This window comes from Tannerella forsythia 92A2, assembly GCF_000238215.1.
Classification (GTDB): domain Bacteria; phylum Bacteroidota; class Bacteroidia; order Bacteroidales; family Tannerellaceae; genus Tannerella; species Tannerella forsythia.
On sequence record NC_016610.1, the window covers coordinates 3,055,563 to 3,113,233 of the forward strand.

Sequence of the window (57,671 nt, forward strand, 5' to 3'; positions counted from 1 at the left end):
CGTACTTTTCTGCAAATATCCAAATTACGAAAGAAATCGGCAAATTTGCAACCATCTCCTTCTATGCCCACAATTTTTTCAACAACATGGGAAAAGTAAAGTTCTCGGAGAATCATATGGAGACCTCTTTATATGAAAGCGGGTTCATTCCGCAATTCACCTACGGACTGTCGCTGCGACTGAAACTATAACGAATATGATCTTAATTTTATATGTATAACTAATTAAAAAACAAGGTAAGATGAAGAAGATTTTTTATTTGATGATCAGTGCGCTGATTTTGTGCACGTCATGCAAGGATGATGAGAAAGATTTCCAAACCTTTGGAGTCAAAATCCAACTGGCTTATCCGCAAGGAAGCCCGTTTAAGCCCACCGAAGGCATAGAAGTAACCCTGACCGACATCAAAGGCTCGGCCTTGAAAGAAAAAACCGACAAGACAGGAACGGCCTCGTTTAACGTACCTTCCGGCGTTTATAAGGCATCGGCAACCGATACGCGTCAAAGCGGCGGCCATTCGTATATCTATAGCGGAATCACGGAAGAATTCACGATCTCGGCAGCTACATCGGCCAACCTGTTTGTGCTAAACCTTTCGGAGTCAAAGAAAGGACAGGTCGTAATCAAAGAGCTGTATATCTCAGGATGTCCTAAGGACGACGGGTCGGGAAACTTCAGTATGGATCAATATGTGATTCTATACAACAATTCCGCCCAACCGGCCAGCCTCGACAATCTATGCCTCGGGATGACATTCCCTGTGGCGAACTCCTTTACTCCCAATCAGGACTATAAAGGTGGTAAACTGTTCTATGAAAGCGAAGGATGGGTTCCTGCAGGCAACGGAATCTGGTATTTCCCAAAAAACGTAACGATCGAGCCGGGCAAGCAAATCCTGATTGCCTTAAACGGCGCGATCGATCATACAAAGACATATACGAAGTCGGTCGACCTCAGCAAGCCGGAATACTACTGTGCATACGATATTTCCGTATACGACAACACCTTTTACTATCCGGCACCTTCGGCCGCTATTCCGAGTTCGCATTATCTCTCGGCCGTAAAATACGGAATGGGTAATGGTTGGCCGCTGAGCAATACAAGCCCTGCCTTCTTTATTTTCACCACAAAAGACGTCACTCCTGCGGCCTTTGCCAACGATAAGAACAACCTCAATTACTACCAAGGCAAAATAACTCCGGTCTATGCACGTCTGAAAATAAAAGACGAGTGGGTGCTCGACGGCATCGAAGTATTCAAAGTCGGTCAAAAAAACAATCAAAAGCGTCTGACGGCAAAAGTAGATGCCGGATACGTCAATCACCAAAACGCGAAGGGCTATACGCTGTATCGCAACGTCGATCCGGATGCTACGAAGGCCGTGCCGGGCAATGAAGCGAAACTCGTATATAAATACGACAAAGGCACCGAAATCGACGGCAAGGCCAGCACCGACCCGAGCGGTATCGATGCCGAGGCATCGCTCAAGAAAGGGGCACGTATCATCTATATGGACAGCAACAACTCGACGAAAGACTTTCACCAGCGCCGGCAGTCTTCGTTGAAAGACTAATCGCGGAAGAGACACATGATAGACCGTATGCAGAAACGATTTTATATACGCATGCTGATGTGGATAGGCGGAGTGTTAAGCTCCGCCTGCATCGCAGCGCAAGACACGACGGGATACCCCGGACGGATCGATTACGGTTATATCAAACGTTCCGATGCGCGGCTTACCGGATACAATGCAACGGGTATCCGGTACCTGCCCGTCGGAAAGATGGCGGTGGCCGATGTCTTTGCCACAAAGGAAAACGGTGGGTTTATCAATTATCATCAGTCGGACGACAGCTACACGCTCGGCGCACAGACCGAGTCGTTCTTCCGTCTTTCGTCGCGCATCGTCTTCTTCGGAGGCATATGCTACCGGTATTTCACAGGCAAAGCTATGGGGGGGTCGGCCTTTATCGATCCTTACGAACAACCTTTCGACATTGTGGAATACACCGATACGACACGCGGCGTCAAAAACCTCGAAACGTACCGTTTGGCCGGAGCGATCAGCACCGACCTGACCCATCGGGTGACACTAAGCGCGAAGGTAGATTATCATGCCGCCAATTACGCCAAACAAAAAGACCTGCGCCATAAGAACAGGCTGCTCGACATGTCGGTCACAGCCGGAGCTTCATGGCGTCTTCACGAAACGGTCGAGCTCGGAGCCAATTATTTCTATCGTCGCAGTGTAGAAGGACTTAATTTCAACGTATATGGCACAACCGACAAACGATATTACTCTCTGATCAGCTATGGCGCGTTTTTCGGCGCCGTCGAAGAATTCGGAGAAACCGGCTACACCCAAAAGAATGACAATCCCCCCATGTATAACCGTTATCATGGAGCTTCGGTACAACTGCATATCAATCGCTCGGCCGATTTTCGGATGTCTCACGAACTGACGTACAAGCAGCGTGAAGGCGGGTATGGCAGAAAGGCTTCGGCAAAGGTGCTGCACAGCCGACATCATTCGGATATCTGCGAGTACAACGGGGCATTTCTGCTGAAAAGAGGTTCCGCCCATCACCGCCTCGACTTACATCTCGAAAACGAAAGTCTCGAGAACCTCGAAAACGTCTACAAACATGAAAGTCGGCCGGGCGGCACGACCGTGATCGTATATTACGATCCGCTGAAAGTAGCCGACAAGCAACGCTTGAACGCAAGCATCGGCTATACGGCCGACATCGGAGTGCGGAATTTCAATCCGCAATGGACGTTTAAAGGAGGCATCGACCTGTATCAACGAAAGCAAACCCTGTCGCTTTACCCTTATTACCGCAAACAAACGATCCGTTACGTACATTACCACGCCACCGCCGTGCGTAACTTCGTGAGAGGTAAGAACGAGTACGGTATTTCCATCGGCGCACGCTATACCTCGGGCGGAGGAACGATGGCTAAAGACGGTCAGTACGCAACACCCGGCGAAGACCAGACCAAGCCGAAATACAACGAACTATACCTCGCCCGCGAATACGAATACCTTACGGCCGCGCAGATCAGAGGCAACGTAGCGCTCCAATATTCGAGGGTTCTCAATGCGAACGGTACCCGCGGCTATGTGGCAATGAACGGTACGCTGACTCGGGGATTCAACGTGAAACACCTCGAAGGCAATCGCTTCGTCTCGCTCACCCTTCGCTTCGGATGCCTCTTTTAACGGATATTCCGCGATAGAGGTTTTTCGGTTCTGTCATCGAGATAAATCACAACTGTGATTTATTAAAAACAATTTGCGGGAGATAAATCTTCGCACAGATTTATTACAAACAACGATGCGGGAAATAAATCTTCACACAGATTTATTACAAACAATTTGCGGGGAATAAATCTTCACACAGATTTATTACAAACAATTTGCGGGAGATAAATCTTCACACAGATTTTTTCGTTTTACCGCTCTTCCCCCCTTTGAAGGGGGGCTGGAGGGATGTTCCTCAGTGCTCGGATACCGTGTACCCGACATAACAATTGACAATTAACCATTGACAATTAACCATTAATTTGTCATTCAGAGCGAAGCGATGAATCTCTTTTTCCGTTACTTTTGGCTTGACCCAAAAGTAACCAAAAGGTCAAGGCTTCGTGCGCTTCACACGCCTTCGCGACGCTCGCAGGCCGGAAAATCAGGTAACTCGCTTCGCTTCGGACAGCCTGATTTTCTTTCGCCCCGCTCGCTGCTCCGTCGGCTCATCGCCCGAGGCCCAAGACCCAAGACCGCACGCTGAATGCTGAATGCTGACGGCTGACTGCACTGCATTCCCCCTTTGAAAGGATGACATCCCCCTTTCGCTCCGCTCTTCCCCCCTTTGAAGGGGGGCTGGGGGGATGTTCCTCAGCGCTCGGATACCGTGTATCACGCATAACAATTGACAATTAACAATTGACAATTAACCATTAATTTGTCATTCAGAGCGAAGCGAAGAATCTCTTTTTTGTCACTTTTGGCTTGACCAAAAAGTAACCCAAAGGTCAAGGCTTCGTGCGCTTCACACGCCTTCGCGACGCTTGCAGGTCGGAAAATCAGGTAACTCGCTTCGCTTCGGACAGCCTGATTTTCTTTCGCCCTGCTCGCTGCTCCGTCGGCTCACCGCCCGAGGCCCAAGACCCAAGACCGAACGCTGAATGCTGACGGCTGACTGCACTGCATTCCCCCTTTGAAAGGATGACATCCCCCTTTCGCTACGCTCTTTCCTCCCTTTGAAGGGGGGCTGGGGGGATGTTCCTCAGCGCTCGGATACCGTGTACCACGCATAACAATTAACAATTGACCATTAATTTGTCATTCAGAGCGAAGCGATGAATCTCTTCCCTTTACCCCGCGAGATTCCTCACGGTGTTCGGAATGACAAGAGGAGGTGTTCGGAATGACAAAGATTGTTATTTGCGTTGATTTGCGCCCATTTGCGAAATTTGCGTTCGGATGGCCGTTGCGCTCGGATACCGTGTACCACGCATAACAATTGACAATTAACCATTAACAATTGAATTACGTCAGGCTTACAGCCCTCCGCCGAGATGCGATGCCTTTTTTCCCAACGCTTCGCTGCGCTCCACATTGGGCTGAATTAATGCGCCCTTTCAGGGCTGTTACAACGGTCAGCAAACAAATCAACAACTCAACAATTAAACAACTCAACATCTCAACAACTAAACAACCAAACACCTAAACCCCTGAATTAAATTCATTCTTATTTCTTCTATCGCGGAATCCGGGTTTATTAAAAACAACGATGCGGGAGATAAATCTTCACGCAGATTTATTAAAAAACTCAGAGCCCCGAATTTAATACTCGGAGCTCTGATTTTGCAATTCGGGGCATCAACGTCGCGCCCTCTTTCGGCCTATCTGTCTGAACAACGGAAAAAAGATGTGCCGGTACTTCCTGTTTGGCTTAAGACTCGTAAACTACACGCCCTTCGCACACGATTCGCCGGAGGGGATGAGCCTTTGCCCACCCACAACGGGTAAAAGTATATACCGCCTTCTTTCCGAGCAATGCCGAACGGAGGTCTTCTATCGAATAACGGTCTTCTCCTCTATTGATGTACAGGCAGATGCCATTCCCCGTATCTTGAAAAACAATGTCTTTCACTCCTCCCGAATAAATCTCGTCCATCACATACTCCTCGCATGTGCTCTCGGTCGAGCTGACGGCAACAACCCCAAGAGAAAACATCGCTATCACCACGAGCGATACCAATGCGATCACAACCGTCGAGACACGGCCAAGTCCTCCCTTTTTCTCTTCATCCGATTTCTTCTTCATGACTCATTTTTTTTAACAAATAAATATTTTTTCATACAATCTCATGACAAAGGTAGAAAAAGAAAACAGAAAACCGGACTTCATAGCAAAAACTTTTTTATTGTGTCTCATCAACAAGAGGCGGAAAATTTATCTCCTCTCTCCCGCGGACAAAGCTTTTCATTCCGACGCAAAGAGGCTTTGCGAGTTTTGCAAAATATCTGCTTCTATACCCGCGCCATCGAGTATGGTATGAAAAAGAAAATCGGTATGATAGCGTTTGTTTCTGTTTTGTAGCAGTCGTTCGTACATTCCGGGCTTCGCCTCGCGATAAGCATCGGAAAGCCAGACGATACAAGCCGGATTATGAGCGGCATCGACCGTGTTTGCGTGAAGCCACAAACCATCCTCTCCGAGCGCTTCGCCGTGATCGGACAGATAGATCATCAGCGCCTTACGGTCACGAAGTCGATTAATGATACAAGAGATAAAGTAATCGGTAAAAACGACCGTATTATCATAGGAGTTAATCATTTCTTCCGATGTATTGGCCGTAACGATACGACTTTTCGTTTCAGGCACGAACCGTCGAAACTCGTCCGTATAATGCGCATTATAATACCAATGCGATCCTATGGTGTGCATAATCACCAATCCTCCGTCCGTCATGTCGGGTAGTACCGTGTCGAGAGGCGGAAGCAACAACTCATCCGTCCAATGATCAAACACGTAATACGATTTATTGATATTCCCATAAATCAACCGGTCGCATTCTTCCATAAAATAAACATACGTTTTGGCCGGCTCCTGATTGCCCAGCCAGACAGTAGGAAAACCGCAACGTTTGAACAGATCGACGAAGGAGCGTTCGCTGTCGGCACGTTCGGGCGCCAGACTGTCGGCACGGGTCATGATATGCGCGATGCTCGGATTCGTATACGTATAGGGGGAATAGATGTTGGGAAACGAAACGACGCTTTCGGTCGCAAGAAGAGGGGTCGTGTTACGTGCATAGCCGTTCAGTCCCAAATGATCGGCACGCAATGATTCTCCGAGAATCAGTACGACCAGCGGCTTATCGACGGGTGCGGTAACTTTGCCGGGAAGCGGTTCTCGATAACTCCGAGCTGTTTTCTTTTCGGCAAAATAACGCTGAGGAATAAAGTACAGATTCATCGGGATACGTTCCGTCATCGGACGTCCGATACGGGGTAATTGAAATACCACAATCGTCAATGCTACAGCCAAAACAACATGTAAAGCAGGCAAGGGCACTACCGGTAACTTACGAAAGCGATATACAGCAAAGCCGACTCCGGCCAATAAGCTGGCGATCATCGTCAGGATAAGCCAGACACTGATCAACTCTTGCGTAATTTTATGGTCGTTGTCAAGTGCCGCATCAAAGATCATCGTCGTAAAAATAGTGCCGGTCGTGTATCGGAAATAAGTCAATACACCGGACAACACGCATACGAGGGGATAGATGCTTGCAAAAACATATTTATTGATCGAAAGCAAATAGAAAACCGGAAATATCCCGATCAGGATGGCCAGCCATTGAGAGAAAAGGATCAAGCGGTCGGTGAGAGCATGGGTGGGAGCCGTGAAGAAGTCGGAAGCCGTATACGCAAGACCGACAAATAAGGTAGCAGCTCCGGCGAATAGCCAGACGGATAGGTGTTGTTTAAACTTTTGCATCAAAAAAATTCTCTTCCGTTATTTCCTGCTCCATACCAGCTACGACAAAGACTGACATGCAACCGGTCATCATATAAATTCGTTTCATAAAATGGGGAGTATTTAATGAGTAAATAAAAATATCATCCGCCATACGAACTATCGTATGATGAGGTAAATGATATAATAATGTTTGATGCCGAATGTCGCGTAACGCTCCCTTGCGTTTCCCGCATCGAGAATACAGTACGAAGCCATGCCCTTTCCGGTATCGTAAGGAGGAGTGTATGCAAAAACAGGAGTAAGTTTATTCACAGGAAGTTTCATACTTTCATCATCATCGCAGGAAATGGTTCGAAGGGAATAGTCTGCATTTCCTCTGAGTTTTTTTGTCAGACAGATAGTGGGATAATCCATCAGCAGACGGAAGGTATCGGCTTCGAGTTTTCCGGCAAGCGCCACCCTAAAAACACTGTCACCCGGCAGAAACGTTCTATAACGACAAGGGTCATAAAGATATTCAATCGTCTTCCCGTTTACTTCCATCGGTATCCGCTGTTCTTTACATTCCAAATCCGTTGAGTCGGGACGCACTTTCTCACCGTTCTCGTATTCTTCGGTATATAACAAAAATTGTTTGCCGTGCACCAAGGTATCGGTGCACATAAATCCGGTGTACTGAATATTGTTCAATCGATTGAGTAAAGTAAGGTCACGGTTCAGAGAAATAAACCAGATGCTGATACTGTCGTTCTGCGCCATACCGGCGGTAGCAGAGAGCAGTAAAAAGACAATTATGCCATAGATTTGTTTCATGAAAGTTTTATGAATAGACGTAAAACGAGCTTGTCTGGGATTGATCTTTTATGAAGACGTTTTGATAATGCGAAGGAGGCTGTCCAAAAAGTCCTACCGGACTTTGCAGACAGCCTCGATATACGAAAAAGGCCGGATATAAAGCGTTTCGTTACGCTTCTCCGCTCTTATTCGGCCGGTGTTTCGGGTTGTTGCTGTGCAGCATCCGGTTGCGCTGTTCCGAAGTTCGGCGCTACGGCATTGGGATCTACCATCACCGCATCGTTCACCTGCTGCTGAATTTCGGATTGCTGTTGCTGCATCGTCGATTCGCCGTGAGGGATAAACGAGGTAATGAGAATACTCAAGACAACGACGGTGCCGGCCAGCGCCCATGTCGCTTTTTCAAGGAAGTCCGTCGTTTTGCGAACCCCCATGATCTGATTCGACGAAGAAAAGCCAGAAGCCAGTCCGCCTCCCTTTGAGTTTTGCACCAATACAATCAATATCAGAAAAACAGATGCAATAAAAATCAAAATCGATAAAAATACGTACATTATATTTTTTGTTTAGAATGAATAATCAACTTTTCCAAGAATCGGATTTGGTCCGCAAAGTAAATATTTTTTTTCGGATATTTCAAACTTAAACTTCTAATAATCTCCAGCGCTTTCTCATAACGCTTCTGACGAATGTAAACATGAGCCAGTGTTTCAGTAAAATACGAATCATCCAGAGATTCGCGTTCAGGCTCCGGCATCTTCTCCTGCTCCGGTTCTTTCCGATCTGTTTCCCTTCCTTTTTCTACCTGCTCAGGCGTGAGTCTTCCGATCCGTTCGTTTCCGCTTTCGATAAAGGAATCGATCAGCTCCTGATGGCGCAGTTTATTTTTCGGAACAGAGGCATCGGGATCTTTCTCGGTCAGCCAGCGCATATAGTCTAACGAAGCAGACGGTTCAAGGGCGGGTTTCGACGCTTCCGTTTCCGTCTCATCGTCCATCGGGTCGGATAAATATTCATTGACCCGAGCAGTTTGCTTTTGCCCGTCTTCACCTTCGCCCCTTTGGCCGCAGGGTTCTTTGCCGTAACGTGCCCCTTCGAGCCATAGGAAGAGCTGTGTCCTGTCGGGGACACCAATGGCTCTTTTCTTCAGTTCGATATTCAGGCGCAGGTCGTTCGTCACCTGCAGGTTTTTCAGGTAGAGCATCTGAACGGCATGAAAGTAGGGAAAATCTTCCGCAATCTGCTTGAGTTCGGGCAGTGTTTTCTCCGACAACCTGGCCGGTGCATTCATCAGTTGATATAATTCCTCACACGTCATTGTTTACCAATTGGCTACCGTTGCATTATAAATTTGCCCGACCAAATCGTTGATGATCTCCTTACACAATTCATCTTGTACCTGATCGATGGTTTTCGTATTCTCAAAGTCTCGATATGACGAGAAAGACTGTTCAAATCCTTCCTCCGGCTTGACTTGGTTGGCATAGCGCACTCTGACGGTAACCGTCAGACGGGTCAAGGTCGCGAACGACGCTCTTCCGTCAGGCGTATCTTTCACTGCCTGAGGGGTCAACTCATAACCCGTAATTTCGCCTTCCAAGTCGAGTGTTCCGTTTTCACGCAGTACGCTCAACTTGGTCTGCCGTACGTACCGGTCTTTGAGTTCGTCGGTGAATCTTTGAGCCAAAGGCCCGTAGACAAGCGGCGCCATATTGGGAAAATCCTTGATGGATATGGATTTCACCACGGTATAATCGATGGATGTTCCGCTGAATTTGTAAGAGATCGAGCAGGCCTCCGGCATGAGCAGTGCGGCAAACATCAAAAAGCTTACGGTTATTTTCTTAATCCAGCCCATATTCCTTAATTTTACGATAGAGGGTACGTTCCGAGATTTTAAGTTCGGCTGCAGCATTTTTGCGGCGACCGTTATGTTTCTCCAATGCCCTGCGAATCATCTCCTTTTCCACATCATCGAGGGCAAGTAATTCATCCACGGTTTCGACTTCCTGAATGGGAGCCGTATCGATGGGATGAGTCGTATAAGTCGGCGCATCGGGTTGTTCCACGGGCACAGCCATCTGGAGGTTTCCGCCCATAATGTCATGCACGAGCTTTTTCAACTCGTTTACATCCTTCTTCATATCGAATAACACCTGATAGAGAATCTCGCGTTCGGTATGAAAGAGTTTCTGGTCTTCTTTCTGATGCGCCAGCACCGGCAGTTTTTGCATGTCGAGACTGGGGAGATACTGGCGCAGTTCGTCTGCGGTAATCGTACGGTCACGCTCGATGACAGAAATTCGCTCCGTCACATTCTTCAATTCTCTGACGTTCCCCGGCCAACGATAACTCACCAGCAGGCGACGGGCATTTTCTTCAAGCTGAATGGCAGGCATTCGATATTTCTCGGCACAGTCGCTTGCAAATTTACGAAACAGCAGCAAGATATCTTCGGGCCGGTCGCGTAACGGAGGAATAACGATGGGTACGGTGTTGAGCCGGTAATACAAATCTTCACGAAAACGATGTTGCGCAACGGCTTCTGCCAGATTGACATTCGTGGCCGCCACGATGCGTACATCGGTTTTCTGCACCTTCGATGATCCGACCTTGATAAATTCGCCGCTTTCGAGCACACGCAACAAACGCGCCTGAGTGGGAGTAGGCAGCTCGCCGACCTCGTCTAAAAAGATCGTCCCGCCATCGGCCACTTCAAAATATCCTTTCCGGTCGGCCAACGCACCCGTAAACGAGCCTTTTTCGTGCCCGAACAACTCGGAGTCGATCGTTCCTTCGGGGATGGCACCACAATTGACCGCAATGTATTGTCCATGTTTGCGCGGGCTGTTCTGATGAATAATTTGCGGAAAGTTCTCCTTGCCGACCCCGCTCTCGCCGGTAATCAGTACGGAAAGATCGGTGGGCGCTACCTGAAGCGCTACGTCGATCGCCCGGTTGAGCGCCGGACTGTTGCCGATAATCCCAAATCGTTGCTTGATTTGTTGTATGCCTTCTGTCATCATGATGCTGTAATTTTTTCAGTTTGACCTGACAAAATTACCTTATTTCTCTGAGACGGCAAAAAAACATCCGAAAAATTCCTGTACGTAGAGAGCAGGAGAGCCCCAAGACGGATTTATCCTTTCTGACCGTACGTCGTACGATAAAGAAAATCGGCCAAGGCTTTATCATCGGTATAGCTCCGGATCGTTTCCGGTGCTATCGGCTGACCGATATGCACATCGAGCGTCTTACCCCGTTTATTGAATGCTTCGGTAGGTACTCGCAGCAGCCTTATTTTCCAGTTGATCCGCCCTAACCAATAGAAGAATTTCGAGTTTCGGCAATCGAAGTAGACGGGATAGACCGGTACGCCGGCCTTACGTATCAAACGAATCACACTGTGTGTCCACGGGAGGTCAAGTACCTTTCCTTCCCTATTACGGAACGACATGGCGCCGGCCGGGAAGAAGCCCATCGGATGACCATGGTTAAGTCGTTCGAGCGAAGCACGCACGCCATTCACATTCGCCGGATTAGCGGCTGACTGCCCACCGGTCTTCGGTACGACGGCAATGAAATTATCGGCCATCGCCCCGATTTTTTCCAGAATGCCGTTGACCATCACGCAGAAGTCTGTCCGCCGCGAGGCAAAAATATCGATCAGCATGATGCCGTCGAGCGATCCGATGGGGTGATTGGAGACGGTGATGAACGCGCCTTCGGGAAGTGTCTTCAGACGGTCGGAGTGATGAATCCTGTATTTCACATCCATCATCGGATCAGCCAGCATGGCCGACGTAAACTCGGCTCCGCGAAGGTGGCTGTATCGGGCATGAATCGTATTGACTTTGTCAATGTTGAGCCATTTCATCAGTTGCTTGGCCAAAAAAGCCACCCACTTCTTTTTGAAGACGGGCGCCAACCGCTGCAAGTCATCTATGTCGAGTACTGTTTTTTTCATGCCTCCTCTTTCAAGATGGTGGCACACATACGCTCGTGTTTGCGGACGGATACGTAAAGAACCGTATTCAAAACGATGATTTCGTATGCAAAATAAATCCATACTATCCCGCTCCAGTAAAGACTGAGAAGCATCACGGCAAAGAGCACGGTCGTACGGCCGTTGAACGTCATCCAGTCGATGGTTCGTTTCATCAACCAGCGGCTTTGCTTGCGAAAACGCAGGCGGACAGGTTCGGGGATATCGTCTCCGTAACGGGCGTGCAAGGTGTGCAACATCGTCTGCAAAGCAGGGGTTAGTCGTTCCTGCACCCACGTGTATAAGGCGTATAACACGTAGAAGAACTTGTTTACCCGCTTCTTGATAACTTTTCGTTGCGCCTTGACCTGCTCCGTACGCTGAAATTCCTTGCCTTTTTCCTTGCTGACGAAATAGAGGTGAAGCGTCTTGTAATAATCCGTAATACCGGCTTGGAGAAGATGTGACAGTCCGGCCGCGACGGCAGGCACAAAGAACCATCCGGTACCGTAGAGATGTGTGAGTCGCAAGGCGAGCGCCACGTAAATGACGGTAAACCAAATGTCGCCGGCTATGCCGTCGAGGATACGTCCGATCTCGGATTTGATGCCCGTCAGACGCGCCAGTTGCCCGTCTACGCAGTCGAGAATATTGGCAAAAACGAGCAGCAGGATACCAAGTAGCGTATACGTGAAGTTGTTCGTGAAATAGAACAGCCATCCTGCTCCGGCTCCGACGAAGATGGAGAAAAACGTAATCATGTTCGGAGTGATTCCCGTGTGACGGAGCATGCGAGCGATCCGGAAACCTATCGGACGGTAGAAGTACAAATCGATGATATTTTCCGTCTCGATCGATTTCAGCGATGTTTCATATTCTTTCTCATTCATCTTTTATCGATATGCATAGCCGCCGTCTGCAACGACCACCGAGCCATTCATATAATTGTTTTCAATCAACATACGATAGATTTCCGCCACTTCGTCGGGACGGCAGAAACGCCCCATCGCCACTTTCGCCTCAATGTTGCGGCGTATCTCAACCGATTTGTTCTTTTGCCAGTCGGTATCGACAAAGCCGGGTGCTACGGCATTGACTCGGATACCGTACGGCGCAAGGAATTTGACAAGATTCCTCGTCAGGGCATGAACGGCTGATTTGGTCACGCCATAGGATAGCGAGGTGGCATGCGGTTCGATCCCCATCAATGAGCCGGTGAACACGACGGCCGCCCCGCGTTGCATACGCCCCACGATGCGCTGAAGCAAAAACACCGGAAAATGCACATTGGCGAAGAATTGTCGTTCCCACTCGGCAAGATTCATCTCTTCAAACGTCGTGCGATACGTCGTTCCGGCATTCAGCACAAGGGCATCGAGTTTCACGCCCGAATCATTCAGACGATTCTCGATCCGGTCGATCGATTCCTTCTGCGTGATGTCCGCCTGCAGCATATCGACCTTCACCGCATGATCTTTCCGCAACGCGGCGGCGAGGTTCGCGGCGGTTGTTTCGTCGGTGTTATATGTCAGCAGCAAGTCATACCCTGCCTTGGCCAGACATACGGCTATCGCTCTCCCGATCCCTTTTGTCCCACCTGTAATCAGTGCCTGTTTTGCCATTGTTACTTTGCTTTTCTCGATGCCGTTTTCTTCGGAGCGATATTTTCGGCTGCTGCCGGAGCAACTTCCATCGTTTTTACGGAAACAGGTTTTGCCTTTCGTTCATCTTGCAAATGCTTCTCGTACGAGTCGTGAATCGTCTTGCGCAGCGATGACGAGGAGACGCCCGTACCGTAGGGGAAGTAAAAGACCTGCACATCGGCATCTTTCAGATAGTCGTACTTCCCGAACCAATCATCGCCTACCACAAAAGCGTCGATATTGAGTTTCTTGACAATCTCGGTATGATCGAGGGTATGTTGCGGAATGACGATATCGGGTGTTTTGAGCGCTTCGATGATCTGCATGCGTTCGTTAAACGGGATGATAGGAGGCGCCTTATAGGAGGAAACCAACTCGTCGGTACTTACCCCGACAATGAGGATATCGCCCAGACTGCGTGCATAGTTAATCATGCGTAGATGATTGTAATGGAACATGTCGAATGTTCCCGATGTATACACAATCGTTTTATTTTTAAACATAATTCCTTTAGCTTACTGGAAGGGCAAAGATACGGCTTTTTTCCAATTTTCACCATTTATACCTTTTACAATTTATACCCACTTTCACACATATGGTTAATAGTTAATGGTCAGTGGTTAATTGTTAACGGCTTTACCACAACGAATCCCTCCCCTAAAAAACAATCTATTTCTTGAAAAACAAAACACTGTCCCCTCTCTGCTGATTAAGCTAATTTATAAAAATTTAACTTGCAAATATTTACAACACCATCCAATGCAACAGGTTTTCCTTTGATATTTAACCTAATAAGCAGGAATTAAAAACCGTTCATTGTCCACAGATAATAAAAAAGACGATAAAAACACAATAAACATAAATTTATCCTTATTCAACGTCCAAGTTTTCTTTCGTAAGATCGAGTTTGACATTATCGTTTCCTCCCTTGTCAACATATTCTTTCCGAAGTGGGTTGGCAGTCGCTTCCCCATACATCTTCCTGCTGCGATAGATATCTATCGAACAGTAAACAGCGTGCCGGAAAGAGACTTCCGACGCTTCGTTACGGCCTGCGATATCATACGCCGTACCGTGGTCCGGCGATGTACGGACGACAGGCAGCCCGGCCGTAAAATTTACGCCGTTATCCATGGCCAAAGTCTTGAATGGTGCCAATCCCTGGTCATGATACATAGCCAGTACTCCATCAAAATGTCGATACATCTTCGACCCGAAGAAACCGTCGGCCGCATAAGGTCCGAACGACATTACCCCTTCTTTCTCGGCCTCATTGATGGCCGGAATGATAATCGTCTCTTCCTCGCGCCCCAGCAAACCGGCCTCACCGGCGTGCGGATTGAGTGCCAGCACGGCAATGCGCGGACGAACAATGCCGAAATCCTGTTTAAGGGAGGTGTTAAAAAGTACGAGTTTGCGCACAATCGCCTCCTGTGTGAGGCTGTCTTTGATTTCCGTCACCGGTACATGGCCTGTCACCAACGCTACGCGCAAGTCTTCGTTCATCAGCACCATGAGCGAGCGATACCGTCCGTTTTCGCCGAAATACTCTTCGAGGTATTCGGTATGACCGGGAAAGCGGAAACCTTCGCATTGTATGTTGTGTTTGTTGATCGGCGCCGTTACAAGCGTATCGATCGCGCCGCGTTTAAGATCGGCCACCGCGGCCTCAAGGGCTTTGAAGGCGGCCTTGCCTCCGTCGGCGGTCGATTCGCCGGGAGTAGCCGTCAGTTCGGCCGGCATACAATTGATGATATTCAACTTACCTTCTGCGGCGTCTTCGGCCTTTTGAATGACTTTGAAGCCCAACGGCTCAAATCCCAAGACTTTTTGATACGAAAGGGCGATCTTGAGCGAGCCGTATATCACCGGCGTACAAAGTTCCATCATCCGATCTTCGGCAAATGTCTTCAGGATGATCTCATACCCGACGCCGTTGATGTCGCCGTGCGTAATGCCGACCTTAATCATTGGCCCTCCCATTTATCGGCTGTTCTTCGTTTTGCGTTTTTTCATTCATGTCGCCGACCGCATCGAGCGGTTGGTCGAATTCGCCCGGCAGACGCAACGTGTGCAAAGAAGCCTCGAGCCGACGGATATAGTTTCGTTTATCCGTTTCAGGTGCATACACGAATCCTTCAGCTATCACGACACGGTTGTTGGCTTCGTCAAGCCGTGCATAACTGACAAAGGGGCCACCCATCATGTCGCCTTCCATCTTCCATAAACCGCGTAACACACCGCAATACTTGCCTTGCAGTTTTTTGACTTCGTACGAGAGTCCGAAAGGTACCGTCGTCATGTGAGAATTTGGGAACGCACCGGGGATATTCGCGCCGAGGATCGAGTCGCGCATCGCTCTGAGATATTCCTGCGAGAACGTGTTGGCATCGGTATACGGGAACGTATAGACGACCACATCCATGCGACCGGTATTGGCATTGTTCGATGCCCAGTAAAAATCGGTCGTATCTTTATCGGAAGTAATGTCAGAAGGTACGTTGAGCATCACATCAAACTTGGTTTTAACCTTATCCATCACGCGAGAGCTGTATGTCTCCTGCATGACCTGTGCCATGCGTGCCATTTCCACACGGGTAAAATAATCGGTCAGCACCCCTTGATGCAGCTTCAGGTAACCGATGAGCATCGTTTCGTTCGGTGCCGTAAAATATACGACGGTCTGCCCTGAAGCCCAACGGTCCTTTTCGGTACGCAGCGAGAGCCTCGTATATTTCCCTTCATCAATATCGACCATCAGAATGTTGCGGACATACGTCATGAGACCGTTAAAATCGTTCGGTGTGACATACGTGATCCGCATCGCAGGCTCGGCCTGCGGAAGACCGCGTACCGGCTGGCGAAGTTCCTCTTTCAGCACCGTACCCAGCGTATCATTCCAGTTCGAAGGTGTGGCAACGACCACCACTTCGTACGGCATACCGGTTGCCGTCACTACCGACGGGGTTGAATGGCAAGCGCCGAGTAACGCCAGCAAAAGTCCCGCCATGAGAGTTAAAATCGGAGTTTTCATCGTGTATAAAAATTTTGTTTACAAACGTACATAAAAAATTTGATTGTATAACCCGTATGCCCGATAAAATTTCACTTTTCTACAAGCGCTTATCTTTTTTTTCGTCGTTCAAACGGGCGGTCGACAACATCCCGCAGGCCGCGAAAATATCTTCTCCGCGCGAAGCACGAATCGTACAGACGACGCCTTTCGCATTGAGCGCATCGCGAAACTGCTCCATCCGGGCCGGCGTACAACTTTTGAGCGGCACCGAAGGAATGGCATGAAAACGGATCAGGTTCACGCGACATGGAATACCCTTAAGCAATGCCGCCAGCGCCTTAACATGTCCGGGCGTATCGTTCAACCCTTCGAAGAGGATGTATTCGAACGAGACGCGCCGCTGATGTGCAAAATCATATTGTCGCAACAATCCGATCAGGTCGGTGAGCGAGTAAGCCTTTTCGGCCGGCATCAAGGACAGACGTTCTTCGGGGAAAGGCGAATGCAGGCTGACGGCCAGATGACAGGTGCTTTCGTCGAGAAAACGGCGCAGACCTTTGGGCACCCCGACGGTCGATACCGTAATCCGCTTGGGGCTCCAGCCGTAACCGTACGGCTCTGTCAGTATTTCAAGCACGTTGAACAGCTCGTTCGGATTGTCGAACGGCTCACCCATTCCCATAAAGACGACGTTCGTGAGCTTGTCTGACTCGGGTACCGACCGGATCTGATTCAATATCTCGTTCGCCGTCAAGTTGGCCGAAAATCCCTGTTTGCCCGTCATGCAAAACAAGCATCCCATCTTACATCCTACTTGCGACGAGACGCAAAGCGTCGCCCTGTTTTCGGCCGGGATAAAGACCGACTCGACCGCACGTTGTTTACCTGTCGAAAAGAGGTATTTGACCGTCCCGTCTATTGAACGTACCGATTCGGCGGGTGCTGCGGATCCCACCTCGTATGAGGTTTCGAGCAACTGCCGTTTTGCCAGGGAAATATTCGTCATGTCTGCGATCAAGTCGACTCGTTTCCGGTACAACCAGTCAGCCATCTGTCGGGCGGCATAGGCCGGCAAACCAACGCCGACGGCCACCTCGCGCAACTGTGCGAGGGTCATCCCCAGCAAACGTTTTTTCGTTTCCATTGTTTACGCTATAACACGAACGGACAACATATGAGATCACAAGCGTTCATTCATACACATAAAAAAGGTGTACCAAAACATTGCGTTTTGACACACCCTCTTTTGTATGATTCATACCCAAAGGGAGGGGGTTATTCGAAACGAATCCGATTGTCGGAAATTTCCGCTTCCTCCATCAACTTCTGGATAGCGAGGTAGCCGACACGCGGCCCCATCGTTTCTTCTAACGAACGCATCTGCGCCTTTTCATCATAGGCCATGTTTTCTTTCGTACGATTATACACCTTGAAGACGTACACGCCATTACTTCCGGCAAGCGGACCAGTCAGCTCGTTCTGAGCGGCATACGCTACGCCTGCATTCAAGACCGGTTCGATACCGATTCCCGAAATACGCGGCGTATTCATTGTAATGTATTTCACCGTATCGATACGTGAACCCATCGCTTGCGCATAGGCATCAATCGAAGTCAGATTTTTTGCTTTCAGTTCTTTGACAATCTGTTCGCCTTTCTTCTGCGCCAATAGCTCCATCCGAATCATCGGAGCCACCGACTGCATCGATTGATAACCTTCTGCCAGCACATCGCGAAGTATGGCCACTACGTAAGTCGTTCGATATCCGTCGGTATTTGACATTCTCGACTTGCATTCCTTGATGTCTGAAACGATTCCTTTCTTGTCATTCTCGAAAGCCCAGCGAACCACCTGACGGGCATCCTGAATGCCGCCGAGATGGTGCTCTTCGGTCGTTACCGTTACATTCTGAACCAGTTCGTAATTACTTTCCTTCACGGCTTCCGTTATTTTATCGGCCGTATTGTTTTTCGCCACAAAGCTGTTCAGATCGTTGAACACCTGACTGTATGTCTTATTGCTCGGCGCAACGTCCATGTAGACGTAGCCTACCTTGTACTTCGGTACACTGGCTGTACGCTCGGTAACTTTCATCAGATGGTAACCGTTCTGCGTCTTAATCAAGACCGTCTGATTCAGCGGAGCCGAAAAGGCTTCCCGCCGGAATTCGGCACCGATATTGCTTTGAGCAATGGCAGCCTCGGTAAGCCATCCCAAATCTGCTCCCGCTTCGGCCGCACCGAACGACGAATATTTCTTGGCCAGTTCGTCCATGTCAGCTCCGCCTTTGAGGAGCGTCATCAAGCTGTCGGCCAGATGTGTCAATTCGTCCGTTACAACGCCCTGTGATGCCAGGAAAATATCGCTAACTTTCACCGAATCCGGAGCGGTTTTCTTATCGACAAGTTTATAGACACGATAGCTTTCGTCCTTAAAAACAGGACCTTCTACGGTACCGATTTCGGCCGTCGAAACAAAATGCTTCAAATCTTCATCACGCATGTCTTTTTCCGAGACAAAGAAATCCATATACGAATTTCTGGAATATCTCGATACGATATGTTCGATGCTGTCGGTAGCCATCAGTTGCGTCCTAACGTCTTCTATTTCCTTGCTTACCTGTTCATAATCATCCTGACTCGGACGAACATCGACTGCTATATAGTCGAGTACCCTCGCTTCGCTCTGCTTATACTCTTTCTTGCGAAGGTCATACACCTTCCGGATTTCGGAATCGTCTACTTTCACCGTCGAGTCGGGAATGGAAGCATACGACTGCATGGCATATACGATATCCGAACTCTCAAGGGTTCCTTCATACGCATCTTTGGCATCAAGAGGATTGGCTACAATCGCTTTGGACAATAAATTGGTATATTTTTCCTGCATCCGCTGCATCTTCATGCTACGTTCCCAAAACAACCAGAAGTCGCGCATACGCAGCACTTCTTCGCGTTGTGCTTCGGGTACAGCCTCTATGTTTTCAAGCGTTTTGAGTATGCCCAAGGCACGCGCTTTGCTGAACTGCTGCGTCTGAGGGTCGATAAACAAAGGATTCTGCTGAACGATCTGCGGCACATGATCTCCCTGAATCATGTCGAACAATTCGTCCGAAGTCACATCGATACCGATCTTGTCTAACACGTCTTTCATCACAATTTCGTGTACCATCGAGTTATATACGCTCTGACGCAATTGCGTAGTCTGATCTTCCGTAAGACTTTGCAGACCATACTGCATCTTGTATATTTCGGTCATTTCCTCAATACGCTGCTGATAATCCTGATAATCGACCGGGGTGCCGTCGACCGTCACCACCTGACTCTGAGATTGCCGGAAATACGTCGATCCGGAATTCAAAAAGTCCTCTACAATAAATCCGAGTAAAGCAAGCCCCACCACGATAACAAGAAGTGGAGCATGACCTCTAATTTTTTCTAACGTAGCCATTTAATCTGTTTTCTATGTTTCTATTTATGTATCGTTTATTTAGGGGCACAAAGGTACAAAAAAAAAGAAATGACCCAATTATTTCCTTCTTTTTTTATTTTCACGGCAAAGAGGGTGGGTCTGATTGCATCGTATCAGCTCTCGCCTTGTTCGTTTCTAACGGAATCTCCGCCCCAGCGTTGAAAATCCGGTATTGCGTAAGGGTCAGATTAGATTCGAAACCCATGCCGGTGTTCACAAAATCGTTTTTTGTAATGCGGATGAAGTGATCGGAATAAATTTTTTTCCCCTGTTCGTCCCAAAACAAAAGCTCGGTTTCGAACTGCTCACCTTCAAGGTTTTTGACACGCACGTTGCCCGACAGCTTCCAAAGTTCTTTCCGTTTATAGTAATAAGCCGTATCGGCATCGACACTCGCTTCGACCCGAAAGAGCGAGTCAAACTTTTCCAGATGTACTTTCTCCGGGAAGAACCAGTACGGCTCTTCCGCTTCGTCGAACATCAGCCATTCTGCAGTCACGACTTTATACCGGGTAATCCCCGAATCGGATACCATCGTCACGATTTGAGTCGCTTTCATCGTGTAGGAATTATTCGGATCAAACCCGACATCAACGATTTCTTTCTTCTCGCCGCCACACGAAACGAGAGCGCATAAAAAAGGCATAGCAACCACTCCAAAGAGGATTGCTATGCGAGATTTGTTGCTTGAGTGCAGATGCGTCATTCCGCGTTTTTATCTTACCGTCGTCTGTTCACCGATCCAGCCTCCGATCATAAAGCTTTGACCTTTATTGAGGTCAGGATGCATGAATACTTCTTCCGTCGTGGGAAAGTAAGAGCTGTAGGTTGCAATCAGCGACGAAGCCTCACTGGCTACGGAAGGATCAACCGAACGAGCTTTCTGAAACTTATCTACGGCGGCATAATAAACGCATTTTTTCTTCACCGGATCGTCGGGAAAGATGCTGGAGGCCGTCGCAGCATAGGCCTTTCCGATCATAATATACGCCTTTCCGTTATTCGGATTAATGCTCAGCGTCTTGTTGCAGAAATTACGCATTTTCTGATACGACCGCTGTTCAAACGCAATAGCCGCGAGCGTAAAGAATACGTTTTCCTTCATTTCGTTATCGGTTGCCATTTCGGCCGCTTCGTTGAAATAGCGCTCCGCTGCATCGTAGTCTTTCTTTTTCACAGACTGTTTGCCCATGCCCCAGGCTATTTCCGCTGTTTTTTCCTTCTGATAAGCATATTCGGAAGCCGCAAAATAAGCATCGATTTCCTGGCATCCGGCTCTTCTCATGAGCGTAATCGTTTCTTTAAGAAAATCCAGATTATCCTTATTGGCCTCGATCTGATCAGCATAGATATTTTGCAGGGTCTCGCAATCGGCAGCTCCGCTACCCGAAAAGCCTTTTTCCATACCGGCTTTCATGGCCGTCAGATTGTCTACCAGCTTCTGATTGCCAGCAGCCTGCGCCGCCTTAATCTGGCTGTCAAATATAGACGATACCGTCACGAAGTCCTGAACAAATTTCGCTTTGTGACCCGCTTCATCCTTCTCCATCATCTTGTGCGAAGCAAACATATATTGAGACAGCGCCAATTCATCCGTTTTTTCTTTATATTCATCCAAAATCCGACTCAACCATCCGTATACCATCGGGATATCAGCCTGCTCGCCTTTGAGGCGCAGGTAATCCTGCGTTTTACGGGCGGTAATCCAGTCTTTTCCGTATTTACCGTCGTTCCCGAAATATTGGATACGCTTATCGTATACGGCCATCAAGTCGTTGATAAGCGCATCTCTTTTGGTGGCATCTTTTTCCTGCTCGATCTGCCAATTCACGATACGAACCCCATAGAGGTAAATATCTTTGGTCGCAGCCGGACATTCTTCGTAGGCAATCTTCCAGGACGGATAAGCATCCTGATAATTGTTTACCTTGGCATAAGGAACAAACAGACTGATGTTTGTCAGGCAGCGAATGCTGTCTTCACCCGAACCGTATCTTGTTCCGTTATCCACTCCTTTCTGTGCATAGGCACCTGCTACTGCCACCCAGAGACCGGCGACAACTAAAATTCCTTTCATTTTCATCTCTATACTGTTTTTTATGTTCCACAAATCAAAAAACCAAACTCCCCATCAATCTTGTTTAAATTTAAAGAACCAATATTCATTAAAGGTATAGCTGACGGTAAACCGAAGATACTGCTCATTGATCAGCGTTTTACTGTCCGGTATTATTTTGACATACTCGAACGAGGCATTGATAAACGAACGATTGTCCAACATGGGAAAACCTACTCCCAATGTCGCTCCGTATTCCTTATAGCCGCTGCCGTTCACTTTCAGATATGAATTGCCGTAATGCAATCCGGCGCGATAACGGATGCGGTTCAGATACGAACGGGTGAAGTTGTTCGGTATATACTCTCCTCCGAGAGCGACGCGGAGACGATCTTTAAAGTCGTCGCTACGATTGAAAAACTTCGCACCCGACCATTCCTGATAAGAAATATCGGCAGCCAGCATCATTTGATAGTCTCTGGTGTAGGAGAGACCGAAACCGTACGAATGAGGGATATCGAAACCCTGATTGCGCAACGTATCCCCCTCTATCGTTCGCTCAAAATATTCGGAATTGCTGACCACATCGTAGGCTGTCGTCTTCAGGCGACGTTTCGGCGAATAAACCAATCCGAATGTCAACCGGTCTGTTTTCGTCAGCGGATGGGTGTATTGCATCCCCACATCGTATTTCAGATTATGTACGACCAGTTTATTCAACCGATATACCGGAATATTCAGATTCGTTGAACTCTGATGGTTGATATTGCCGAACATATAACTTACGTTCGCTCCGACTGAAAGACGCTTCTTCCATATCTCAATAGACAATCCTCCATACACTTCGTTTAATCCGCCCGTACCGGAAAACACATCTGTATAGCCTTCTTTGCCTTGGCTCGGTGCCATATAATCATATCCGACGGATGAATATGGAAGGATGCCAAAACTCACTGCCAAGCGTTTATGTAATCGGAACTGCATTGCAGCGTATTCAAAGCTTCCGTTCAAATCGTTTTGTTTGCGTTGTCCGTCATCGAACCATGACATTTGCGCCGTGGCTCCCACATCGAAGAGAAACGTGAGCGAGTCCATGCTCGTATACGAAGCGGGATTCATCGGGTTAATCTGTTTCGAAGAGCGCAGCCCGTAGCCTGTCCCTCCCATGGAGCGGCCGGCTCCGAACGAACGGTCGGACAACATGCCATACCCGTAGCGCGTATACGGTGAACGCGTGCCGTTTTGTGCAAACAGCGACATACTTAAGCTGACAAGGATGACAAAAATCAATCCTGATCTACTATTCTTCAACATTATATTTATTATTCGATTTGATCCGATACATATTATATTTGAAGTTGCAAAGATGGAATTTTTCAGGCGTCTTTCAAAATAAAACATGTCACGACCCGTTAAAAAAAATAAAAACAACAGATTCTCTTCGTTTCAATCCATCTTTTTTCGCTGGTATACGCATGATTTTGTAATCATTTCATCAGAATTATACGAAAGACGAAGCGAGGTCGCTATGCGCGGGTTTCTCACACGATGTCTCGATCGGACAGTTTGGCCTACGAATCCTCGCCCTCTGTTTCCGTTAAAAAAACTATCTTTGCAGACTTTATAACGTGATGATACATCACATCAAGTATCCGGAACGAGTCGGGAAGAAATGTTTTTTATCACATGATCACATGGTCACGAACAAAATAAAGAAGAACATGTTAAAAAGAAAACGAAACCTGCATTACGGGAAAGGGCTGCTGGCAGTTTTTTTACTCTCTATCTCCCTTACCATCAACGGACAGGAGGCTGATTCAGGCCACCGAATCCGCATCAGTCTGCTGACATGCTCACCTGGCGGCGAGGAAGCGTACACGCTCTACGGTCACACCGCCATACGCATTCAGGGAACCTCCGAAGAGAAAGGCCCTACCCGCATGTTAGACTATGTATTCAATTACGGTATTTTCGATTTTTCCAAGCCGAATTTTATTTATCGCTTTGCGCGTGGTGAAACGGATTACATACTCGGTGTCATGGACTTCGAAACCTATCTGCACGAATACCGAATGCGCGGCAGCGAGGTGTGCGAACAAGAACTCAACCTTGACTCGACCGAACAGACAGCACTACTCCAAGCACTCACCGTTAACGCACTTCCCGAAAATCGGGTATATCGGTACAATTTTTTCTTCGATAACTGTGCCACTCGTCCGGCCGTGATGATCGAGCAGGCTGTTCGTGGAAAGATCGCCTATGCCGAACGGCCGGACGAAGAGTCATTTCGCGACATGATCAATGATTGCACGCGTAATCACCCATGGATCACGTTTGGCTGTGATCTGGCACTGGGCAGCCCAACCGACCGTACCATGACGCAACGCGAGTCTCTCTTCATCCCGGCACGCCTGAAAGAGGCCTTTGCAGAGGCCTGGATCATCCGCCCCGACGGCTCGAAGCGTCCGCTTGTCTCAGCCACCCGTATCCTGACCGAAGAAGTGGAAAACGCACCGGAAACGACTTTCTTTACCCCACTCGTATGCGGTCTGATTTTTTTTGCTGTCATCGCATTACTAAGCCTTATCGAAACCCGTAAAAAGACTTACTTCCGATGGCTCGATGTCGGGCTCTTCTTCATTGCCGGAGCAGCCGGTTGCGTACTGTTCTTCCTCAGCTTTCTCTCCGTGCATCCCTGCATGTGGCCGAACATCTCGCTCGGCTGGTTGCATCCGCTTCATGGGGTCGGGGCTATCGTGATGGCGGTGAAAAAACTTAACAAAGCCGCATATTGTTACCATTTTATTAACTTTGCAGCGCTTTGCGCAGTGCCGTTCGGATGGATTTTCCTCCCTCAGCACCTGAACATCGCTTTTATTCCGTTGATGCTAAGTTTAATGTTACGCTCCGGAAGATACTTGATAAGAAGAAAGACAAAACATTTCGAATGATAAAATTCATCTCCTCTCTGATTGCAATTCTGGCGGTAGGCAACCTCCAAGCGCAACAGCGTGCCCCGAAGTTCGTTGTGTGCATCACCGTCGATCAGCTGCGCGGCGACTACATCGAATATTTCTACAACACCTTCGGCGAACGCGGATTCAAACGCCTTCTCAACGAAGGAGCCGTATATCACAATGTCCGTTTCGGGTTTAGCAACGTCGATCAGGCAACGGCTTTCGCCACCCTCTTCACCGGTGCCTACCCATGTACGCACGGCATCACCGGCAGTCTACACTACGATTTCGAAAAAGCCAAGGAAGTTTCGCCACTCTATGATCCCGACTTTCTCGGCAATTATACGCGCGACCATTACTCACCCAGGAGGCTGCTGGCGGCAACAATCGGCGACGAGCTGAAAATCGCTTCGAAAGGACGAAGCGAAGTTTACGCCATCGCACCCGATGCCGAAAGTGCGATTCTCTCGGCCGGACATGCGGCCAACGGCGCTTTCTGGCTCGATAACTACAACGGCAAGTGGGCTACCACAACCTACTACAAAGGTGTGCCGTGGTATGTGGAAAAATACAACAACGGAAGCGAATCGCTGCCTGCACGGTTAAGCACGCTCGTATGGCAACCGTCGCTGCCGGTCGGCAAATACGACGCACTGCCTTATGTGCAGGAGAACACTTCGTTTCAGCACACGTTCAAAGCGAATACCGTAGGATGTTATCCTGACCTGAAGACTTCGCCTTACGGCAATAAGGAAGTGAACAGATTAGCGGCTCAGTTCCTCGAATATGGGGCATTCGGAACCCGTCAGACCCCCGATATGCTATCTATCACGTTCTATGCCGGAAATTTTCGTGATATGTCCGGCAAAGAATATAATCGCGAGATTCAAGACACATATCACCAACTAGACAAAGACCTCGAACAATTGCTCGACTTGATCGACAAAAAGGTCGGTCTCTCCCAAACACTCGTCGTGCTTTCGGGCACAGGCTACTTCAAGAACGAGGAAACCCTCCCGGACGAAATGGAACTTGCCGGCGGAGAATTCCACCCTAAACGTTGCATGGCACTGCTGAACATGTATCTGATGGCTATCTACGGTCAGAAAAACTGGATCGACGGATTTTACAACAACCAAGTCTATCTCAACCGTAAAACGATCGAAGACGCCAAAATCGATCCGGCGGAATTTGAAAATAAGGCGGCGGAATTTCTGCGCGAGTTCAGCGGCGTGGAACGTGTCACCACCGATATGGCGCTGCGTTCGGGCACGTGGAACGAGGAAATGGCCGACTTTCATCGCGGGACGTATCACACGGGACGCGGTAATCTGCTGATTTCGCTTCAACCGGGCTGGAGAATCCGCGACGAAGAAAACCCGAACGAAAAACCCCGCATCATCCGGAACAACGCGGTACCGATGCCGGCAATCTTCTTCGGATGCGGCATCAAACCGCAACATATTTACCGCGAAATCAAAGCGACGGAAATCGCTCCGACCGTCACACACGTACTGCGTATCCGTCCGCCGAATGCCTGCGACGAATACCCGCTTCCCGAAATCCGGCAACAGTAAGGGTTCGTTTTTCGGATTTCACACCAAACATCTATTAACAACTAAGAAATTAACAAATACAACGATATGGGATTTAACGAAATAATGACGAAGTTGTTCGGCAACAAGTCACAACGAGATTTAAAAGAAATTACGCCTTACGTAGATAAGATCAAGGCGGCTTACCCGGCCATTGAAGCGCTCTCGCACGATGAACTGCGCGCCCGTTCGGCAGACATCCGCAAGCGCATACGGGATTACGTGAGCGAAGAGAAAAAACGCATCGAAGAATTGCGTAAGGGAATCGACGAAAAAGAACTGGAAGAACGCGAAACGATCTGGGCGGAAGTAGATGAAATCGAAAAGAAGATTGCCGATCAGTATGAAAAAGTGCTGGAAGAGGTGCTGCCCGAAGCCTTTGCCATCGTCAAGGATACGGCGCGTCGTTTCGTGCAAAACGAAGAGATTACGGTCACAGCGACGGATTTCGATCGTGACTTGGCGGCCGGCCATGACTTCGTACGCATCGAAGGCGACAAGGCGATCTATCAGAACCATTGGATAGCCGGAGGCAACGAGGTGAAATGGGACATGGTGCACTACGACGTCCAACTCTTCGGCGGTGTCGTGCTGCACAAAGGAAAGATTGCCGAAATGGCTACCGGTGAAGGAAAGACGCTCGTAGCTACACTGCCCGTCTTTCTCAACGCCCTTACCGGCGAAGGCGTACATGTGGTGACGGTCAACGACTACCTCTCGAAGCGTGACTCGGAGTGGATGGGACCGCTTTACATGTTTCACGGGCTGTCGGTCGATTGCATTGACAAGCACCAGCCGAACTCCGACAGCCGGCGCAAGGCTTATCTGGCCGACATCACATTCGGGACGAACAACGAATTCGGCTTCGATTACCTGCGCGACAACATGGCCATCAGCCCGCAAGACCTCGTACAGCGCAAACATAACTACGCGATTGTCGACGAGGTGGACTCGGTCTTGATCGACGATGCGCGTACACCGTTGATTATCTCCGGTCCCGTGCCCAAAGGCGAAGAACAACTCTTCGACGAATACCGCACGAAGGTAGAAACCGTTGTCAACGCCCAGAAGAACTTGTGTACGAAGCTCCTCACTGAAGCCAAATCGAAGATGGCAAGCGACGACAAGAAGATACACGAAGAAGGAACGCTCCTGCTCTATCGCTCGTTCAAGGGACTGCCCAAAAACAAGGCGCTCATCAAATTCCTGAGCGAACAGGGCGTGAAAGCCAGCATGCTCAAGACCGAAGAGTTTTACATGCAGGACAACATGCGCAACATGCACCTTGTAACGGACGATCTCTATTTTGTCATCGATGAGAAAAACAACAGCATCGAGTTGACCGACAAAGGGCTCGACCTGCTGACGGGCAACATGGAAGACCCGCAATTCTTCGTGCTGCCCGACATCGCTTCGCAACTGTCGGAGATCAGCAACATGGGATTATCGGAGGCGGAGAAACAAGCCAAAAAGGACGAGTTGCTAACGAATTACTCGATCAAGAGCGAACGCGTGCACACAATCAACCAGCTGCTGAAAGCCTACACGCTTTTCGAGAAAGACGACGAATACGTAGTCATCGACGGGCAGGTGAAGATCGTCGACGAGCAGACAGGCCGTATCATGGAAGGCCGTCGTTATTCGGACGGGTTGCATCAGGCCATCGAGGCGAAAGAGCGGGTGAAGGTAGAAGCGGCGACTCAAACATTCGCGACGATCACCTTGCAGAATTATTTCCGTATGTATCATAAGCTGTCGGGGATGACCGGTACGGCCGAGACGGAGGCCGGCGAGCTTTGGAACATCTATAAATTGGATGTTGTCGTCATCCCGACGAACAAGCCGATTGCGCGTACCGACATGAACGACCGCATCTACAAGACGACCCGCGAGAAGTACAATGCGGTGATCGAAGAGATCAGCACACTGATCGAAGCTGGCCGGCCGGTGCTTGTGGGTACGACTTCGGTCGAAATTTCAGAATTGTTGAGCCGTATGCTCCACATGCGTAAGATTCCGCACAATGTATTGAATGCCAAATTACATCAGCGAGAGGCGGAGATCGTCGCATTAGCGGGACAGTCGGGCACAGTGACCATTGCCACGAACATGGCCGGTCGCGGAACCGACATCAAGCTGTCGCCGGCCGTACGTGCTGCCGGTGGATTGGCGATTATCGGTACCGAACGTCATGAGAGCCGACGCGTAGACCGGCAGTTACGCGGACGTTCCGGACGTCAGGGCGACCCGGGATCGTCCGTGTTCTTCGTTTCGCTCGAAGATAATCTGATGCGTCTGTTCGCTTCGGAACGGATCGCCGGACTGATGGATAAACTCGGGTTCAAAGAAGGTGAAGTGCTTGAACACAGCATGCTCAGCAAGTCGGTAGAACGCGCACAGAAGAAGGTAGAGGAGAACAACTTCGGTATCCGTAAGCGTCTGCTCGAATACGACGATGTGATGAATTCGCAACGAAGCGTGATTTACACTCGCCGGCGTCATGCCCTGATGGGTGAGCGTATCGGCCTCGACGTGATGAACACGCTCTACGACACAACCACAGCACTCGTCGAACAGGCAGCAGACAGTGGTGATTTCGAAGGTTTCAAATTAGAACTTTTCCGGACATTCGCACTTGAATGCCCTGTTTCGGAAGCAACGTTCCGCGAAACAAAAACCGATCAGCTCATCAACGAGGTGTTCAATGCGGTCCTGAAACAGTATAAACGTCGTATGGAAAAGATGGCGCAAGTGGCCGATCCGGTGATCAAACAAGTGTTCGAGAGTCAGGGAGCGATGTATGAAAACATCATGATCCCAATCACCGACGGTAAACGGATGTACAACATCTCGTGCAACCTGAAAGAGGCTTACGAAACGGATTCGAGAGCCATCGTCAAAGCATTTCAGAAAGCCATCACGCTACATATGATCGATGAGTCGTGGAAAGAGCATCTGCGCGAGATGGACGACCTGCGCCAATCGGTACAAAACGCCAGCTACGAGAACAAAGACCCATTGCTGATCTACAAGCTCGAAGCGTATAACCTGTTCAAAGTCATGGTGGAGGAGATGAATAAGAAGACAGTAGCCGTACTGATGCGCGGACAGATACCCGTACGTGAAGAAGAACAGCAATCGATGCAAGTGCGCAAAGCCGCTCCCGAACGACGTACGGACATGAGCCGTTACCGGACGGAGAAAGATACGGTGAGCAGCGGCGGACGGGTCGACGGCGATCCGTTGCTTCCCAAGCCTCCGACGGGCACAGGACCGTCGCGGCAACCTCTGGAACCGGTGCGCGTGGAAAAGAAGACGGGACGGAACGACCCGTGTCCGTGCGGCAGCGGCAAGAAATACAAAAACTGCCACGGCAAAGGACTCTAAACATTCTTGTACAGTAGATATAAACTGAAGAGACGCGCCGGAAGAGGTACGTCTCTTTTCTTTCGAAAAAACGATTACATTCGGAATGATGCCCTTTACCGCCCGTATATGGATATGCCGCCTGGTGCTGACCCTCGTCGGAGGGACAGGATGTGCGACGGCGTCATACGCCCGGAGCGACGAGGTATACTTCTCGAAAATCGGTATCGAGCAGGGTCTGTCGCAGCTGTCGGTCATGAATATCTATCAGGACGAGCTGGGCACGATGTGGTTCGGCACGCGCGAGGGTGTGAATCTCTATAACGGGAGCAGCATGACCGTGTTGCAACCGAAAGAAGACGATCCGCATTCGCTGTCGGGCAATTTAATTAAAATGATCTGTGGCGACGGCAATGGCTCCGTATTCATCCAGACTCAAAACGGCATCGACCGGTTTGACCTGCGCACCCGCACCCTGTCACGGGTCACCGACACCCCATACGACGCCATGGCCTACGACACCGACCGTTTGTTGCTGGCCGCGCAGAACCGTATCTTTTCCTATCGCGACGGCAAGTTCTCGCTTCTTCTCGAAATCGGCCGTACACAAACGGTCATTACGCGGATTCATACGGGTACGAACGGACGGCTCCGCATCGGCACGGTCGATTCGGGGGTCTACACGGTCGGGGCCGACGGGCAGGCCAGACCGCTTATCACGGGTTGCAGCCGCGTCTCATCGATCTACGAAGACAGCCGGCAGAATCTCTGGATCGCCACATGGCAAAACGGGCTGTACCGGATAACGCCGCACGGCACGGTCGTCAACTACCGCGAGAGCGCCGACGGACGCGCCCTGTCGTCGAACTTCGTGCGTACCGTATGCGAAGACAACAGCGGCGGAATATGGATCGGTACGAAGAACGGACTCGACCGGTTCGATACCGTCACGGAGCAGTTTACACACTACGACTCGGAAGAGCACAACCTGCAAAAGTTATCGAACGAGTCGGTTTGGGACTTATACAAAGACCGTCAGGGTACGATTTGGGCAGGCACCTACTTCGGCGGAGTCAATTACTTCAACCCCGAGCACGACTTCTACACGTTCCATGACTTGCAAAAGGGGGTGTTGAGGAACAAACCTTTTCCGGTCATCAGCCGGGTAATCGAGGCGGAAGACGGCCGGCTCTTTCTTTGCACCGAAGGCAACGGCCTCCTCTCCTACGACCCGTCGGAAAAAACCTACACCGATTATGCGGCCCTGAGACAGAAAAATATCAAGACGGCTTATTACGACCGTACACGCCGTCAGCTATGGCTCGGCCTGCATCTGGAAGGTTTGTGTATGCTCGATACGAAGACGCAACAAGTCACGTTCTACCGCAAAATCAATGCCGGTCTTTACGAATCGAATATCGTCCGGGCGATTCTTCCCTACCGCGATCTCCTGCTCGTAGCCACCTACAACGGACTCTATCTGTTCGACCCGCACACGAAGCAATTCTCCATCTTCTCCGAAGCATTGCACCGATTGGCTACCTACTTTATCGATGTGCAATCCGACTACGACGGACAGCTATGGATCGCCGGCTACGGACTCTACCGGTACGACCTGCGGACGGGAATCTGCCGGAGCTATACGCATCGCAAAGACGACCCGTCGTCGCTCAGCAATAACCAGATCAACAAAATCCTCATCGATCGCAAACGCAACGTATGGATTGCCACCAACGGAGGGGGAGTGAATCTTTACAATCCTTCGTCCGATTCGTTCACCCGCTTCGACTCCGAGAACGGTTCGTTGCCGAACGCTTATATCAGCAATCTGGCCGAGCTGCCTTCGGGCAAATTACTGCTGGCCACCACGCAGGGCTTCTCGACCCTCGACCCTTCCACACACGAGATCGATCATTACGGACCCGGCAGCGGATTCCCGCTCAACTCGCTTTACAACGGCGGACTGACCGTCACGGCAGATAACGAAGTGTATATTGCCGGCATGAACGGCATGGTATCCTTCGCCGAAGACAAGCTGGCTGGCAATCTGCCGCCTTTTACGCTGCACTTCTCGCAACTGTGGGTCAACCATCTGCCGGTACTGCCCGGCGATGATTCGGGCATCCTGAACGTCGCCCTGCCGTTTACCGAATCCGTTGCGTTGAATCATAAACAGTCGATGCTCGAGATCGAATTTTCGTCCGATCATTTCATCGCAAGCAACCGTCCCGGTTTCCGGTACCGGTTACTGGGCTTGTCCGAACAATGGATGCCGGTGCAACCCGGCGCTCATCGGTTTAACTTTACCGGCATCCATCCGGGCAGATATCGCCTCGAACTGGAGGCTGTCTCACCCATCGACGGCACCGTGCTGGCACGCACCGCGCTGAAGCTGAACATGGCTCCTCCTTTCTACAAGACATGGTATGCCTATCTGACTTATGCCCTGTTGCTGGCATTGCTGGCCGTTCTTTACGTGCGATTCGTCCAATCGAGGGTACGGCTCGTGGCCTCGCTCGAATATCAGAAGAAAGAAAAGGAGCATTTAGAGGCTGTCAACCAGTCGAAGCTGCGCTTCTTCACCAATATCACACACGAATTCCGTACACCGCTGACCATCATCGCCAGTCAGGTAGATACAATCATGCAGACGGGTAAGACGTCGGCGGCCGTGCACCGGCGCATGGCCAGTGTGCGTCGCAACATCGGGCTTATGCAAAACCTGATCAACGAGTTGATGGAGTTTCGCAAGGCCGAGAACAGTAAGCTCGTGATCCGTGCAAGTGAACACGACATCGTTAAATTCATGCACGAAATGTACCTTGCCTTCGAGGAATATGCCGAACACCGACAGATCGATTTCACCTTTCATGCCGACCGGGAAAGCATACCTTTATGGTTCGACCCGGCACAGATGCAGAAAGTATTCTACAACCTCCTCTCCAATGCCTTTAAATATACTTCGGCAGGCGGGAAGATCGGGATGACCGTGAACGAACATGCCGACGAGGTACGTATCGCCGTGCATGACAGCGGACAGGGTATTCGCGAAACCGATATCCCCCATATCTTTGACCGTTTCTATCAGGCAATCGATACCGGGCTGAAAACCGACGAATCCGTATCGCCCGGAACGGGCATCGGACTGGCGCTGACGAAACATATTGCCGACGCGCACGGGGCGCGGATGCTTGTATCGAGCCGGATCGACGAGGGCAGCGTCTTTGAAGTCGTGATGAAAAAAGGCGCCGGGCATCTCTCGGACGAGCAAAAACGCGAACGACCGGAGAGCGGCGAATGGCATATACGCTCCGTCGAAGTGTACGATGCGCCGCCCGACACGCCTTATCCCGACGAAACGGCCGAAAGCGTACATACGCTGCCTTCCATCCTGATCGTAGAAGATAACCCCGAGCTGCTTCATGTGCTGCAAAGCATCTTTGAGCCGATCTACACCGTTCACACCGCCTCGAACGGCGAAGAAGGACTCCGGAAAACCATCCGGCATCAGCCCGATATCGTATTGAGCGACCTGATGATGCCCGTGCTCTCAGGCAACGAGATGTGCCTGCGAATCAAAAACAATTTCGCCACGTCGCATATCCCCGTCGTCCTGCTCACGGCACAAACGGCCGTCGAAGCCAAACTCGACAGCCTGCGCCTCGGAGCAGACGACTACATCACCAAACCGTTCGATGTGAAGCTGCTCATCGCACGCTGCCGTAACCTGATCGACGGACGACGGCGGCTGCAGGAAAAATTCGGACGCTCGACCGAACTCCCTCCCTCGGCCATCGCCTCGAACGACATCGACCGCGAATTTATCGAACGCGCCCGTCAAGTCATCGAACGACATCTGGCCAACGAAGACTTCGACGTCGCCCTCTTCTCGCGCGAAATGGCGCTGGGACGCACCCGCCTGTTCCATAAAATCAAAGGTGTGACCGGGCAAACACCCAACGAGTTTATCCAGACCATCCGGATGAAGAAAGCCACCGGCCTGCTTCAGAACCACCCCGAAATGAATATCGCCGACGTGGCATACAACGTGGGCTTCGGCTCGCCAAAATATTTCTCCAAATGCTTCCGCGAACAATTCGGCATGTCCCCCTCCGAATTCCGCGCCCGCCCTCCCGCTCCGCATTCGACCGAGAAGAAAGGGTAAAAATATCACTTCAGGGAAATATCTCTGCCTGTCGGATCAATTCGCAGTCATGCGTTTGATGATGCCGTAAGCATTCAAAATACCTAATTCGCCGGCCTTGCTCAGGTCGGCAATACCGTGCGTAGCATCGCCTTGCGAGAGCCGTGCGAGGCCACGATTGAAATATGCTTCGGCAAATTCGGGATCACGCAGGATCGCCTCATTATAGTCGGCAATAGCCGCACGAAAGTCGCGCTGGGCACATCGCAGGTTACCGCGATTATAATATGAATAGATAAAGCCGGGAGCTTGACGAATAACAAAGTCGTAATCTCGGATAATCAATTCATGTTCATAGCCTTTCGCTTCTTCTTTCAATCGACTTTGTGGCAGATCGTTTACCGGATTCTCATTCATAACGGGAGCCTTGCTACTGCCCAATTGAAAGTTGATGGTTCGCGTACTTGCCTGTTCATCCGTATAACCCTGCGACTGATTGTACTCCATCTGCTTGTAACGAACGGAAGCCCGATTAAAATAAGCCAAGGTATAAGACGGATCCAGTTCGATGACTTTATCGAAATTGCGAATAGCTTCCGCAAAATCCTGCACGAGCATAAAATCGATGGCGCGTCCGAAGTAGTTATCAGGATTATTAGGTTCTCTCTCTATTTTAGCAGAATACTCATTGATGGAAGCAAAGTGCATGGCAATCTGTTCTTCGGTCAAGGCCGCCTCCTTGTTTGTCAATAACAGTTTCCATGACAGTACCATGCGCGCATTGAATTGCTCGACCGTCTTATCGTAATAGACAGACTCCTGTACTTCGCTGTTTTTTTCATAATACGTCAGGATAAACTGCGGTTCGAGGTCGACATGCACGTTGCGATCCTGTACCCTTCCACGTATCTCGCTACGGTACTTGCTTTCTTGTTCCTCTTTCCTGTCGTAAACAACCAATCGGTTGAACTTATCGATATTCTTGTCCGACTCTTCACGGGTATTTGTTCCCTTTTCGGAATTGTCGGAAGCTTCGGCACCCGGCTTCTGCCCTTGACGCTTATCTTGTTCCAGTTTCATCGCCGTGAGGTAATCCCGATCGGCTCCGCTCAAATCGTTTAGCTTCCGTTTGGCTTCGGCACGACTGTAATAACCGGGCAAGAAATTGGGATATTGCTTTAACACGACGTCAATATCTCGTATAGCGCCTCTGTAATCGCCCACTTCATGATTCAGCAGGGCGCGGTTGTAATACGCCATATAATTGTCCGGTTCCTGCTCGAGCACTACGTCAAAATCTTCAATCGCCCGGTTATTGTCTCCCACTTGTGCACGTAGCAAACCGCGATTAAAACGGGCAATCAAGTTTCTGTTGTCCATATCGATCACTTGATCATAGTCAGCCATAGCCCCCCGCAAGTCATTCATTTGATAACGTACGAGTCCACGGTTGATGTAGTAGCCGCTCTCCCGCGTATTAAGACGGATGGCTTCGTTCAAATCGGCCAAGGCGTCCTTGAAACGACCTGTCTGGTAGAGGACAATCGCCCGATTTCCGTAACATGGGGCATGATACGGGTCAATTTCGATCGCTTTGTCATAATCGTTCAGCGCAAGCGCCGTATCTCCTTTCTCCAGATACATAGCGCCGCGTGTCAGGTAGCCGAGCGAATATTGGGGATGAGCATGGATCAAATCTTCGAAAACATGTTCCGCATCACTAAAATCCTTTTTCTGAACATAGGCAATTGCCTTGTTCGACATCATTGGGCGATCGTCGGGTTTAAATTCCAGTCCTTTGTTATAGTCTTCGATCGCTTCATCATACATCTCGAGGCTCTGACGAGCAATTCCCCGCGCGTAATACGCTTGTGCCAAAAACGGATTACGCTCAAGGCTTAACGAACAGTCTTCCTCTGCACCTTTGAAATCGTCCAGATTCAGCTTCGCTACGGCCCGGTAGAAATAAGGTTCAGCCAGCCACGGTTTAGCTTTGATGACCTGATTAAAGTACTGAATTGACAGCACGTAGTCCTCGAAATAAAGCGCATTTCTGCCGATGGCCATCACCCGGTCGGTATTGACCTGCGCTCTCACCGTGAACATGCAAGACAGAAAAAAGAAGAGGGCGAACGTTTGTCTCATCTCATTATTTCTTCAACGGTTTGATACGGTAGGAACACGACATCGTCCCCTTGACAATATGGTTCAGTTTACCTTTATTGAGTTGTCGGCGAATGGCCGATATATTATCAATAAATACATGTCCTTGCAGATGCTCGTACTCGTGCAAGACGATCCGTGCGGCAAACCCCTCAAGGTTCTCCTCCTGCGGCTCAAAATGTTCGTTCATATACCGTACCTTGATTTTCTCCGGACGCGTTACTTTCTCGTGAACTCCCGGAAAACTAAGACAACCCTCCTCAAAAGTTACCGTCTCACGGCTTTCCTCGATGATCTCCGGATTAATCAACACACGTTTGAAGTCTTTACACTCGATACGGTTGTTAGCTACCGGTGTTCCGTCAATCACCACAAGGCTTATCGATCGGCCGATCTGCGGTGCAGCCAGCCCCACGCCATCGGCATGATACATGGTTTCGAACATATCGGCAATCAACTTTTTCAGATCGGGATAGTCTTTATCTATCGGCGTTGTCGGCTCTCTCAATACAGGTTGTCCGTATGTATAAATCGGTAATATCATCATATTCTGTTTTATCGTTTATTTCTTAATCGTTCGAGAAACCCCTGCAAGATCAGAACAGCGCTGATTTCATCGACCAATCCTTTGTCTTGCCGTTTTTTCTTTTTCAAACCTCCGTCAATCAATGCCCGTTGAGCCATGATCGAAGTAAAACGCTCGTCATAATACTCTACCGGAATGGAAGGAAGTGTTTTTGTGAGTTGAGCCACAAAGGCTTCCACACGTTTCATGTTTTCGGAAGGCTCGTTGTTCATCTGTTTCGGATAGCCGACCACAATCAGGTCCACCGGTTCTTGCGACACATACCGGGCGATGTACCCCGTCGCTTCACGGCTTGACACAACGGTCAATCTGTTGGCAATCATTTTCAGCATATCAGTGACAGCCAATCCGGTACGTTTCTGTCCATAATCAACGGCCATAATCCTTCCCATAAATCAATAGGCATTTTTTTCACCTCGGAACATATTCAAGACTGTCACAAAAATAATTTTCAGATCGAGAAAGAACGACCAATTCTCAATATACCATACATCGCGCTTGACACGTCCTTCCATCTGTTCCAACGTCTTCGTCTCGCCCCGATAACCGGTAATCTGTGCCCAGCCGGTAATGCCCGGTTTAACAAGATGACGCACCATATACTTATCGATCAGTTTAGAATACTGCTCCGTATGTTTGAGCATATGAGGACGCGGTCCTACGACCGACATATCGCCAAACAATACATTAAGAAACTGAGGCATTTCGTCCAAGTTCGTCCGCCGAAGAAAACTTCCGATTTTCGTGGTGCGCGGATCATTTTTAACAGCCTGCACCAAATCGGCGTCTTTATTTACTTTCATAGTCCGGAATTTGTAACAGTCGAACTCTTTACCGTATATGCCGGTGCGTTTCTGCTTAAACAATATCGGTCCGGGAGAACTTAATTTGATTAGCATACCGACCACGATATAAAGCACGGGATAAAACAAGAGAAGCACGAGTGTGGAGAACGCAATATCAAATGTCCGCTTGACAGCTCGTTTCGAGACCGATTGCAAGGGTTCGTTACGAATCGAGAGCAAAGGAATAAACTCCAGGATCTCCATCACCATGCTTTTTTTAATATCGCGATAAAACTCCGGAACGATGTAGAAACGAATCATATGTTTCTCGGCAAAAAGCAGCAAGTTCGATATTTTATCACTGTTCGAACCGGGGATGGTACAATAAATCTCATCTATTTGATGTTCCGAAACAAAATCATTCATTTCCTCAATAGGCCCTATATAATTCGGCAGTACCTCTTTCAGAGCCATATTATCATCAAAAAAGCCCAATACGTTGAATCCGTATGCCAAATCGTCTCGAAGCACGTTATAAAGCTCCATTCCGTTTTTTCCGGCTCCGATGATGATGATGTTCTTGGCATTATACCCTTTGCGACGATAGATTTTGACAAAGATACGCATCAGAATCCGCCATAAAGACAGACATAACAACACGGAAACGTAGTAAAGAAAGAGAAAAATGACCAATGAGCTACCTACTTTCAAGAACGCCAGACACGTGCAGAACAAAAACGTTTGAAACGTAACCAGGGTAAACGAGCGCTGTACGACATTATCCAAAAACACGATGGAGAGATGTATTTTGATCGGTACGAAATACAAGGCAAAAAAGTAGCAAAAGTTAAGCAACAATAAGACTTCTTTAAGGCTGTGGGCTATGGGTTGGGTATATACCGGTTCAAGAGCGTAGTAAATACCGAAAAACAGGGCGTTTAAAATCATTAAATCGCCCATACCAATCAGCCACTGAAGAAAATATCCTTGTTTTGAACTTTTTTCCATCTCGTTGTAAGAATTGACAAAGGTAACGAATATTTCAGAGTTAAAAAAACGACCGGAAGCTTTTTCCCGAGTTGCATCTTCTAATCGTAAGTGTCATACATCGATAAGTAAAATGGCCAACATGCAGCCGGTCGAAAAATTCAGTCACGGCTCGGTGGGGTGTGTTTGTGTATAATCGTCATTTTTTACTACCTTTCCTCTAAAACGTATTTTGTGAGTTTGCTTACATTGCTGCTCAATCCCTCCCAAATTCGGTTGTTTGGGTGACTATAACACACGACTGTTGGCTCCGTGACGGTCGGTGTGTCTCGGAGATTGCGAATATAAGTATGTTACTTTCCTCTACAAGCTTGGGTAGCTTATGCCGGTGTCCGACTCCTTCCGGTGTATCTGTAAATTTGCGAAACGGGCTACTCTGTGCACCACAAAGGTAATTACGTGGCACCGAAAGGTATATCAAATGGCTAATCGGCCATATACGATTCAAGCAGTTTGATTTGTCCTTCTGTTCTTTTCAACTCTTCCTGCCTTTTGAGATAAATGTCAATGAAATCCTCTTCTTTGGAGAGCATGTGCCATACGGCAACGAGTATTTTCCGGGCGATGGCTACCTGGATCTTCATTTTGTTCTTTTTCTTGACGGTAGTTTGGAGGTAGCTGAAATGAGAGAAGAAACAGTTTCGGGTTCGTGATGCCGCCCATGCAATTTCGATCAATATTTGTCTGAGGTATCTGTTTCCGTGTGTCACTTTTCTGCTTTTGAAACGCCCGTTGCTTACATCGTTACGCGGTTTCAGACCGCACCATCCCACAAGGCTTGCCGCCGTAGCGAACATCTTCATATCAACACCTGTTTCCGCAATGATTGCCGTGGCTGCGCGTTCCTTGACACCGGGGATGGTTTGCAGGCGTTCGTATGGTTTGGGGTAATGTTCTTTGCAGAGCCGGACGAGTTCTTGCTGACAGTCCGCCGTCTGTTCTTCGATCAGGTCGAGTGTTTCCTTCAATTGTCTGAGAACAATCAGGTCGGTTTCTGAGAACGAGCCTGTCAGCGCGGCTTTCACCCTCTCACGTCCATGTTTGTTGAGTATGCGTCCATGCACAAGCCTGAGGAGTTCATCAGGATCGGTCTGTCCGTCGATTATCGCTTTGAGTACAGACCGATAGCTTTTGCTTTTGGTGGTAGCCACGTAATTGCTGAGCCTAAAACCGCATCTTTGCAAAGCTGCGTCGAGTTTGTTGCTGTTGTAGGTCGTATCTTCGCACAGGTCCATGATACGGCGGTTCAATTTGCGCATATCCTGAACGATGGGCTCGGGAACGAAGCTTCCCTTGATGAGATTTTTCAGAAGACACTCCGCGATCCATCGGGCATCCTTCACGTCACTTTTCCTGCCGGGAAGCTGCTTGATGAAATAGGGATTCACCAATCTGAGTTCCATCGATTCGCAGAGTTCCGTCCATACCGGAACCCAATAGACGGCCGTGCTCTCCATAGCTGCTTCGGTGACACCATGGGCTCTCATGTCATGATGCATCTGACGCAAGTCGGGAGTAAGCACTCCATAAGTATTTTCCCAAATAATGGCCTGGTCATACCCCATAATACAGAGATAAATGCTATCTTTGTGCACATCAAGGCCGGCAACTGTTCGAGTTCTGTTCATAATTATTTTTTTAAATTTTTTTCCTCCAAGATAGTAAAATTGTGGCTAAGAACACGCAGAGGAGGGGACAGAAAACAGAGCGTCGGCCTTGTGTTTTTATCTGCCCGGTGTAAAATCTCGAGGATTTTATCTAAATTTGCCACCAAAAATCAGAGCTATGTTTGAAAATTTAAGTGACCGGTTAGAACGCTCGTTTAAGCTGTTGAAAGGTGAAGGCAAAATTTCCGAGTTAAATGTGGCGGAAACGCTGAAAGATGTACGTCGGGCCTTGTTGGATGCCGATGTCAATTATAAAGTAGCCAAACAGTTTACCGACACAGTGAAGGCAAAGGCGATGGGGCAGGATGTACTCACCTCGTTGAAACCCGGCCAGTTGATGGTTAAAATCGTCCATGATGAACTGGCCGCCTTAATGGGTGGTACTGCGGCGGAATTTAATCTGACGGGGTCGCCTTCGGTGATCCTTATGGCCGGTTTGCAAGGCTCGGGTAAGACGACCTTCTCCGGTAAGCTGGCCAATATGCTGAAGAGCAAAAGAGGGAAAAATCCATTACTGGTAGCCTGCGACGTATATCGTCCTGCAGCCATCGACCAGTTGTATGTTTTAGGTGAGCAGATAGGTGTACCGGTATACTCGGAACGAGAAAACAAGAACCCGGTCGACATTGCGCTTCACGCCATTTTAGAGGCAAAGAAGACGGGGCGTGACTTAGTGATTGTCGATACAGCCGGCCGTCTGGCCATTGACGAGCAGATGATGGCAGAGATTGCAGCGATCAAAAAAGCGATCCGGCCGAATGAAATTTTGTTTGTTGTCGACTCCATGACCGGACAGGATGCCGTGAATACGGCTAAGGAGTTTAATGACCGACTGGACTTTTCGGGTGTGGTGCTTACCAAGCTTGACGGGGATACACGCGGTGGTGCAGCGCTTTCAATACGCACCGTAGTTGACAAGCCGATTAAGTTTATCGGTACCGGCGAAAAAATGGACGCACTTGATGTGTTTCACCCCGAACGAATGGCCGACCGAATTCTCGGTATGGGGGATGTCGTCTCGCTCGTTGAGCGGGCACAAGAGCAATACGACGAAGCGGAAGCACGCCGAATTCAAAAGAAACTTGCCAAGAATCAGTTCGACTTCAATGATTTCCTCGGACAAATCCAACAAATCAAGAAAATGGGTAACCTGAAGGATTTGGCATCCATGATTCCGGGTGTGGGTAAGGCGCTAAAAAATATCGACATCGATGAGAATGCATTCAAGGGCATTGAAGCCATTATCTATTCAATGACTCCGCAAGAGCGAACGAATCCTTCTATTCTGAACGGTTCGCGCAGACAGCGTATCGCTGCCGGTAGCGGCACGTCGGTACAGGATGTGAACAAGCTGATCAAACAATTTGACGAAACACGTAAGATGATGCGAATGATTACGACCGTCAAGCCGGGCAGCCGGATGATGCGTTCACCTTTTCGCAGATAAAAATAAAAAGTCATGGAAGAACAGGTTTATCAATTAATCGATGGCAAGGCCGTGGCAGCCCAGGCCAAAAAAGAATTAGCTGCCGAAGTAGCAAACATCAAACAGGCGGGAGGGAAAATCCCGCATCTTGCAGCCATATTAGTCGGCCACGACGGGGGTAGCGAGACGTATGTGATGAACAAAGTAAAAAGTTGCGAAGCTATCGGATTCCGGTCGACCCTGATTCGTTGCGAAGCCGATATAACCGAAGAAGAATTACTCCGTAAAGTACAACAGCTGAACGAAGACGACGATGTGGACGGTTTTATCGTACAGCTTCCGTTACCGAAACACATTTCAAGTCATAAGGTGATCGAAGCAATTGACTACCGGAAGGATGTGGATGGCTTCCACCCGATCAATGTCGGACGGATGGCTCTTGGACTGCCTTGTTTCAAGTCTGCTACCCCTGCGGGAATTGTCGAGTTGCTGCGACACTACGAAATCCCGACCAAAGGGAAGCATTGCGTGATTCTGGGGCGCAGTAATATTGTAGGCAAACCGATGGCTACGCTGATGATGCAGAAAGACTATCCAGGCGATTGCACAGTGACGGTCTGCCACAGTCGTTCTGAAGATCTGAAGGAGATGTGTCTGAGTGCCGATATCATCATTGCCGCACTGGGCGTTCCCGAATTTCTGAAAGGAGATATGGTCAAGGATGGAGCCGTTGTGATTGATGTCGGTACCACGCGTGTGCCGAGCAGTGTCACCAAGAGCGGTTACCGCCTGATGGGCGATGTGGCCTTCAACGAAGTAGCTCCGAAGTGCAGCTATATTACGCCTGTTCCCGGTGGAGTAGGCCCGATGACAATCATTTCGCTTATGCGCAACACCTTGTTGGCAAGCACGAAATCGCTTTTCTCTTCAGCAGAGAAATAGTCTTTTCGTTCATCGACTAAAAAAACTGTCTTGAGACAGAGTATTACAAAGATTCTGCTCTTCAGGAACACATAAGGCAGACATCTGAAAGAGAAAGAGGCAGGCCGTTTTTTGAAAAAAGAAATACGAGCCTGCCTTGCTATTCGAAGCGGATCGTCTTGGCCGGACTGATCTTGGTGATCAGGTACGAAGGAGCAAGCATCATCAAGAGTGAAACGACGGAGGCTCCGAGATTAATCAGCAACCATGAGCCCAGTGTCAGATGAATCGGAACGGCATCAAGGTAATACACGGAGGGATCAAGAGACAGTGGTCGGAAAAAGGATTGTATCCAACACAGCGCCAACCCGATGATATTTCCCCAGAGCATCCCTTTGCCGATCAGAAAAGCCGAGATATACAGAAAAACGCGCCGCAGGCTGCGGTCTTGCTGACCGAGCGCTTTCAGAATGCCGATCATGTTGGTACGTTCAAGGATGATGATCAGCAGCCCCGAAATCATCGTAAAGCCCGATACGGCCATCATCAGTACAAGGATCACCGCAACATTCAGGTCAAGCACATCAAGCCAACTGAATATCATCGGATTCAGTTCTTTTATAGAACGAACATAAAAAATATTCCCTTTACGGTCACGACGATTAAGTAGCTGATCATCGACAGCAGCAGCCACCTTATCAAGATCGTCGTAATCATCGACCTGCAGTTCCAGTCCGCTGACAGCGTCAGCCTCCCATCCGTTCAGGCGACGGATATGCTTGATATCGGTCAAGACAAACAGTTTATCGTAATCCGTAAAACCGGTATCGTAGATGCCACAGATACGGAATTTACGCGCCCTTACCTCGTCCTGCACGAAGTAGGCATGAAACGAGTCGCCGCAACGAAGGCGAAGCATATCGGCCAGTTGTTGTGAGATCAGCACATCGTTCGTCACCTTTCCCGTATCAATGCTGAAGAGTTCTCCTTCCTTCAGATGCTTCCCGAAAAATGTCCAGTCATATTCCACATCGACGCCCTTGAGAACGATACCTTGAAAATCCGTTTCAGTCTTAAGGATACCCGGTTTGGTAGCGAATGTCTCAACATGGCGGATACCCGACAGAGCACTCAGGAGAGACTTCAAACTGTCACCGACAAAAATCGGCACCGTTTCATACGACGAATTGCTATCGAAGTTGGAAACCCGGATATGAGAGCCGAAACCGACCATTTTATTACGCACCTCCTGCTTGAATCCTACCACGATCGCCACCGAGAGGATCATCATAGCCACACCCAGTGCAATACCGGCTACAGCAATACGCACAGCCGGCGGGGTGACCCGTCTGCTGTCACCTCTTTCTTTCGAGAAATGAATGCGTCGAGCAATAAACAGTTCAAAATTCATCTTTCACGCCAACGATATATTCCCTTTTTTGTATATCTTCATATTCCGTTCTTAACCTATACCGCACGCCATATTTGGCGGTACGTATCCAATGCACGGGCCAAAACATCAAGCGCCTTAGCCAGTTCTTCTTTTTTTAAGACATAGGCAATACGCACTTCGTTTCGTCCATAGCCGGGTGTCACATAAAAGCCCGAAGCCGGAGCCATCATCACTGTTTGTTTCTCGTAAGCAAAATCGCTCAGACACCATGCGCAAAACGTGTCGGCATCGTCGATCGGAAGTTTGGCCACCGTATAAAATGCCCCCATCGGAAGAGGTGAATAACAGCCCGGTATACGGTTCAAACCCTCAACAAGAAAGTTACGCCGCTGCAAATATTCGTCATAAACGGCACGCATATATTCTTCGGGCGTATCGATAGAGGCTTCGGCAACGATTTGTCCGAGAAGCGGAGGGCTGAGCCGTGCCTGACACCATTTCATCACGCTCTTCTTCACTTGCGCATTCTTCGTAACCAAGACGCCGACACGAATACCGCATTCGCTGTAACGCTTCGACACCGAATCAAGCATGACCACGTGCTGTTCAAGCCCTTCAAGGTGGAAAGACGACACATAAGGCGCATCAGTATAGCAAAACTCACGATATACTTCGTCCGCAAACAGAAATATATTATATTTTCGAACAAGTTCGCTCAAACGACACATCTCTTCTGCCGTATAAAGATACCCCGTCGGATTGTTCGGGTTACAGATCATAACCGCTTTCGTGCGAGGCGTGATCATCTCTTCAAACTTATTGATCGACGGCAAAGCAAACCCGTCTTCAATCGACGAAGGTACAGCCTTCACCACGACGCCGCACGATATGGCAAACGACATGTAATTCGCATACGCCGGTTCGGGGATCAGCAACTCATCGCCCGGATTCAGGCAAGCCAGAAAAGCGAAATTCACAGCCTCCGATGCTCCCGCCGTAACGATAATATCATCCGTATCGACCATGATGCCGAAACGGTGATAATAGGTCACCATTTTTTTACGAAAACTGAGCAACCCTTCGCTCGGACTGTATTCCAAGACCTCACGATTGATATGACGCATGGCATCAAGCCCTACTTCCGGTGTTCGGATATCCGGCTGCCCGATGTTGAGATGATAGACTTTGATTCCTCTCGCTTTCGCTTCATTGGCTAACGGAACTAATTTCCGTATCGGCGATTCGGGCATGTTGATCCCGCGTTGTGATATTACCGGCATTTCTTTTCTTTCTTTGTAAGTTCGATGCAAACATAAATAAAAAAGCCGAGATTTTTATCTATCAGTCCATAAAAATCAAAACCGGAGCATGCTATCGGTAATGAACGTTTTTCAAGCATAACGTTTGATTGAATCACGAACTTATCCTTATGAAAATACTCCCCACCCTGCATTAGTTCTCAAATAAGTTCTCGAACAAATACAAACCGGTTGCGAAATTATCCCGATATCACCGATTTTTTAACGCATTCCATATGGGAAGTCGTTTTTTTTACTTACGTTTGCATGTTAACAATAAAAAATAAAACAGTAAAAACATGATAGATTTAGCAATTATCGGGGGCGGACCGGCCGGATATGTAGCCGCAGAACGCGCAGCTGCGAGAGGACTTGACGTAACATTGTTCGAAAAGAAAGATCTGGGCGGTGTCTGCCTGAACGAAGGATGTATTCCGACAAAGACATTACTCTACAGTGCAAAGGTGTACGATTATGCCAAGCACGGTGACAAGTACGGCGTCTATGCTCCGGATGTGACATTCGACTTCGGCAAAATCATTGCCCGCAAGAACAAAACGGTACGTAAACTGGTGGCCGGCATCAATGCCACGATGAAAGCGCACAACATACAGGTCGTAAAAGGAGAAGCACACATCAAGGGACGCACGGAAGAAGCCATTGAGATTCATTGCAACGACGAAACGTTTCAAGCTAAAAATCTGTTGCTGTGCACCGGCTCGGAGGCTTTTATCCCCCCTATCCCCGGAGTCGAAGAAGCCGGAGACCGCGTCGTAACAAACCGCGAGATTCTGGCGATGAAAGAGCAACCCTCCTCGCTCGTCATCATCGGAGGCGGTGTGATCGGCATGGAGTTTGCAAGCTTGTACAACAGCCTCGGTTCCGAGGTTACGGTTATCGAGATGCTACCCGAGATACTGGGCGGATTAGACAGCGAGATCAGTGCGATGTTGCGTGACATCTATACGAAAAAAGGTATTCGCTTCCACCTCTCGTGCAAAGTAACAGAGATCAAAGACAACGAAGTGATTTTTATGGATTCCGAAGGTGCGCAGGGCTTCGTTACAGGAGAGAAGATTCTGATGAGCGTCGGCCGACGGGCTGTCACGACAGGGTTCGGACTGGAGACGTTAGGCGTAGAAACAGAGCGCGGAGCTGTCAAAGTCGATACCCAAATGAGAACAAACGTACCGAATGTCTACGCAGCCGGCGATATCACAGGATTTTCGATGTTGGCCCACACAGCCAGTCGCGAAGGCGAAGTGGTGGTCAACAACCTCACCGGACTGGAAGACGAAATGCGTTATCACGCCATTCCCGGTATCGTCTACTCCAATCCTGAGGTCGCGACGGTCGGTCTGACCGAAGAACAAGCCCGACATAAAAGCATCGAATACGGGGTTGCCAAGCTTCCGATGACTTATTCCGGCCGTTTTGTGGCAGAAAATGAAGGAGCGACCGGACTCTGCAAAGTGCTTTTCAGCCCTCAGCAGAAGATACTGGGCGTTCATCTACTGGGCAATCCTTGCAGTGAAATGATTCACAGTGCATGCATGGCCATCGAGCAGGGAATGACGGTTGAGGCACTTCAAAAAGTCGTATTCCCCCACCCCACCGTATCGGAGATATTCAAAGAAACATTATTTACAATAAAGTAATCATGAAAAATACACCGATAAACTACGATACCGCACAACGTGTGATTGACCGTTATCAATTACAGGATTTCGGTAAGGCGACCATCCGTGAAGTGGTAGCCATCTCCAACCAACTGGAGCAGGAAACCGGCATCGAATTTATTCACATGGAGATGGGTGTTCCGGGATTACGGCCGGCACAAGTCGGCACAGACGCCGAAATCGAAGCCTTACAAAAAGGCATTGCCGCTATCTACCCCGATATCAACGGACTGAAAGCGCTCAAAGAGGAAGCCTCTCGCTTTATCAAAGCTTTTATCGATATCGATCTCTCTCCCGAAGGATGCGTACCGGTGACCGGCTCCATGCAGGGCACGTTCGCCTCTTTCCTTACGTGCGGACAGTGCAACCCTGCAAAAGACACGATCCTGTTCATCGATCCGGGCTTCCCCGTTCAAAAACAGCAGATCGCAGTCATGGGCTATCGGTATGCCTCATTCGATGTTTACGAACATCGGGGAGAGAAACTCGCGGAAATATTGGAAAAATACTTGTCGCAAGGAAATATTGCAGCTCTCGTCTATTCGAACCCGAACAACCCGGCATGGTTCTGTCTGACGGATAACGAACTGAATACGATCGGCCAAATAGCAACGAAATACGATGTGATTGTCATCGAAGACCTTGCCTATTTTGCCATGGATTTCCGCAAAGACCTCGGCACACCGTTCCAACCGCCTTTCCAGCCCAGTGTCGCTCACTATACCGACCATTACATCCTGCAAATCTCCGGATCGAAAGCGTTCAGTTACGCAGGACAGCGCATTGGAGTAGCGGCAATCTCCGACAAACTGTATCATCGGGCTTACGAGGGACTGACCCAACGGTACGGGAGCGGGACATTCGGAACGGTCTATATCCATCGCGTGCTCTACGCGCTTTCTTCGGGAACCAGCCACTCGGCGCAATACGCGCTCGCCGCAATGTTGAAAGCCGCATCGGACGGCACGTTCAACTTTGTCAACGAAGTCAAAGAGTACGGACGACGGGCTGCCAAACTTAAACGGATTTTCACCCGTTACGGTTTCAAAATCGTGTACGATCATGATCTGGACGAGCCTGTCGCCGATGGATTCTATTTTACGATCGGTTATCCGGGCATGACCGGAAGTCAACTGATGGAAGAGTTCATTTGTTACGGTATCAGCGCTATTTCGCTCGCAACTACGGGAAGTCGGCAGGAAGGATTACGGGCATGTACCTCTTTTATCAAGCCACATCAATATGAGTTACTTGAAGAACGGTTAAAAATATTCGATGAAAATCATACGGCGTAACAACACGCAATCTGTTATTCTTTTTTAACAACAAAAAGTCTCTTTTTTTCTTGTTCTTCTTAAAAATACATCTTATATTGCCCACCGAAATTGAGGATTATTCGTAATTGTAACAATGGCTCAATATAAAGACATCTTCAAAATCAAGCATAACGACTTGCGACCGGAAAAAGGAAAAATTCTGATTTCCGAGCCGTTCTTGCAGGACGCTTATTTCCAGCGTTCCGTAGTCTTACTAGTCGAACACGATCACAACGGTTCGATGGGATTCGTGGTAAATAAACCGACCGGCCTGATTGTAAATGATTTTTTTCCGGAGCTGAAAAAGTTTCCGATTCTTCCTATTTATCTTGGCGGGCCTGTCAGTTCGAATCGATTATTTTTTATCCATTCGCTCGGCCCGGTTATTCCGGACAGCGTGAAGATCGAAGAGAATCTATATTTTGACGGCGATTTCGAGGCGTTAAAGCGTTACATGCTTAGTGGTAACCCTTTCAACGAGCGTATAAAATTCTTTTTAGGTTACTCCGGTTGGACTAAAAACCAATTAGACGGTGAAATTGTACGCGATTCATGGTTAGTCAGCCATTCATCCGACCGCAGCCTGATGCTTGCGCATGACGATTCGTTCTGGACGCGTTCCGTCGAACTTCTCGGTCGCCCGTATGAAACGTGGATCAACTACCCCAAAAACCCGGAGATGAATTGATGGCAAATTACGCGATACGCGGTTCGGCGTGTACTACGATAACAATAAACCATTAACAATTATTACGTCAGGCTTACAGCCCTGTGAGGGGGGAGTGATTTTTTTTCTTCCAACGCTTCGCATTGGGCTGAATGAACACACCCTTTCAAGGCTTAGAAGAGTTAGTCAGCCCTTAGCGTTCAGCCAACAAATCAACAACTAAACAAATCAACAACTAAACCAATCAACAACTAAACGAACGAGGGGCTTACAAGGGCTGAAAGTCCGATTTATTTCACATTCCCGAAGCAGAGAACCTATGCCTTTTCCAGTGCTTGTTGCACATCGGCGAGGATATCGTCGATATCTTCGATTCCGACCGAGAAACGTATCAGATCGGGAGCTACCCCTGCGGCAACCAACTGCTCGTCGCTAAGCTGACGATGCGTATGGCTGGCAGGATGCAGCACGCACGAACGCACATCGGCTACATGGGTTACGATGGATACGAGCCGAAGAGCATCCATGAAACGGATTGCATGATCACGTCCACCCTTGAGACCCAACGTAAGCATCCCGCATGATCCTTCGGGCAGATATTTGCGAGCCAGCGTATGATATTTATTTTCGGGCAGTCCGCAGTAATTCACCCATGCCACTTTCGGATGTCCGGCGAGGTATTCGGCTACGGCTTGTGCGTTCGAGCAATGGCGAGGTATACGCAAGTGAAGCGTTTCGAGGCCAATATTCAGCAGGAAAGCATTCATCGGCGAAGCGGTTGATCCGAAGTCGCGCATCAGCTGTACCGTTGCTTTGACGAGGTAAGCTGTTTTTCCGAATTTTTCCGTATAAACAATGCCGTGATACGAAGGATCGGGCGTGGTCAGGCCGGGAAATTGGTCTTTGTGAGCGCTCCAGTCGAAATTTCCACTGTCGATGATGGCCCCCCCGACAGCTGTTGCATGACCGTCCATATATTTCGTTGTCGAGTGGACGACGATATCCGCTCCCCATTCGATAGGGCGGCAGCTGATGGGTGTGGCGAGCGTATTATCGACAACCAACGGCACTCCGTGGCTATGTGCCATACGTGCAAATCGCTCGATGTCGAGCACCGCTCCGGCCGGGTTAGCCAGCGTCTCGCCAAAAACGGCTTTCGTATTCGGACGGAACGCTTTTTCAATCTCTTCGTCCGTCGTCTCCTGATCGATAAATGTCACATCGACCCCCATCTTTTTCATTGTCACGCCGAGCAGGTTGAATGTTCCCCCGTAAATCTTGGAGGTACAAATAAGATGGCCGCCCGTTTCACAGATATTGAACAGCGCATAAAACACTGCCGCCTGTCCGGACGAAGTAAGCATGGCGGCCATACCGCCTTCAAGCGAAGCGATTTTGTCAGCTACACTTTCGTTCGTCGGATTTTGCAGACGGGTATAAAAAAATCCGGAAGCCTCGAGATCGAACAGTTTGCCCATCTCATCACTCGTTTCATATTTGAATGTCGTACTTTGATAGATCGGCAATACACGAGGTTCGCCGTTTTTAGGCTGCCAGCCTCCCTGCACACAGACCGTACCTTGTTTTTGTTTCTTCATCTTTACTTTGATTGTTTGTTATTCGAGGGGCAAAGATAGAAAATTCAGATACATCAGACTATTTAAACGATATCCATCGAATAATTTCTTTCAGGTTCGGTTTCTTGCCGTACATCAGAATACCGATACGATAGATCTTGGCCGAGAACCACGTCAGACCGATGGCGGAGGCAAACAGCAAAGAAACAGAAAGCAGCATTTGCCAGAGTGGCGTTTCATAAGGGATGCGCATCATCATAACCACCGGCGATGTGAACGGGATCATGGAGCACCAGAAAGCCAGCGGGCCGTCGGGGTTCTCGATGCTGTAAATACCGGCATACAAAGCAAAGGCAAGGATCATGATGACAGGTGTCATGAACTGCTGAGAATCTTCGGGATGATCAATTACGGAACCGATGGCCGCAAAGAGCGAGGCATACAGCAGATACCCTCCGAAGAAATATATGACAAAGAAAAGCAAGATTTCGGTGAAGTTGAACGATTGCAGTTTAGCCATCCACTCGCCCATCTCGCCGGCAGCAGCCGTGCCTCCCTGCTGCATCGCCGCGGCGGCGTCGGCTCCTGCACCGAAGAAGAGGCCGATCAACGTGACACCGACTATTGTAAGAATCGTCCAGAGAAAAAGTTGGGTCAGTCCGACAAGACCGATACCGATGATTTTACCCATCATAAGATCGAACGGACGGACGGACGATACCATGATCTCCACGATGCGGTTCGTCTTTTCTTCCGAAACGCCCTGCAGCACCATCGAACCGTACATAATAATAAATGTATAGACCGTTATTGTGAAAAGGATGCCGATGGCATAAGCCAACGAAACAGACGACTGGCTCTCGCGGCCGTCGTCACTCAGTTTGATGGTTTGCACCTGAAACCGTATCTGACTCTCGCGAATGATTTCTTCCAGCCCCGGTATTTGATACGACGCGATTTTATCGCTCTCGATTTGTTTGCGCAACGTTTCATTCACGATGCGCGACAAAGATTCGGGTATCTGCTTGTGCGAATAAAGAGCGGCCGCCTGAGGATGTTCCAACAGATCGTCGGTAATCGTGAGCGTAGCAAACACCTCCTTCATCTCCGGCGACGATGCCGGTGCAGATACTTTTCCGTCGAAAAAGCGGTAATTGTCGATCTCTTTGAACAACGACACATATTTGCCCGTATCGTCGATGACAGACACATGAAATATCTCGCTGCTCTTGATGGACGACAGCCAGAGCGGTACGAAAATCAGTGCGATCATCAGTAACGGGGTCAGAAGCGTCAGCAGGACGAACGATTTTTTTCTGACCCGACGAATGTATTCCCGTTTGATAATTAATCCTATGCTATTCATGACGGTTGCGATGTGTGTTGTGTGACGGTACGGATAAAAATATCATTCATCGACGGCAGCACCTCGTTGAACGAATGTATGTCATGCTGTTGCGCCAAGGCAGCCAGCAGCGATGAGTTACCGACGCCTTCGGCCTTCCGGAGGTGCACCTCGGTATGTCCGTGCATGATCTTTTCGGAAAGCACGGTGAATAATCCCGGTACAGACGCGAGGGGCCGCCCGCCGGCAACGGCTATGCGGAAAATATTCTCCTTGAAACGCTCGCGCACTTCGTGAATATCACCCGAGAGGACGACATGCGAGCGGTCGATCAGCGCAATCTCGTCGCATATCTCTTCGACCGACGGCATGTTATGCGTCGAGAAAATCAGCGTCCTCCCCTCCTCTTTCAGTTGCAGCATCTCCTGCTTCAGCCGTTCGGCATTGACGGGGTCAAAACCGCTGAACGGCTCGTCGAAGATCAGCAAGGCCGGTTCGTGCACGACCGTGATGATAAACTGCACCTTCTGCTGCATCCCTTTCGAGAGCTCTTCGAGTTTACGGTTCCACCACGGCATGATGTCGAATTTCTCGAACCATGCGGTCAGTCGCCTGTTCGCGTCGCGGCTGCTCAACCCTTTGAGACGGGCAAAATAAACGGCCTGCTCGCCCACCTTCATTTTCTTATACAGTCCGCGTTCTTCGGGCAAGTACCCGATCCGATAGATATCCTCGTATGTCGAAGGCCTTCCGTCGAAACGCACCAGCCCGCTATCCGGGGCAGTGATACGGTTAATGATCCGGATCAGCGTTGTTTTACCGGCGCCGTTCGGACCTAACAACCCGAAGATCTTCCCCTCCGGCACCCGGATGCTGACATCGTCGAGCGCACGATGATTCGCATACTGTTTCACAATATGTTCCGCTTCTATAAAATACATATAAACTACATTTTCAGTATGATTCGTTCTCCCAATTCTTTGCTCAGCGCCAGCTTGATCTCGTTCAGCCGTTTTTGTTCCTTCATCTGCTCGATCGCTTCGTCGATACGTCCTTCGGCCTGCAATTCCTTGATTTTTTTATTGATGCCCGCAATCTGCTGTAACAGGTGAGCGCCTTTGAGTGCAAACAGGTCGCGCACGATCGCTCTCTCTCGCATTTTCATCTGCCGACGGTTCATTTCTTCGCGTTCTTCTTCGGTCGGTTCCGTTGCCGTTTCTTCAGGCGTTTCGTTCCCGAAACCGATCTGATAGATGCTGCCCGCAAGATTCGTAGCCACATACGAAACAGCCGGATCGGGGTGAGACGAGAAATAGCTCTCCGCCTTAAATCCGGGATAACGACACTGATCGACCGCCTCTTCAAGCATCCTGCAAAAGAGAGGCGTAGAAAAAACAAGGTGATCTTTCTGCAATTCTTCGCTGATGTATTCGGCTACACGGATGACGACGCGCTCGCCACTCGCCTCATCCGTATAATCATACAGCACCAACTCGCCTTGCGAGACGACGTAGCGGAGCAGCGCCTCCTCGATGGCTTGGTAAGGCGCAGGAGGCGTGCGTTTTTGTGGCGTCGGCGCAACGGACTGCTTTACGGAATCCGTTTCCGGGGCATGCTCGCCCTCCGAAGCAGGCGCGGGCGACGGCGGCTCTTCCCCTTCCGATGAGGCGGAACGAGCCGATGACGGATCGACGGACGGCGGCGGAGACGGCGCACGATAAAGCGACGGCGCGCGCCGTCGCTGGGCGCGTATTTTATTCAGTTCGGCCAGCAGCACCGGCTCTTTGATCTCCAACAGATGGCTACACTCTTTGAGGTAAACGGAACGGATGATATTATCCGGTATCACCGCGATGGAATGCAAGATATCCGAGATCAGGGATGCGCGTTTAAGCGGATCATTCCCCGCCTCATCGAGCAGCAGTTGCGTCTTGAAGCGGATAAAATCCGTCTCATGCTCCTGAATATACACCGAAAATTCAAACGCATTGCGCGAACGCGCGAACGAATCCGGGTCCTCGCCGTCGGGCAGCAGCAACACTTTCACGTTCATACCCTCTTCGAGCAGCAGGTCGATCCCTCGAATGGCGGCCTTGATACCGGCCGCGTCGCCGTCGTAAAGCACCGTGATGTTGTTCGTCATCCGGTGAATCAGATGAATCTGGCGTTGCGTGAGCGCCGTCCCCGACGAGGCGACGACATTCTCGATGCCCGACTGATGCATGGAGATCACGTCGGTATATCCTTCGACAAGGAAACATTTGTCGGCCTTTGCAATCGCCTGCTTCGCAAAATACAGGCCGTACAGTTCGTTACTCTTATGATAAATCTCACTCTCGGGCGAGTTGAGATACTTGGCCGTCTTCTTTGTCTGATCAAGAACACGCCCGCCGAATCCTACCACCTTGCCGCTAAGCGTATGAATAGGAAAGATCACGCGTCCGCGAAACCGGTCGCTCCCGCCCCCATCGTCGTAAAACGTAACAAGGCCGGTTTTCTCAAGGTATTCCCTGCGATAGCCTTTGCCGATGGCCGACTGATAGAGGTCGTCGCGCTTCTCGAGGCTGTATCCGAGTTGAAACTTGCGGATCGTCTCGTCGCGAAACCCGCGCTGTACAAAATAAGACAGTCCTGCAACACGTCCCTCTTCATGGTCGAGCAGCCGCGAAGTAAAATGTTTCTGCGCCCAACTGTTGAGGACAAACATGCTCTCACGGTCGCTCTGCGAACGCTTTTCCTCGTCGGTCAACTCACGTTCCCGCACCTCGATATGATACTTTCTGGCCAGAAAACGCAACGCATCCTGATAGCTCAGTTGCTCATGCTTCATGATGAAATAGACAGGCGATCCGCCCTCGCCGCACGCAAAGCATTTGCAAATATTCTTGGCCGGCGAAACATAGAACGAAGGCGTTTTATCGGTATGAAACGGACACAGACCGACGAAGTTCACCCCGCGCTTGCGCAGCGTGACAAACTCCGACACAACATCCACAATGTTTGCCGCTTCCAAAATCCGCTCCCGTGTTATCGCATCAATCACCCGCCTTCTTTTTTTTCGGAAACAAAGGTAAAAAAATTATTGGATTCATTTTATTTCTTGCTCATTGAGATATTCTCGAGCCTTTTCGATAATGAAATTGACAGTTGCCGATCTCATTTTTATCGGCTTTTGAACTATTTTTTGCGCCATTTCCATAGCCTTACTTGTGTTTCTATTCTCTTTATAAATCTCCATCCGGTGATACAGAGGTAAAAATCTGCATGGAATCATATTTCCCGCATACTGATAGATTTGAAGAGCTTTTACCGTATCTCCAAGATGATAATGATTATCAGCCAATAACATTTGCAAATCATAATCATTGTACTTTTTCTGACATTCGTGAAATACAGCCATGCTTTGCCTATATTGTCCGGCAAAATGAAGTTCAGCTCCATAATTATACAGAAAGTATTCGTTCCATTTCATATCCTGATAAAGTTCTCCATAATTTCGTAGCATTTGTCGAGTTTGTCCCTGCAAAGATTTTACAGCAATATTCTTCCATTCCATCTCATGATTCATTCTTTTGAAAAAAAAAGCAAAAAGCCACAAACATCCAGCCATAATCGGGAAATATATTAACGGAGAAAGCCTTTTATCAGGTAGTTGTTCACAAAATAACGACAGAATAAAATATCCGAGTAATATCCATACCGACACATACTGCAAAGGGTAGGAAAAGCAACATAAGATAATAAATGAGATATAACTCCCCAATAAGACAGGTTTTAACGAATGTACTTTATTATATAACTTTAGAAAGATGAAAATCAGCAACAACAAAATAGACAACAATCCGACAATCCCATAATCTACAGTGATTTTAATAAATTCATTGAAAGGGTGCTTCACATTATCTGCTAATTGTCCGAGTTTTGATTGCGGATTTCGTTCAAAATATCGAGACTGATAGTCCATATAATTTGCCTGAAACCCTTTGTGGCCGAAACCAAATACAGGTTTGTCCTTTATCATTTCAGCGGATACTTTCCAAACAAGCAGCCTTCCATTAACAGAATCTTGCTTCCATTGATATAAAAAGAAAACACCTATCGTAAGAAATAGAACAGCAACGGTCATTGTGACATAAAAATACCATCCGATGCGAATTTTGGCAAACACCTGATATTCCAAACAGAGAATGAGAACAAGAGAAATAACAGCAGCCAACAATCCCGTTCGAGAACCTGTCAGAATCATTGAAAAGAAAATCAGTCCTGCAGAAAAAAACACGATACGCTGTTCCCATCGTTTGGACCGGATACACCAATATATTCCTATCGGGAAAAGCAACGACAATATCGCAGCAAATCCAGCAGGGTTTTCAAAACTTCCCGTAACGGCAAACGCTTTGTGATGAGATGGATATATTTCGATGTATTGCAAAATGCCGTAAACAGCCTGTATGAGACCTATAAGATATAATCCTTTTATCACATTGACAGAAAACATCTTTCGTATTCCGGACTTTATGCCGGAACTTTGAAAAAAAAGAAAAAAGATTCCGGTCAACACAGTCAACACTGTAAAATAGAATTTGATGGATCCTAGGGTATCGACAAATTTCTCGGAAGTGAGAAATACACTTCCGAGAAAAATAAACAATATTCCTGCTTTGGCTTTCATATTAGAGACCTCAGTATTTACTCCTGCTTAAAACGTTCGTCATACCAGATATGTTTGCCCATCAACCGGATATACTCGTCTTGCTTCTTCTTTCCTTCTTCCGTAAAGAAAAACTTGACATCCATCGTTGCACGATTTCTCTTATAGATAAACATGCTTGAACAATACGGATATTTTCCCTTCCGCATCTTTTCCAATGATTCTTCCGTAAAATAAACGGAATCGGCATGAGGTAAATCATAGAGATAAACGGAATCGGCATTAAACATATCGCGTGCACGCTTGCCCGAAATGATCGTCACGTAGTCATCGAAATCAACCCGGGTCGTGTCATCATTCCGACTGACAGGACTTATAAACAATCCCAAGGCGTTTCGCAGTTCTGCCATAATTTGAGCGCGAGGATACATGCTGTTATTATCTTCGAACTTAGGTTCGGAAGTTGTCGTATCTCTGTTCCCTACCCGCTCCATCAAAAAACATATTTTAGCTCTTTCGATATCTTCCTTAGAGGAATACATCGGACGTGCCAAATACATTATTATACAGTCTTTCTCCGGAGACATAAACATCGGACCATAAATATTACCACTTCCTCCTGAACGATTATAATGAGCCATCCATCCGACATAATACTGATTAAGATCAGTAAAACCATCCGGAGTTTTGGTCTCAATACCGAACCCTTTCTTCAAAAATTCGGTATAAGCCGAAAGATTTTTCTCATACCAATTCGTTACTTGGGCAGATAGATTCATGGAGAAAAAAAATGCACAAAATATCATCTTCATGTAATTATTCATGGCTTTATATATTATATTATGGGTAATATATTGAAGATATACTATCAACTTCAATAAAGTTTGGTTTGTTTTTATTCTGTCCATCTATGTAAATAATATAACGACCTGTTGTATCATATGAATATCCGTTGACTGCATGCCCGGTACTGTCGGATGTATGAAACCATATCAATGTATTATTCACAGGTCTTCCCGGTATCGGAGAATCATATCGCCTTGCATTCGGATAAAAATGCGATATTACGGAATCCATCGCATACGCCGGCACTCCATTTGCTCCGTAAATACTGTCTATATATGCTC

Annotated in this window: 47 protein-coding genes (2 of these 47 cut by a window edge); 12 read left to right on the forward strand and 35 right to left on the reverse strand. The window is 48.7% G+C overall.

The window, feature by feature from the left end:
- The 3 genes in view from BFO_RS12440 to BFO_RS12450 are tightly spaced (at most 50 nt apart) and all read left to right on the forward strand, a layout consistent with a single transcriptional unit that may run on beyond the window.
- Nucleotides 1-191 carry the 3' end of a TonB-dependent receptor gene (locus tag BFO_RS12440; protein ID WP_041590935.1) on the forward strand. It extends 2,815 nt beyond the left edge of the window, so 191 of the gene's 3,006 nt are visible here — the last part of the coding sequence; the start codon falls outside the window, past its left edge; its stop codon occupies nt 189-191.
- 50 nt (nt 192-241) lie between these two features.
- Complete coding sequence (locus BFO_RS12445) at nt 242-1,573, forward strand: DUF4876 domain-containing protein (RefSeq protein WP_014226123.1); 1,332 nt, start codon at nt 242-244, stop codon at nt 1,571-1,573.
- A 27-nt stretch (nt 1,574-1,600) separates the two neighbouring features.
- Nucleotides 1,601-3,223, forward strand: coding sequence for a DUF6850 family outer membrane beta-barrel protein (locus tag BFO_RS12450; protein ID WP_041591373.1), 1,623 nt, complete (start codon nt 1,601-1,603; stop codon nt 3,221-3,223).
- A 432-nt stretch (nt 3,224-3,655) separates the two neighbouring features.
- On the opposite strand, the gene BFO_RS15705 is transcribed toward BFO_RS12450, so the two are convergent.
- The 21 genes from BFO_RS15705 to BFO_RS12540 all read right to left on the reverse strand — a co-directional run bounded on the left by BFO_RS15705 (nt 3,656) and on the right by BFO_RS12540 (nt 23,275).
- A complete protein-coding gene (locus BFO_RS15705; protein WP_157755324.1) occupies nt 3,656-3,823 on the reverse strand; it encodes a hypothetical protein in 168 nt (55 codons plus the stop codon).
- Nucleotides 3,824-4,052: 229 nt separating this feature from the next.
- Nucleotides 4,053-4,235: a hypothetical protein gene (locus BFO_RS15710; protein WP_141729178.1), complete on the reverse strand. Its 183-nt coding sequence runs from the start codon at nt 4,233-4,235 to the stop codon at nt 4,053-4,055.
- 723 nt (nt 4,236-4,958) lie between these two features.
- Nucleotides 4,959-5,333 carry a hypothetical protein gene (locus tag BFO_RS12455; RefSeq protein WP_014226128.1) on the reverse strand — a complete coding sequence of 125 codons (375 nt, stop codon included), beginning with the start codon at nt 5,331-5,333 and terminating at the stop codon, nt 4,959-4,961.
- A gap of 159 nt (nt 5,334-5,492) precedes the next feature.
- Complete coding sequence (locus BFO_RS12460) at nt 5,493-7,013, reverse strand: phosphoethanolamine transferase (protein WP_014226129.1); 1,521 nt, start codon at nt 7,011-7,013, stop codon at nt 5,493-5,495.
- Complete coding sequence (locus BFO_RS15715) at nt 7,000-7,146, reverse strand: hypothetical protein (protein ID WP_014226130.1); 147 nt, start codon at nt 7,144-7,146, stop codon at nt 7,000-7,002. Before BFO_RS15715 ends, BFO_RS12460 begins: the two co-directional genes overlap by 14 nt.
- A 5-nt stretch (nt 7,147-7,151) precedes the next feature.
- Nucleotides 7,152-7,808, reverse strand: coding sequence for a hypothetical protein (locus BFO_RS12465; RefSeq protein ID WP_014226131.1), 657 nt, complete (start codon nt 7,806-7,808; stop codon nt 7,152-7,154).
- A gap of 167 nt (nt 7,809-7,975) precedes the next feature.
- Nucleotides 7,976-8,344, reverse strand: coding sequence for a preprotein translocase subunit SecG (gene secG, locus BFO_RS12470; protein WP_014226132.1), 369 nt, complete (start codon nt 8,342-8,344; stop codon nt 7,976-7,978).
- Nucleotides 8,344-9,108 (reverse strand): hypothetical protein, encoded by a 765-nt coding sequence (locus BFO_RS12475; RefSeq protein ID WP_014226133.1) that lies wholly within the window; start codon nt 9,106-9,108, stop codon nt 8,344-8,346. Before BFO_RS12475 ends, secG begins: the two co-directional genes overlap by 1 nt.
- A gap of 3 nt (nt 9,109-9,111) precedes the next feature.
- Nucleotides 9,112-9,648, reverse strand: a complete 537-nt coding sequence (gene lptE, locus BFO_RS12480) for an LPS assembly lipoprotein LptE (RefSeq protein WP_014226134.1) — start codon at nt 9,646-9,648, stop codon at nt 9,112-9,114.
- On the reverse strand, nt 9,635-10,813 hold the full coding sequence (locus BFO_RS12485) for a sigma-54 interaction domain-containing protein (RefSeq protein WP_390904608.1): 1,179 nt from the start codon (nt 10,811-10,813) through the stop codon (nt 9,635-9,637). Before BFO_RS12485 ends, lptE begins: the two co-directional genes overlap by 14 nt.
- 116 nt (nt 10,814-10,929) lie before the next feature.
- Complete coding sequence (locus tag BFO_RS12490; RefSeq protein ID WP_014226136.1) at nt 10,930-11,757, reverse strand: lysophospholipid acyltransferase family protein; 828 nt, start codon at nt 11,755-11,757, stop codon at nt 10,930-10,932.
- Nucleotides 11,754-12,665: a CDP-alcohol phosphatidyltransferase family protein gene (locus BFO_RS12495; RefSeq protein ID WP_014226137.1), complete on the reverse strand. Its 912-nt coding sequence runs from the start codon at nt 12,663-12,665 to the stop codon at nt 11,754-11,756. The genes BFO_RS12490 and BFO_RS12495 overlap by 4 nt, the downstream gene beginning before the upstream one ends.
- A 3-nt stretch (nt 12,666-12,668) precedes the next feature.
- Nucleotides 12,669-13,397, reverse strand: coding sequence for an SDR family NAD(P)-dependent oxidoreductase (locus BFO_RS12500; protein ID WP_014226138.1), 729 nt, complete (start codon nt 13,395-13,397; stop codon nt 12,669-12,671).
- 2 nt (nt 13,398-13,399) lie between these two features.
- A complete protein-coding gene (locus tag BFO_RS12505; RefSeq protein ID WP_014226139.1) occupies nt 13,400-13,921 on the reverse strand; it encodes an adenylyltransferase/cytidyltransferase family protein in 522 nt (173 codons plus the stop codon).
- Between the two features lie 367 nt (nt 13,922-14,288).
- Nucleotides 14,289-15,401 carry a 4-hydroxythreonine-4-phosphate dehydrogenase PdxA gene (pdxA, locus tag BFO_RS12510; RefSeq protein WP_041590936.1) on the reverse strand — a complete coding sequence of 371 codons (1,113 nt, stop codon included), beginning with the start codon at nt 15,399-15,401 and terminating at the stop codon, nt 14,289-14,291.
- The gene (locus BFO_RS12515; RefSeq protein WP_014226142.1) at nt 15,382-16,452 is read right to left on the reverse strand and encodes a DUF4837 family protein; all 1,071 of its coding nucleotides are present in this window, start codon (nt 16,450-16,452) and stop codon (nt 15,382-15,384) included. The genes pdxA and BFO_RS12515 overlap by 20 nt, the downstream gene beginning before the upstream one ends.
- A gap of 79 nt (nt 16,453-16,531) precedes the next feature.
- Entirely contained in the window at nt 16,532-17,578 is a 1,047-nt protein-coding gene (gene rlmN / locus BFO_RS12520) for a 23S rRNA (adenine(2503)-C(2))-methyltransferase RlmN (RefSeq protein ID WP_014226143.1), read from the reverse strand.
- Between the two features lie 131 nt (nt 17,579-17,709).
- Nucleotides 17,710-19,884, reverse strand: a complete 2,175-nt coding sequence (locus BFO_RS12525; RefSeq protein ID WP_014226144.1) for a peptidylprolyl isomerase — start codon at nt 19,882-19,884, stop codon at nt 17,710-17,712.
- A gap of 100 nt (nt 19,885-19,984) precedes the next feature.
- The gene (gene lptC, locus BFO_RS12530; protein WP_014226145.1) at nt 19,985-20,611 is read right to left on the reverse strand and encodes an LPS export ABC transporter periplasmic protein LptC; all 627 of its coding nucleotides are present in this window, start codon (nt 20,609-20,611) and stop codon (nt 19,985-19,987) included.
- A 9-nt stretch (nt 20,612-20,620) separates the two neighbouring features.
- A complete protein-coding gene (locus tag BFO_RS12535) occupies nt 20,621-21,988 on the reverse strand; it encodes a tetratricopeptide repeat protein (protein ID WP_014226146.1) in 1,368 nt (455 codons plus the stop codon).
- A 48-nt stretch (nt 21,989-22,036) separates the two neighbouring features.
- Nucleotides 22,037-23,275 carry a membrane protein gene (locus tag BFO_RS12540; RefSeq protein WP_041591377.1) on the reverse strand — a complete coding sequence of 413 codons (1,239 nt, stop codon included), beginning with the start codon at nt 23,273-23,275 and terminating at the stop codon, nt 22,037-22,039.
- A gap of 407 nt (nt 23,276-23,682) precedes the next feature.
- Between BFO_RS12540 and BFO_RS12545 the strand changes: the two genes are divergently transcribed.
- From BFO_RS12545 to BFO_RS12560, 4 genes are all read left to right on the forward strand, one after another.
- Nucleotides 23,683-24,912, forward strand: a complete 1,230-nt coding sequence (locus BFO_RS12545; RefSeq protein WP_041591378.1) for a lipoprotein N-acyltransferase Lnb domain-containing protein — start codon at nt 23,683-23,685, stop codon at nt 24,910-24,912.
- Nucleotides 24,909-26,495, forward strand: a complete 1,587-nt coding sequence (locus BFO_RS12550) for an alkaline phosphatase family protein (protein WP_014226149.1) — start codon at nt 24,909-24,911, stop codon at nt 26,493-26,495. Before BFO_RS12545 ends, BFO_RS12550 begins: the two co-directional genes overlap by 4 nt.
- 66 nt (nt 26,496-26,561) lie before the next feature.
- Nucleotides 26,562-29,900: a preprotein translocase subunit SecA gene (secA, locus tag BFO_RS12555; protein ID WP_014226150.1), complete on the forward strand. Its 3,339-nt coding sequence runs from the start codon at nt 26,562-26,564 to the stop codon at nt 29,898-29,900.
- Nucleotides 29,901-29,985: 85 nt separating this feature from the next.
- Nucleotides 29,986-34,044 (forward strand): hybrid sensor histidine kinase/response regulator transcription factor, encoded by a 4,059-nt coding sequence (locus BFO_RS12560; protein WP_014226151.1) that lies wholly within the window; start codon nt 29,986-29,988, stop codon nt 34,042-34,044.
- Nucleotides 34,045-34,080: 36 nt separating this feature from the next.
- Here BFO_RS12560 and BFO_RS12565 read toward each other — a convergent pair whose 3' ends face one another.
- The 5 genes from BFO_RS12565 to BFO_RS12585 all read right to left on the reverse strand — a co-directional run bounded on the left by BFO_RS12565 (nt 34,081) and on the right by BFO_RS12585 (nt 40,232).
- Entirely contained in the window at nt 34,081-36,168 is a 2,088-nt protein-coding gene (locus BFO_RS12565; protein WP_014226152.1) for a tetratricopeptide repeat protein, read from the reverse strand.
- Between the two features lie 4 nt (nt 36,169-36,172).
- Nucleotides 36,173-36,730 carry a peptide deformylase gene (gene def, locus BFO_RS12570; RefSeq protein ID WP_014226153.1) on the reverse strand — a complete coding sequence of 186 codons (558 nt, stop codon included), beginning with the start codon at nt 36,728-36,730 and terminating at the stop codon, nt 36,173-36,175.
- An 11-nt stretch (nt 36,731-36,741) separates the two neighbouring features.
- Nucleotides 36,742-37,164 (reverse strand): Holliday junction resolvase RuvX, encoded by a 423-nt coding sequence (ruvX, locus tag BFO_RS12575; RefSeq protein WP_014226154.1) that lies wholly within the window; start codon nt 37,162-37,164, stop codon nt 36,742-36,744.
- A gap of 3 nt (nt 37,165-37,167) precedes the next feature.
- The gene (locus BFO_RS12580; RefSeq protein ID WP_014226155.1) at nt 37,168-38,565 is read right to left on the reverse strand and encodes an undecaprenyl-phosphate glucose phosphotransferase; all 1,398 of its coding nucleotides are present in this window, start codon (nt 38,563-38,565) and stop codon (nt 37,168-37,170) included.
- Nucleotides 38,566-39,029: 464 nt separating this feature from the next.
- Nucleotides 39,030-40,232: an IS110 family RNA-guided transposase gene (locus BFO_RS12585; RefSeq protein ID WP_014226156.1), complete on the reverse strand. Its 1,203-nt coding sequence runs from the start codon at nt 40,230-40,232 to the stop codon at nt 39,030-39,032.
- 157 nt (nt 40,233-40,389) lie between these two features.
- Between BFO_RS12585 and ffh the strand changes: the two genes are divergently transcribed.
- The gene (ffh, locus tag BFO_RS12590; protein WP_014226158.1) at nt 40,390-41,718 is read left to right on the forward strand and encodes a signal recognition particle protein; all 1,329 of its coding nucleotides are present in this window, start codon (nt 40,390-40,392) and stop codon (nt 41,716-41,718) included.
- A gap of 12 nt (nt 41,719-41,730) precedes the next feature.
- Nucleotides 41,731-42,639 carry a bifunctional methylenetetrahydrofolate dehydrogenase/methenyltetrahydrofolate cyclohydrolase FolD gene (gene folD, locus BFO_RS12595; protein ID WP_014226159.1) on the forward strand — a complete coding sequence of 303 codons (909 nt, stop codon included), beginning with the start codon at nt 41,731-41,733 and terminating at the stop codon, nt 42,637-42,639.
- A gap of 139 nt (nt 42,640-42,778) precedes the next feature.
- Here the strand turns inward: folD and BFO_RS12600 are convergent, their stop codons facing one another.
- Nucleotides 42,779-44,029, reverse strand: a complete 1,251-nt coding sequence (locus BFO_RS12600) for an ABC transporter permease (protein ID WP_014226160.1) — start codon at nt 44,027-44,029, stop codon at nt 42,779-42,781.
- A 56-nt stretch (nt 44,030-44,085) separates the two neighbouring features.
- Nucleotides 44,086-45,291 carry a pyridoxal phosphate-dependent aminotransferase gene (locus tag BFO_RS12605; protein ID WP_041590937.1) on the reverse strand — a complete coding sequence of 402 codons (1,206 nt, stop codon included), beginning with the start codon at nt 45,289-45,291 and terminating at the stop codon, nt 44,086-44,088.
- A 317-nt stretch (nt 45,292-45,608) separates the two neighbouring features.
- Between BFO_RS12605 and lpdA the strand changes: the two genes are divergently transcribed.
- The 3 genes from lpdA to BFO_RS12625 all read left to right on the forward strand — a co-directional run bounded on the left by lpdA (nt 45,609) and on the right by BFO_RS12625 (nt 48,992).
- Entirely contained in the window at nt 45,609-46,967 is a 1,359-nt protein-coding gene (gene lpdA / locus BFO_RS12615; RefSeq protein ID WP_014226163.1) for a dihydrolipoyl dehydrogenase, read from the forward strand.
- Nucleotides 46,968-46,969: 2 nt separating this feature from the next.
- Nucleotides 46,970-48,283, forward strand: a complete 1,314-nt coding sequence (locus BFO_RS12620) for an aminotransferase class I/II-fold pyridoxal phosphate-dependent enzyme (protein WP_014226164.1) — start codon at nt 46,970-46,972, stop codon at nt 48,281-48,283.
- A gap of 115 nt (nt 48,284-48,398) precedes the next feature.
- Nucleotides 48,399-48,992 (forward strand): YqgE/AlgH family protein, encoded by a 594-nt coding sequence (locus tag BFO_RS12625; protein WP_014226165.1) that lies wholly within the window; start codon nt 48,399-48,401, stop codon nt 48,990-48,992.
- A 296-nt stretch (nt 48,993-49,288) separates the two neighbouring features.
- Here the strand turns inward: BFO_RS12625 and BFO_RS12630 are convergent, their stop codons facing one another.
- The 7 genes in view from BFO_RS12630 to BFO_RS12660 are tightly spaced (at most 58 nt apart) and all read right to left on the reverse strand, a layout consistent with a single transcriptional unit that may run on beyond the window.
- A complete protein-coding gene (locus BFO_RS12630; RefSeq protein ID WP_014226166.1) occupies nt 49,289-50,569 on the reverse strand; it encodes an O-acetylhomoserine aminocarboxypropyltransferase/cysteine synthase family protein in 1,281 nt (426 codons plus the stop codon).
- 58 nt (nt 50,570-50,627) lie between these two features.
- A complete protein-coding gene (locus BFO_RS12635) occupies nt 50,628-51,914 on the reverse strand; it encodes an ABC transporter permease (protein ID WP_014226167.1) in 1,287 nt (428 codons plus the stop codon).
- Nucleotides 51,911-52,834 carry an ABC transporter ATP-binding protein gene (locus BFO_RS12640; RefSeq protein ID WP_014226168.1) on the reverse strand — a complete coding sequence of 308 codons (924 nt, stop codon included), beginning with the start codon at nt 52,832-52,834 and terminating at the stop codon, nt 51,911-51,913. Before BFO_RS12640 ends, BFO_RS12635 begins: the two co-directional genes overlap by 4 nt.
- A gap of 5 nt (nt 52,835-52,839) precedes the next feature.
- Complete coding sequence (dnaG, locus tag BFO_RS12645) at nt 52,840-54,936, reverse strand: DNA primase (protein ID WP_014226169.1); 2,097 nt, start codon at nt 54,934-54,936, stop codon at nt 52,840-52,842.
- A 45-nt stretch (nt 54,937-54,981) separates the two neighbouring features.
- Nucleotides 54,982-56,565 (reverse strand): O-antigen ligase family protein, encoded by a 1,584-nt coding sequence (locus tag BFO_RS12650; RefSeq protein WP_014226170.1) that lies wholly within the window; start codon nt 56,563-56,565, stop codon nt 54,982-54,984.
- A 17-nt stretch (nt 56,566-56,582) separates the two neighbouring features.
- Nucleotides 56,583-57,368 (reverse strand): hypothetical protein, encoded by a 786-nt coding sequence (locus BFO_RS12655; protein ID WP_080561826.1) that lies wholly within the window; start codon nt 57,366-57,368, stop codon nt 56,583-56,585.
- Nucleotides 57,369-57,384: 16 nt separating this feature from the next.
- A protein-coding gene (locus tag BFO_RS12660; protein ID WP_244262916.1) for a hypothetical protein crosses the window boundary here: on the reverse strand, nt 57,385-57,671 show its final stretch. Its footprint extends 457 nt past the window's final position; only the last 287 of its 744 coding nucleotides appear in the window; its start codon lies off the right edge, out of view; it ends in the stop codon at nt 57,385-57,387.

What these genes read in the sequence shown, in the direction of transcription:
- BFO_RS12640 (WP_014226168.1), bottom strand. Translation starts at nt 52,834, where the DNA reads ATGTATTTTATAGAAGCGGAACATATTGTGAAACAGTATGCGAATCAT.
- BFO_RS12635 (WP_014226167.1), bottom strand. Translation starts at nt 51,914, where the DNA reads ATGAATAGCATAGGATTAATTATCAAACGGGAATACATTCGTCGGGTC.
- BFO_RS12655 (WP_080561826.1), bottom strand. Translation starts at nt 57,368, where the DNA reads ATGAATAATTACATGAAGATGATATTTTGTGCATTTTTTTTCTCCATG.
- BFO_RS12585 (WP_014226156.1), bottom strand. Translation starts at nt 40,232, where the DNA reads ATGAACAGAACTCGAACAGTTGCCGGCCTTGATGTGCACAAAGATAGC.
- ffh (WP_014226158.1), top strand. Translation starts at nt 40,390, where the DNA reads ATGTTTGAAAATTTAAGTGACCGGTTAGAACGCTCGTTTAAGCTGTTG.
- BFO_RS12455 (WP_014226128.1), bottom strand. Translation starts at nt 5,333, where the DNA reads ATGAAGAAGAAATCGGATGAAGAGAAAAAGGGAGGACTTGGCCGTGTC.
- BFO_RS12505 (WP_014226139.1), bottom strand. Translation starts at nt 13,921, where the DNA reads ATGTTTAAAAATAAAACGATTGTGTATACATCGGGAACATTCGACATG.
- BFO_RS12475 (WP_014226133.1), bottom strand. Translation starts at nt 9,108, where the DNA reads ATGACGTGTGAGGAATTATATCAACTGATGAATGCACCGGCCAGGTTG.
- lptE (WP_014226134.1), bottom strand. Translation starts at nt 9,648, where the DNA reads ATGGGCTGGATTAAGAAAATAACCGTAAGCTTTTTGATGTTTGCCGCA.
- BFO_RS15715 (WP_014226130.1), bottom strand. Translation starts at nt 7,146, where the DNA reads ATGGCGGATGATATTTTTATTTACTCATTAAATACTCCCCATTTTATG.
- BFO_RS12445 (WP_014226123.1), top strand. Translation starts at nt 242, where the DNA reads ATGAAGAAGATTTTTTATTTGATGATCAGTGCGCTGATTTTGTGCACG.
- BFO_RS12625 (WP_014226165.1), top strand. Translation starts at nt 48,399, where the DNA reads ATGGCTCAATATAAAGACATCTTCAAAATCAAGCATAACGACTTGCGA.
- BFO_RS15710 (WP_141729178.1), bottom strand. Translation starts at nt 4,235, where the DNA reads ATGTCATCCTTTCAAAGGGGGAATGCAGTGCAGTCAGCCGTCAGCATT.
- BFO_RS12540 (WP_041591377.1), bottom strand. Translation starts at nt 23,275, where the DNA reads ATGTTGAAGAATAGTAGATCAGGATTGATTTTTGTCATCCTTGTCAGC.
- BFO_RS12580 (WP_014226155.1), bottom strand. Translation starts at nt 38,565, where the DNA reads ATGGAAAAAAGTTCAAAACAAGGATATTTTCTTCAGTGGCTGATTGGT.
- BFO_RS15705 (WP_157755324.1), bottom strand. Translation starts at nt 3,823, where the DNA reads ATGCAGTGCAGTCAGCCGTCAGCATTCAGCATTCAGCGTGCGGTCTTG.
- BFO_RS12500 (WP_014226138.1), bottom strand. Translation starts at nt 13,397, where the DNA reads ATGGCAAAACAGGCACTGATTACAGGTGGGACAAAAGGGATCGGGAGA.
- BFO_RS12605 (WP_041590937.1), bottom strand. Translation starts at nt 45,291, where the DNA reads ATGCCGGTAATATCACAACGCGGGATCAACATGCCCGAATCGCCGATA.
- lpdA (WP_014226163.1), top strand. Translation starts at nt 45,609, where the DNA reads ATGATAGATTTAGCAATTATCGGGGGCGGACCGGCCGGATATGTAGCC.
- BFO_RS12620 (WP_014226164.1), top strand. Translation starts at nt 46,970, where the DNA reads ATGAAAAATACACCGATAAACTACGATACCGCACAACGTGTGATTGAC.
- BFO_RS12450 (WP_041591373.1), top strand. Translation starts at nt 1,601, where the DNA reads ATGCAGAAACGATTTTATATACGCATGCTGATGTGGATAGGCGGAGTG.
- lptC (WP_014226145.1), bottom strand. Translation starts at nt 20,611, where the DNA reads ATGACGCATCTGCACTCAAGCAACAAATCTCGCATAGCAATCCTCTTT.
- BFO_RS12565 (WP_014226152.1), bottom strand. Translation starts at nt 36,168, where the DNA reads ATGAGACAAACGTTCGCCCTCTTCTTTTTTCTGTCTTGCATGTTCACG.
- BFO_RS12465 (WP_014226131.1), bottom strand. Translation starts at nt 7,808, where the DNA reads ATGAAACAAATCTATGGCATAATTGTCTTTTTACTGCTCTCTGCTACC.
- BFO_RS12545 (WP_041591378.1), top strand. Translation starts at nt 23,683, where the DNA reads ATGTTAAAAAGAAAACGAAACCTGCATTACGGGAAAGGGCTGCTGGCA.
- pdxA (WP_041590936.1), bottom strand. Translation starts at nt 15,401, where the DNA reads ATGGGAGGGCCAATGATTAAGGTCGGCATTACGCACGGCGACATCAAC.
- BFO_RS12495 (WP_014226137.1), bottom strand. Translation starts at nt 12,665, where the DNA reads ATGAATGAGAAAGAATATGAAACATCGCTGAAATCGATCGAGACGGAA.
- def (WP_014226153.1), bottom strand. Translation starts at nt 36,730, where the DNA reads ATGATATTACCGATTTATACATACGGACAACCTGTATTGAGAGAGCCG.
- BFO_RS12490 (WP_014226136.1), bottom strand. Translation starts at nt 11,757, where the DNA reads ATGAAAAAAACAGTACTCGACATAGATGACTTGCAGCGGTTGGCGCCC.
- ruvX (WP_014226154.1), bottom strand. Translation starts at nt 37,164, where the DNA reads ATGGGAAGGATTATGGCCGTTGATTATGGACAGAAACGTACCGGATTG.
- BFO_RS12460 (WP_014226129.1), bottom strand. Translation starts at nt 7,013, where the DNA reads ATGCAAAAGTTTAAACAACACCTATCCGTCTGGCTATTCGCCGGAGCT.
- rlmN (WP_014226143.1), bottom strand. Translation starts at nt 17,578, where the DNA reads ATGGAAACGAAAAAACGTTTGCTGGGGATGACCCTCGCACAGTTGCGC.
- BFO_RS12630 (WP_014226166.1), bottom strand. Translation starts at nt 50,569, where the DNA reads ATGAAGAAACAAAAACAAGGTACGGTCTGTGTGCAGGGAGGCTGGCAG.
- BFO_RS12650 (WP_014226170.1), bottom strand. Translation starts at nt 56,565, where the DNA reads ATGAAAGCCAAAGCAGGAATATTGTTTATTTTTCTCGGAAGTGTATTT.
- BFO_RS12525 (WP_014226144.1), bottom strand. Translation starts at nt 19,884, where the DNA reads ATGGCTACGTTAGAAAAAATTAGAGGTCATGCTCCACTTCTTGTTATC.
- secG (WP_014226132.1), bottom strand. Translation starts at nt 8,344, where the DNA reads ATGTACGTATTTTTATCGATTTTGATTTTTATTGCATCTGTTTTTCTG.
- BFO_RS12600 (WP_014226160.1), bottom strand. Translation starts at nt 44,029, where the DNA reads ATGAATTTTGAACTGTTTATTGCTCGACGCATTCATTTCTCGAAAGAA.
- BFO_RS12535 (WP_014226146.1), bottom strand. Translation starts at nt 21,988, where the DNA reads ATGAAAATGAAAGGAATTTTAGTTGTCGCCGGTCTCTGGGTGGCAGTA.
- BFO_RS12550 (WP_014226149.1), top strand. Translation starts at nt 24,909, where the DNA reads ATGATAAAATTCATCTCCTCTCTGATTGCAATTCTGGCGGTAGGCAAC.
- folD (WP_014226159.1), top strand. Translation starts at nt 41,731, where the DNA reads ATGGAAGAACAGGTTTATCAATTAATCGATGGCAAGGCCGTGGCAGCC.
- BFO_RS12485 (WP_390904608.1), bottom strand. Translation starts at nt 10,813, where the DNA reads ATGACAGAAGGCATACAACAAATCAAGCAACGATTTGGGATTATCGGC.
- BFO_RS12560 (WP_014226151.1), top strand. Translation starts at nt 29,986, where the DNA reads ATGATGCCCTTTACCGCCCGTATATGGATATGCCGCCTGGTGCTGACC.
- BFO_RS12515 (WP_014226142.1), bottom strand. Translation starts at nt 16,452, where the DNA reads ATGAAAACTCCGATTTTAACTCTCATGGCGGGACTTTTGCTGGCGTTA.
- secA (WP_014226150.1), top strand. Translation starts at nt 26,562, where the DNA reads ATGGGATTTAACGAAATAATGACGAAGTTGTTCGGCAACAAGTCACAA.